Here is a 57,671-nt window from a genome sequence, read left to right as displayed (position 1 = left end):
TATCTTGTGCTTCGTCTTTATCGGTAGCGTAGCGCATGCAAACTGCAAGCATGCGGGGGGCTAATAGCCTGTATAATTGCTCCTGGCACTTTCTGTCGTTTTGCAGGCATCCATCCCAAATTGTGTGTAAGCGTTCGTCGGCGGTAGTCATGTTTTTAATTATTTAAATACATGATGTGCATGCCAATCTCAGTGCCATTTTGTAAGTTGTTGATTTTTAGATAGATAATTTTTAATAACTTTTAAAACTGTTCGATACCGTACGGTCATTGTGCAATGGCGGACGGTTTTTATGGATTTGGTGAACAGTAGTAGATAACACTGGAGGGCTTTCGTTAGAGAGATTCGATCACTGCCCCTTTGTATTTTCTATTAAGGCTCAATTATAAGCATTAGCTGTTTTTGTATGAGTTTCTTTTCATTAGTTTTATCTAATGTTTAATTGGTTCAAAAGAAAAAGGTATATCCACCAGGATTGGGATTTTGGAGATATTTCAGATTGGGATGTGGTTCAAAATCCCGACTCTCTCCAATATGTTAATAAGGATGGCACGCGGGTGATATACTTCTCGTTACTCAAAGTTAGTGGCGATGGCGTTTTGTCAACAGATTCAATCGGTGCAAAGCCAACAATATTGAAAACCGACGATGGTTGGCAGTTAAAAGGGGTTAAGAAATTGAAAAATCAAATACTTGTATGCGTTATTTCGGTAGGTAAACAAGATGATGATATAGAATGGGCAAAGACATTTTTCGATTCTATTAAGCCCCGTTAACGATCAAACCGCAACGCTATTCTGGCTTTTGGGAGCGGGATAGATTTTTTTACCTTTGTACCATCCGGGATAAAAACCCGGCCAACAATCATGACAAAAGAAACTGAGATAGTTTGCCAACCCGGCCAGCACGAAGACGAAGCCATTTTAAAACAACTGGCGGCTTCGGCCTTAAACATCGCCCTAAAAAATATAACCTCCCTTAAAATATTAAAACGCTCGATTGATGCCCGCGGCCGCAAAGTACTGTACCGCATGCAGGTGCGCGTGTTTTTGCAGGAGGCTTATCAACCCGAAGTATTTACCGTTAACTATCCCAACGTACAATTTGGCCGACCGGTAATTATTGTAGGCGCTGGTCCGGCGGGTTTATTTGCCGCTTTGCAATGCATTGAATTAGGTTTAAAGCCTGTAGTGATTGAGCGAGGCAAAGACGTGAAACAACGCCGCCGTGACCTGGCCAATATCAATAAGCAAGGCTTAGTTAACCCCGAATCAAATTATTGTTTTGGCGAGGGCGGGGCAGGCACTTATTCGGATGGTAAGCTTTACACCCGATCTACCAAACGTGGTGATGTGAACCAGGTGCTTAAAATGTTTGTAGCGCACGGTGCCGATGAAGACATATTGATTGATGCCCGGCCGCATATAGGTACCAACAAACTGCCGCAGATCATCACCGCCATGCGCGAAACTGTGCTGAACGCAGGTGGCGAGATCCTTTTTGATACCAAAGTAACCGAACTACTGGTTGAGTTTGGAAAGATAAAAGGCGTAAAAATAGCATCGGGCGAAAAGATGACAGCCGAAGCCGTGATCCTGGCCACAGGCCACTCGGCAAGGGATGTGTTCGAGATGCTGCACAGGCAAAATATCCTGATAGAGGCTAAACCATTCGCGCTTGGTGTAAGGATAGAGCATCCGCAGGAAATTATTGACCGGGTGCAATATCATTGTGATGTTCGCGACCCTTATCTGCCACCATCATATTATAGCCTTGTTGAACAGGTGGATGATCGTGGAGTATTCTCATTTTGCATGTGCCCAGGCGGTATCATTGCCCCCTGTGCCACCGAACCGGACGAGATCGTAGTAAACGGTTGGAGTCCATCAAAACGTAATAACCCTTTTGCTAATTCGGGTACCGTTGTGCAGATCAACATGGAAGATATCCCGGGTAGTGATACCGATCCGTTTAAAATGCTCAATTTTCAGCGGGAGATAGAGCGCGCCGCGTTCGTGGCCGGAGGTGGTAACCTTGTTGCACCCGGACAGCGAATGGTTGATTTTGTGCAGAATAGATTATCGAATGATCTGCCGGTTAACTCTTACCTGCCCGGTACTAAAAGTATCGAGCTAAAAAATGTATTGCCTCAACGGGTTAATGAACGCCTGCGTAAAGCGCTACCTGTATTCGGAAAAAAAATGAAAGGGTATTATACCAACGAGGCTATTTTGGTTGGTGTTGAATCGCGTACTTCATCGCCGGTAAAGGTTCCGCGCGACAGGGAAACTTTGCAGCATCCGCAAGTTACCGGCTTATTCCCTTGCGGAGAAGGAGCAGGTTATGCGGGCGGAATCATCTCGGCAGCGATAGATGGCATTAATTGTGCGGTAGCAGCTAAAAAAATATTATCATGACCATATCCGAAAAACTATATAACCAGCTACAGGAAATTTTAAGCGGCGAGCCATGGTATGGCCCCTCGGTTTACAGCATTATTGATGGGATAAGCTTTGAGGCAGCGTACGAAAAACCGGCAGGCTCAATTCATAATATAGCAGGCATCATCCTGCACATGACTGGCTGGGCCGAAGAGGTAATGGACCGCATGAATGGCATGAACGCCCAACTCCCCGTACGCGGCGACTGGCCCGAACCCGGCTTGCCCGACGAACAAAAATGGAAATGGGTTGTTGAAGATATTAAACTGGTTAACGTGAACCTGGCAGGTTTTATCCAAAATTTCCCCGAAGAAAAATGGGCTGAAACTGTTGAAGGCAAGGAGCCTGCCGAAACTTACGAATACCAGTTAAGCGGATTGATACAGCACCATATTTATCATTCTGCGCAGATCGCTTTATTAAACAGGATGATCAATGGCTAATAAGAAAACACTCATATTAGGGGCTACGCCAGATACCAGCAGGTACGCCAATTTTGCTGCCAACAAGCTTGTGGGATATGGCCACACCATTGTAAACGTTGGTATTAAAACCGGCGAGGTAGCGGGTGTACCTATTGAAAAGCCTGAAACCATCCATCATGATATTGATACCATAACCCTGTATGTTGGCCCGCAAAACCAGCCGCCGTTGTACGATTATATTTTGAATACGCATCCAAAGCGGATCATCTTTAATCCAGGTACGGAGAATACTGAATTGAGGCGCAAGGCTAACGAGCAAGGCATTGAAACGGAGTATGCCTGTACGTTGGTGATGCTTTCGGTAGGGGAGTATTGAAATAATTGCTTTCAATTACCATGTATTTGTGCTATTTTAAAGCAAACTTAAACTTGAAATGCACAAGCCATTAATCTTGCTATTGGTGCCATTATTACTGATAAGTTGCAGTAATAGCAGCAAGCCGCACACAGATCCATTTTATACTGATAAGAGTGATTTTGATATGTCGCGGGTTCCTCTTGTCAAGCCCTACCTGGTTATTAACATCCCCCCTTCAAATAACTGGATCATTCAAACTGAAGATACTGATACAAGCTTTTGCATGGGAACCATCCCTGGAACAAAATATATAAATCTTGTAGACTCGGCAATTTTTGCATATAGTAAAAACACCATAATTGATGGTCAGGCAGCAAAGGAAGGTTGGTTTGTAGTTGTTCCTCAGAAACATATATTAAGAGGGTTTAAAACCAGAAAAGAGTATTTAAATTATTTAGATACGATCAAGCTTAAAGATCCAAAAATGTACAGAATAGAGGAGGTGTTTCACTATTTTGTTGATAACGATGCGCTCGATTGGAAAAAGCTTAACCGCCTTTATTAAAGTTTGTGGTTAGTGCGAGTCCTAAAGTTGTATTTCTCGTTTTCTCCCTTAAAAATTAACAATTAGTCCCCCTTTTATAGCTTTATAAAATCTCATTTTTGGTTAACCAATTCTACCTGAAATGAGATGTTTAAAAACCATATTGCTTCTATTATTCCTGTTCCCGCTCTGTGCGTACTCGCAAAGAAAGATAGTCTTCCGGCAACATATACCAACCGATTCGATCGGGTTGAGTGATCCCTTCGTGCTGGCTGATGCTAAAACAAAACTTTACTACATGACAGGCACCGGAGGCCTGCTCTGGAAAAGCAAAGATCTAAAATATTGGGATGGCCCATATGAAGTAGCCCAGCCAGATCCAAATTCATGGATGGGGCCGCATCCAATGATCTGGGCAGCAGAAATTCATCCCTATAAAGACAAATATTATTATTTCGCTACGTTTACCAACCGCAAGCTTAAGATAGCATTGCCAGGTAGAGATTCGTTAGAGCGACGCGCCTGCCACGTTCTGGTAAGCGATAACCCGGATGGGCCTTTTGTGCCGATGGCTGATAGCACTTATTTGCCTGCTAATAAATCAACACTCGATGCTACTTTTTGGATAGAGGATGATAAACCATACATGATCTATTGCCACGAGTGGGTGCAAAACCAAAATGGAACAGTTGAAAAAATAGAAATGAAACCCGATTTGAGCGGTACCGTTGGACAGGGCAAAATTCTGTTTAGGGCAAGTGATGCGCCGTGGAGCCGGGAGAATACTAAAGATGGCAGCATACAACCCAACAAGGTAACAGATGGCCCATACGTTTTTCGTACAAACACGGGGCGCTTAGGAATGATCTGGACAAGCTGGATCTATGATGTATATACCCAAGGCGTAGCCTATTCAAAAAGCGGAACGTTAGATGGTCCCTGGGTGCAGGAAGCAAAACCTATAACATCGCCCAACTTTGGTCATGGCATGATCTTTAAAACTTTTGATGGTAAAACCATCATGAGCCTCCATAGTCATAAGGATATTAACGGCCGTTATCATAGGGTGCCGCATTTTTTCGAGATAGATTTGTCGGGAGATAAGCTGGTTGTAGGGAAGCAATTGGCGCAATGAAGAACGCCTAAAAAGCAAAAACGTCATTGCTGGGAACTAAGCAATGACGTTTTATTTTATAACAACGGTGTTTTTAATAACCAGGGTTTTCCAGAAATTTAGCTTAAAACTTACTCCGCGTCGCCATTATTAAAAGCCTGCATATCTATCAGTTTACGGTAAAGGCCGTTATTTTGCAGCAGTTCCATATGCGAGCCGCGTTCAACAACCCGGCCGTTTTCCAATACAATAATAATATCGGCATTTTGAATGGTGCTTAAGCGGTGGGCGATGATAAGCGATGTGCGATTTTTCATCAGATTGTTCAAAGCCTCCTGCACCAATTTTTCAGATTCTGTATCCAGCGCTGAGGTAGCTTCATCCAATAACATGATAGGTGGATTGTTCAATACGGCGCGGGCAATACAAATACGCTGGCGCTGACCTCCCGATAGTTTGGTACCACGGTCGCCTGTGTTGGTTTGGTATCCGCCAGGTGTTTCCATAATAAAGTTATGGGCATTAGCTATACGCGCCGCAGCCTCAACTTCGGCCTGGGTTACATCGGTTTTACCAAAGGCTATGTTGTTAAAAATGGTATCGTTAAACAGTATTGATTCCTGGTTTACAATGCCCATTAATGAGCGTAAAGAGTTTGATGTTACATCTTTAATGTCGTGCCCATCTATAGAGATCACACCTTGCTGCGGTTCAATAAACCTCGGTAGCAGGTCCATAAGGGTTGATTTACCACCACCAGATGGGCCAACCAGGGCCACGGTTTTGCCTTTAGGTATCTCAAGGTCAAGATCATGCAGTACGTATTTTTCAACCAGCGGTACATCTTTATTATCTTTACCATCTTTGGTATCCGGCTTTATAGTGTAGGCGAATGATACATTTTCAAATTTGATCTTATCATCAAAACCCTTAAGTTCGGTAGCGTTTGGCTTATCAACGATTAGCGGTTTCTCGTCAATTAAACTTAATACACGCTCGCCTGCTGCAATACCCGAGTGGATGTTGCTAAACGAATCGGAAATAGCTTTAGCCGGCCGCATAACCTGCGAGAACAAGGCAATGTAACCAACAAAGGCTGCCGCTGTTAATGAACTTTGATGACTTAAAATAAGTGAGCCGCCGTATAATACAATACAAGCCACCATCAACACACCCATAAATTCTGATACAGGCGATGCCAATTGCTGGCGACGTGCCATAGCTCTGGTAATGTTTGAATAGTTTACGTTTTCATCATCAAAACGTTTTTTGATAAAGCCTGTGGCGTTAAATGCCTTAACTATTTTAATGCCGGATAAAGCTTCATCCAAATAGCTGATCATGTTGCTATATGATTTTTGCGAGGCGATGGCTTGTTCCTTCAGCTTCTTTACGATCCTTGAAATAATAAAGGCCGAAACCGGGATAACCAACATCGAGAACAGGGTAAGTTTATACGAGATCCAGAACAGTGTTACCAGGTAGGCAACAAGCTGTAAAGGTTCTTTAAATACTACCTGGAGCGTTCCGGTAACCGAAAATTGTACCACCTGTACATCCGCAGATATTTTGGCTATGATATCGCCTTTGCGTTCATTGCTAAAATAACCGGTGTGCAGGTCCATTACATTATTAAATACTGTTTTGCGTAGGTTTAGCAAGGTATGGATGCGCAGGTTTTCCATTATTCTTTGCGCCAGGTACCTGAAAATATTACTTAGCAGTACCGAGGTCACAATAATTGCGCACACAAATTTCAGCGCGCCGTTTTGTCCGTAAGTTTGATTGGCTAATGCTGCGTAATAATCAAAATTAGCTTTCAAATCTAAAAAATGCTCTGGTTTTACCACTTGTGCAACTGCCGCTTTTTGATCGAACAGTGTTGAAAGTAAAGGCGCAAGCAGTGCAAGGTTAAGCGTGCTGAATATTACTGTAAATATGGTGCAAATGGCGTACGGAACTGCAAACTTGCCAAGCGGGCGTGCAAATGATAGTAGCCTGAAATAGATCTTCATTAATTAATTTTATAAACGTGCAAAGCTAATAGTAATTAGCTAATTATTTGGGCAAAATATAACCGCGCTACCGGCTACCTGATCATGCGCCTGTAATGAATAACAGTGCTCTGAAAAAAACTGTTTACTTTTGCTCTAACTTATAATGCGTACGCTTTCGCGTACTCGGCATATCAACGTAAAAAGGATGGATAATAATATATCGTTACTGGTTGGGTTAAAAAATAATATTGATTACAGCAAGCATTTTTATACCACCACCCGGTCGCTTTATCCTGATATCGAAATTGTTTTTGTAAGTTATGGTAGTACAGATGGTACACATCAATGGCTGGATGGTTTAAATGATAGCAACGTTAAATACCATTATTCGGCCGATACCAAAACTTTTTCTGATACTTATAATAAATGTATTGAGATAGCCACAAAGCCATACGTGGCCTTGTTGCACAATGATGTGGTGCTTGCCCCCGGCTTTGTTGAAAGCCTGCAGCAAAGCGTATCCCCACAAAATATAACCAAGTTTACTACTGTTGAGCCGCCGGTTTTTGCTGATGATGAAAGGCCTGGTAAAATAGTAAAGGATTTTGGTGCAGATATAGCTGATTTTAATATCGAGGGGTTTTATAGTTTCGCCTCGGCTATTCAAAATGAAAAGCGGCCGGATGCCGAAAATAACGCCACTACATTTTTTTTTAGCATACTAAGGCAAACGCTGGTTGATATTGGTGGGTTCGACCCTTTATTTAACCCGATGTTTTGTGAAGATGATGATATGATCATAAGGTTGGGGCTTTTAGGTTTAAAGGGCTATGTTACTGTCAACGCGCTTTGCTATCACTTTGTAAGTAAAACCTCAAGGTTCTCGGCCGAATACCAGGACCGTACACGCCAAATTGAACGTAACTCAAACCGTAACTTTTTCCGGAAATGGGGTTTTAGCAATTCATCGCCGGTAAGGCTTAAATATAATATTGGGTTGGTAGTTAAAAACGGTAACGACGCGCTGCTTGAAAAGGTTGAGCCACTTTGCAATACTGTTTACATCGACGGTGATTTTAACGGGTATATCGAAACAGAGCAGCAAAACACAGCCTTTAATTTAACCGACAGAATAAAAGGATACCAGGAAAAAAAGGAAAATGATATCCTTGTTTATTTAGATGGCGCTAAATTCAACGACCGCTCGTTAGGTAATTTAGAAAACCTGGCAGCTGTGATCACCGATAAGGTAAACAAGGGGCCGGGTATTATATATAAGTTATTAGGGCTGAAGCGTACCTGGTATAAAAAAAATATCTTCAGGATAAAGGTTTTAAATTTCGCTACGTATCAAAATCAGCTCATTAAAAGGAAATAATGTTTTATAGCTACTATAAAAATAAGGTAAGTATATCTTACGGCATAACGGTTTGTAATGAACATGAGGAGTTAAATGATTTGCTTACGCAATTGTTTAAGTATATCGATAAAAACGACGAGGTAATTATACTACAGGATATTACCAAAGATGACGCGAAAACCAATGCTGTAATTGAAAAGTATAAAGAGCGTGTAAAGCATGTAAAGGCAACGCTTAATAATGATTTTGCAACTTTTAAAAATAACCTGATACAAAATGCGACATGCGACTATCTGTTTCAGATAGATGCCGATGAGTTGCCACTTAGATCGCTCCTTAAACGGATTAAAAAACGCCTATATCAAAAAAGTGATTATGATTGTTTTTTGGTACCGAGGGTTAATATAGTTAATGGGCTTACCGAAGCGCATATAAAAAAGTGGAACTGGACTGTTGATAAATTTAATCGTGTAAATTTTCCGGATTATCAAACAAGGATACTTAAATTGAACGGGCGTATTAAATGGCAATTCAAAGTACATGAAACGCTTTGTGGGTTTGAAAAAAGCCGCAATTTGCCACAAAGAAACCAGAATTATTGCCTGATGCATATCAAAAATATTAAACGCCAGGAAGTTCAGAACGACTTCTACGATACTTTACAACCCTGACCAATAATGATCTTTTAGTGAAAAAAATAGCTTTTATCGTTCAGCGGTATGGGGTTGAGGTAAACGGCGGGGCCGAGTATCATTGCCGTATGTTAGCCGAGAAATTAAGTAGTAGTTTTGATGTTAGCGTACTTACTTCATGTGCTAAAGATTATGTAACATGGGCCAATGAGTTTACTCCGGGTACAAGCGTTGTGAACGGGATTGAAGTGGTACGCTTTCCGGTTGAGCATCCACTAAATTTAGACCGTCTTAAACTTGCTGATCGGAAATTGCGCATAAGAAAGCCCAAGCCTCATCAAAAGCTCCTTAAGTTTTTAGGGCAGCTGGAAAACTTTGAAAAGCTAACAGGGGTAAAATCGCGTGTTGAAAACGAAATGGCCTGGATCAAAGAGCAGGGCCCATACCTGCCTCAACTCATTAGTTTTTTAAAAGCCAATGAACATAATTATGACGCGTTTATATTTTTCACCTATTTGTATTATCCAACGGTGGTAGGTATATCGGTTGCACCTCAAAAGTCGATACTGATACCAACCGCTCATGACGAAACCCCGATATATTTTGAATTGTACAAGGAGTTTTTTCGTAAACCTAAAGCTATCCTTTACAATACGGAAAGTGAAAAGCGATTTGTTAACACTCTTTTTGCTAACAGTGATATTTATTCTGATGTTGTAGGTATAGGGATCGATATTCCGGTATTAACACCAAACAGCAATGCCGATGAGTTGCTAAAACAGGCAGGCGATTATATTATTTATATAGGCCGGATAGAAGTAGCCAAGGCATGCGATGAGCTTGTGCAAAATTTTATAAATTATAAAACGGTCACAAACAATAATATTAAGCTTGTTTTTGTCGGCAGGGCATTTATGCCGCTTACGCAACATCCATCAATAATTTATGCCGGTTTTGTTGATGAAGATGTTAAGTTTAATTTGCTTAAACATGCCCGGGCATTGGTGATCCCGTCTTTATTCGAAAGTCTTTCGTTGGTAACGCTCGAAAGCATGGCTTGTGGTATCACGGTAATAGCAAATCAAAAATGCGAGGTTATTAAAGAGCATATTGATAAAAGCGGAGCAGGCTTTTTATACACCGACACCGAATCTTTTAAGGGCACCATCGAAAAAGTGTTCAGCGCCGATACGGATATCGACGCCTTAAGCGCCAAAGCAAAAGCTTACGTAGCCGAAAACTACACCTGGAAAAAAGTACTAAATAAGTTTGATGCCGCTATTAACTATGTAACAGATCACTTTTCGTCAAGCACTTCCTGATATAGGCTTAAGTACTGCCTTGCGGTATCATCCCAATTGAATTTTTCGGCGTGAGCTTTGATCTTTTCAACGGGGTTGGTTTCACGATAATGCTGTATACCTTCATCAAATACCTTCTGCATTTCGGTCCCGTCAAAGTCCGAAAAGTAGTAGGCGCAATCACCTGCAATTTCGGGTAGTGATGTGCGGGTTGAAACAAAAACCGGTTTTCCATAATGCATCGCTTCTATTACGGGCAGTCCAAAACCTTCGGCTATTGAAGGAAATACGAAAGCCTCACAGTTTTTATAATACCAGGCTTTATCGTTATCACTAATGGTGCCTATTATTTTCACCCTGTTTTCAACACCATATTTTTTTGCTTCGGCCATCACCTCTTTTTCATACGGGGTTTTTATACCTGCTATAACAAGTTCAAAGTCATTATTTGCCAAAATAGCGGGCAAAACATGAAAGTTCTTTTTCGCAGAAACTATCCCGATGGTAAACAGGAAAGGCTTGCCCGGTTTGTAAGCCGGTTCATGGCCCTCGGGCAGGTGCAGTTTATCAGCACCATTGTAAATCACCGTTAATTTACAGGCCACCTGCGGAAAGTAGGTTAAAATATCATTGGCGGCAAATTGTGAAATAGTCACTATCCTGTGGCATTTGTTGATCCGCTCGGCCAGTTTTTGTAAATGGTGATTTAGTTTTTCTTCGCCAATGTTTTCATGTATCTGGTTTATATCATGAATGGTCATGATCTTTTTATACTTGTCGCTTACTTTTTTGGGTTTTAGCCGCGCAAATTGGTCGGTGAAATGAAATAGCTTAATGTTTTTTGTGTTGAGGAAAAAAAGCCTGTGATATTTTTTGCGATATGAGCGCTTTACATCATCATCATTAAAATCGGTTGTAACATCGGATAAAAAGAAGTTTAGATCGAAGGTTTTATTTTCTTTGATCAGTGCTTTCCCCAGGCTTCTACCAAAGTAAAATAAACCAGTATTAGGGTATTGCATCGAATCGAAGGTTATGAGTACATGTGGTTTCTTCAAAGCCATGTGTTAATTTTTTCTGCCACCATTAACGGTGTAATTGTATCTAAATTGTTTGTGCCGCTTTCTAAGTAAGCAGCTTTCGGGCCAATTGGCCCCCATCTGCCCGGGTGTATGGGCCGTAGTGAGGGAAACAGTCCAAGTGTGTTTATCCCGGTAAGGGCGGCTACATGTAGCGGACCGGTGCCCGATGCGATCAACCCATCTGCCTTGCTTATAAAAGCTATCAATTGGTTCAAGGTCATCTTCCCGGTCATGTCAATTACCGTTTCCGGAAGATCGCTTATCCAGTTTTCAAGTAACGCTTTTTCTTTGTCCGAACCGGTAATGATAACGTTGAATTTATCCGTAGGTAGTTTACTTATCAGTTCCTTAAAATTGTTCAACCCCCATTCCATACCGCTGCCGTGCGATTTGGGATGAATGATAAGGTTAAATTTATCTGTAGCAAGCGTCGCCGTTAAATGAGGCGTTAACTCCGTTATATTACCAAAATCATTTTTTGCAATGATATCCTGCAACGAAGGAACCTGCGTAAGGCCTAAAGGTTTTAATAATATAAGATTAAGCTGGGCCTCGTGCAGATCGGATTTTTTGCGGCTTAGTTTGACCAGTTTATTGCAGGTGTACCAATGAAATACGCGGTTAGTAGTACCTATGCGAAGCGCGATACCAGCCTGCCGTGCTATTTGGGCTATATGCTTATTAGGGAGCACATGTATAATAGCATCGATCTGTTGTTGTTTAAGATAATTTACCTGTTCAGGTTCAGATAGCTTTTTTAACTCATCATAATTAATAAACTCATCTACCGAAGCGATAGTGTTAATTACCGGTTGTGTATAAGTACGCCCTAAAAACGAGACCTTAGCATTGGGAAGCAATTGCTTAATATAAGCCGCCATTGGCAACGTAAGTACAACATCGCCAATAGCATCCACTCTGCTAATTACTATATGGGGCGTTTTTATCTGGTAGATATCGGGCATTTCTTTTAATAATTACGCAACGCCTTGATAAAACGCTACACACATTTTTGCAATGATAAGATTAAATCTGTTTAACACTTAACGTAACGTGGTATGTTTTATTGAATTTGATATTTAATTGTCAATGTATTGTTTTATTTGATTGATATTATTGAATTAACACTGCGTAAAATTGGCTTGCAGTTTAAGTGTTTTTGAAGTATTGTCAATATTTGTAACTATAACCCTTTTTTAATGTAAACACAGCTTGATAACGTAATAGAGCATTTATGATATAATTGATAAATTTGAACGATATATCATTTCGCTTTTGAACCCGCATCCAAATACTACCGGCCACTTAAATTTTCGCTCAATTGCCCGTGCATTAACATTGGTTGAAAATGAGCTTAAGGGCAGCGATGAGTTATTGAAAAACCTTCAGTTTGCAGTTCCCTGTTCTGTTATAGGTATAACCGGGCCACCGGGGGCTGGTAAAAGCACCCTTGTTAACTCGCTTATCGATGAGTTTTTGGCCGATGGTAAAAAAGTAGCTGTGCTGGCTGTTGATCCAACTTCGCCTTTTAATTTCGGCTCTTTGCTGGGCGATAGGATCAGGATGTCCCGGCATTTTAATCACCCGGATGTTTTTATCAGGTCGTTGGCAACGCGCGGTTCGTTGGGAGGGCTTTCGGCTAAAACTATCGAAATGACAGATGTGCTGCGCTCGGCAGGGTTTGATCATGTACTGATAGAAACCGTTGGGGTAGGTCAAAGCGAGGTTGAAATAGCGGGTATTGCAGATATTACGATGGTGGTATTGGTGCCCGAGGCCGGAGATGAGATCCAGCACATCAAATCGGGGCTGATGGAAATTGCCGACCTGTTTGTAGTTAATAAGGCTGATAGGGAAGGCGCTGATACTTTTTTCAATAATCTTAAAAAGATGGTTGAAGGTAAGAGTGACACGCCGCCGCCGGTTTTAAAAGCCATCGCATCGCAAAACGAAGGAATAAAAGAAATTGCCGACCTGCTGAAACACCCGGTAGTAACCAAAAATGACAGGCAAAATTTGCTGATGACCGAAAAAGCATACAGGCTTATTCAGCAAAAAATGATGAAAAGTATCGACAAAAAAAAGCTTCGGCAGGATATTACCGAAGCTTTGTATAGTGAAAATTTTAACCTGTATAGTTTTGTAGATACCTATGTATAGTTATTTGATTAGTTTTATGTAAACAGGGAGGGGAAACTAATCATTTTGTTTATGTATAATTAATATAGGTATTAGCTGTTCATGATCTCTTCAATATGATCGGCCTCAACCGGGATACTGCCCATCAAATCAATATTACCGTTTGCTGTGATCAGGATATTGTTTTCCAGACGGATACCCAAGCCTTCTTTCGGAATGTAAATTCCTGGTTCGCAGGTAAGTATGTTTCCCGTTTCAAATGGTTTATACCTGCTGGCGTAATCATGTACGTCGAGGCCCAGGTGGTGCGAAGTGCCATGCATGAAGTATTTTTTATACAATGGCGCGTTTTTATCCTGTTTTTCAACGTCGTGTTTATCCAGTAAGCCCAAGCCAATCAGTTCGCTGGTCATGATCTTGCCAACTTCATCATGATATTCATTCCAAACGGTGCCATTAACCAATAGTTTAGTGGCCTCGCGCATTACATTCAAAACAGCGTTGTAAACCTGGCGCTGGCGGGTGCTGAAACGGCCATTAATCGGGATAGAACGTGTCATATCCGCATTGTAATTGCCATATTCGGCACCAAAATCAAGCAGTATCACATCGCCATCTTTACACTCCTGGTTGTTATCGTTATAGTGTAAGCAGATAGCGTTTTTACCAGATGCTATAATAGGGTTATATGCATGGCCTGTAGCGCGTTGGCGTATAAATTCGTGAATAATTTCGGCTTCTATTTCGTATTCGGTTACACCGGGTTTGGTAAATTTCAGAACTCGTTTAAAGGCATCATTGGTAATATCGCAGGCCTTTTGAGTAAGCTCAATTTCAATCTCGGATTTTACCACACGCAAATCGCGCAGGATAGGCGCCGAGCGGGTATAATTATGCAGCGGGTATTTTAATTTAAGAGTCTCGTACATACGGTAATCCCTGTACGGAACGGTGTGCACATAGCGGTCGTTTTCGTTGGTGTTAATGTATATGTTTTCGGCGTAGTTAATAATGCTGTGCAGTACGGCATCGTACTCGGTAAGCCAAAAAATGTTTTCGATGCCCGATGCTTCGCGAGCTTCCTCTTTAGTGTACTTGTGTCCTTCCCAAATAGCGATGTGCTCGTTGGTTTGTCTTAAAAAAAGTACTTCTTTGTATGCTTTATTAGGACAATCGGGGTACAAAATCAGGATACTTTGCTCCTGATCGACGCCTGTTAAATAAAAAAAATCGGAGTTCTGTTTAAACATAAACGCCTGATCACCACTGCGTGGGAACTCATCTGCGGCATGAAAAATGGCGATAGAGTTGGGTTTTGTTCTTGAAACGAAATTTTTTCTATTATTTGTAAATAAGCTATTTTTTATTGGAAGATATTTCATATTTTATAGTCGATTATTTTATCAAACCATTTTTTTTTTGTTATTTGTGTAACTATTACAAGTTTTGGAACAATGTTTGGTCATGGTTTCAAACATAATTACTAATTTTGAAAAAAATCACAATTAAAATCGTTTAATCTTAAAAACTATGAATTATTCTACATTAAAGAAAACAGTCGCATTGTCTTTTGCTTCTTTGATGGTTGCCGGTTTAGCTCAGGCTCAAACCGATTCAACCAAAACGACGGCAACTACAACGTCATCTGAAACCACTACAGCCAAAGTATTTGGCGGTTTAGGTCAGTACAGGAAATTTAGCATTGGTGTTAACGGTGGTGTTACTTCACAATCATTAGCTACCGGTGGTTCAACCGATTTCCAAAACAAAAAACTTAGCCTTGGTTACGGTATTTCGTTTAAAGAGCAGTTAGCTCACTCATTCGCTTTACAGTTAGACCTGAACGGCGGTAAAATTAAAGGTGAAAACCCTGTATCTGCAGCTGGTACTTACCGTGATACTTATGTTAGCTACGATACCAAATTTTGGCAAGCAAGCTTAAGCGCGGTTGTTAACGTTGCTACTATAGATTTCATCCGTCGCAAAAACGCTGTTAACTTCTACTTCAAAGCAGGTGGTGGTTTAGCGATCTATGATCCAACAATCTCTCGTAATGATGGTGCTGGTAACACTTTTAACGGTCACTTCAAAAACGATGGTACAAGCGGTACTCACTACGTAAAAGAATTGGTTATCCCTGTTGGTGCTGGTGTTAAATTCCGTTTAAGCGACGTTGTTGCTTTAGACTTGGGTTACACTCAAAACTATGTTGACGGTGACAACCTTGACGGTTTCAAAAGAGCATACCCAACTAAAGATCACTACTCATACGGTTACGCTGGTTTAGACTTCACTTTAGGTTCAAAATCAAAACCAGTATTGGAGTGGGTAAACCCGGTTGCTATGATGTATGACGAACTGTATGATGCAGCTTTACGTCAAGAAGTTGAAGCTTTGAAAGGCCGTGTTGCTAACGTTGAAACTGCCGTTAACGACCTGAAAAAAGATTCTGACGGTGACGGTGTTGCTGATCAGTTTGACAAATGCCCAGGTACTGCTGCAGGTAGCGTAGTTGATGGTTCTGGTTGCGTTATCGTATTCCCTGAGCCTAAAGTTGACTCTACTAAAGTAGGTACTGCTTACTCAAACATCCAGTTTGAATTTGATAGCTCAGTATTACGTACTTCATCTTACCCAGTGTTAGATGCTACTTCTGCTGACTTACGTTCATCAGGTGCTGGTATCGAAGTTGACGGTTTCGCTTCATCTGAAGGTACTGCTGCTCACAACTTATCATTATCTAAAGACCGTGCTAACTCAGTAAAAACTTACTTAGTTAACTCTGGTGTTGATGCTAAAAAAGTGAAAGTAAAAGGTTACGGTGAAACTAACCCAATTGCTGACAACTCAACTGAAGAAGGTCGCGTACTTAACCGTCGTGTACAATTCAAAAAGAAATAATATCCGATTAAATATTATTGCGAAGGCTCCGGATAACCCGGAGCCTTCTTTGTTTTTATAGGTTTTCATTTTGAAACCCATACCTTATATATAGGTACAGTTTTAGGGCGCAGAAAAAATATGTAAGTTTGTGTAATGTATTTTTTCAGAAAAAAAGACCCCAACAGGCCCGATAGTTTTAATTTGAGGGTGATGCATTTTATTAATGCCCTGGCCATTATCATGTTTTTGGCTGGCATTATCTGGAAGCTGGTACAGACATTTATACTTAAAAAATGAAAACAATAATCAATACCAACAATGCACCTGCCCCAATAGGGCCATACAACCAGGCTACCCTTGCCGGCGGATTTTTATTTGTATCGGGCCAGATCCCGATGGACCCGCTAAGCGGCGAGATCATTAGCAGTGATATTAAGGCCGAAGCTACCCAGGTAATGGAAAACCTTAAAGCTATTTTAACCGAAGCTGGTTTAACATTTGATAACATTGTAAAAACCAGCATCTTTTTAACCGATATGCAAAATTTTGCGCAGGTTAACGAAGTGTACGGAACCTATTTTACTGCCGATTTCCCTGCCCGCGAAACTGTACAGGTTGCCGGTTTGCCAAGAGGGGTAAACGTGGAGATCTCGGTTATTGCGGTTAAGTAATATTTTTTGATTTCGGACTTCGGATGTTCGATTTTGGATATTGTCTGAACTCGAATTTGTTGAATTAGGGAATTTGTAGAATTTGCGCTGCATGAAGTAGTGCCTAAGTTTATAAATTCGAGTTCAGAAAATCTGCGAAATCAACGTAATCATCTCCGATCAACGGTTCAGACAACAATTCTGCTAATCCTCAAATTCTGTAAATTCTGATTCAGACGTAATGGATCCTTTTCAAACGCCGCTTGTTTATTTAAAAGGTGTAGGCCAGTCACGGGCCGAAGTTTTGAAGAAGGAGCTTGAACTGCATACCTTCGAGGATTTGCTGCGCCATTTCCCGTTCAGGTACATTGATCGTACCCGCTTTTATAAAGTGCGCGAAATACAGGAAGAACTGCCTTATGTGCAGGTATTGGCGCGAATTATAAGTAAAGAGATTATTGGCGAAAAGCAAAGCCGCCGCCTGGTGGCTAAAGCTAAGGATGATACCGGCATTATTGAGCTGGTATGGTTTAAGGGCATTAACTGGATCGAGAAAACCATCATTCCGGGTAAGGTTTATATACTATTTGGCAAGCCTGGCTATTTTAATATGATGCCCCAAATGGCGCACCCCGAGATGGAACTTTACGTTCCGGGCGCCCAGAAGCAGGGTAACCTTTCATTGCAGCCTGTTTATAACTCTACCGAGAAGCTTAAGCAGTATCAGCTGGATAGCAAGGGGATTCAAAAAGTTACCGCTACTTTGCTTGGTTTACACGCTAAAGATATCCGCGAAAACCTGCCCTTATATATTATTAACCAATTTAAACTGCTTAACCGGACCGATGCTTATCGCAACATCCACTTCCCGGCCGATGCCACGTTGCTTAATGAGGCTTTATACCGGTTAAAGTTTGAAGAGCTATTTTTGCTTCAGCTTAAATTGCTTAAAAACAAACTGCTGCATACCCAAAAGTTTAAGGGTAATGTATTTGATAAAGTGGGTAATTACTTTAATGAGTTTTACCATAATAAGCTACCTTTCACGTTAACCGATCCGCAAAAACGGGTGTTGAAGGAGATAAGGCAGGATACCCAGCGGGGTGTACAAATGAACCGTTTGTTGCAGGGAGACGTGGGCAGCGGTAAAACAGTTGTGGCGCTGATGAGTATGCTGATCGCTATTGATAACGGCTTTCAAGCCTGTATTATGGCACCTACCGAAATTTTGGCAGCCCAGCATTATCAAACCATCAATAGTTTGGTGGGAGATGATTTCATAGAGGTTGACCTGCTCACCGGATCAACCACTGCTAAAGCCCGTCGCGTACTTCATCAAAAGTTGGAGGATGGCGACCTTAAAATATTGGTAGGCACCCATGCACTTATTGAAGATAAAGTGCAGTTTAAAAACCTTGGCTTTGTAGTGATTGACGAGCAGCACCGTTTTGGTGTTGAACAGCGGGCCAAACTTTGGCGTAAAAATATTATTCCACCACATATATTGGTGATGACGGCTACGCCTATCCCGCGTACATTGGCTATGACCCTATATGGCGATCTTGACGTATCGGTAATTGATCAGCTACCTGCAGGGCGTAAACCTATCAAAACTGTTCATTTTTTTGAAAATCAGCGTCTACGGATGTTTGGTTTTATGAAGCAGGAGATAGCGCTGGGCAGGCAGGTTTACGTGGTATATCCGCTGATACAGGAAAGCGAAAAACTCGACCTTAAAAACTTACAGGACGGTATTGAAGCCATGTCACGTGAGTTTCCGCTGCCTGATTTCCGTTTGAGCATTGTGCATGGCAAAATGAAACCTGCCGAAAAGGAATTCGAGATGCAGCGCTTTATCAAGGGCGAAACTCAGATAATGGTTGCCACCACCGTTATTGAGGTAGGGGTGAATGTGCCTAATGCCTCGGTAATGATCATTGAAAATGCCGAGCGTTTTGGCCTGTCGCAATTGCACCAGTTACGGGGCAGGGTAGGGCGTGGGGCCGAGCAATCGTATTGTATTTTGATGAGCAGCCACAAGCTGAGCCACGATGGGAAGATCAGACTGGAAACCATGGTAAAAACCAACAACGGCTTTGAGATATCGGAGATCGACCTGCAATTACGCGGCCCGGGTAATATTGAAGGTACCCAGCAAAGTGGTGTGGTTGATTTGAAACTCGCTAACCTTGCTACCGACCAGGAATTGCTTTTCAAAGCCCGTAAATGTGTTGAAGCTATATTTGAAAAGGATTCGCAGCTGGCGCTCCCCGAAAACCAGATATTGCACCTTGCTTTTGAAACGAAGAGCGCGGGGTTGAGCTGGGATAAGATATCGTAGGCGATTCATTTACCAACACGTCATTGCGGGGCACGAAGCAATCGTAGATTAGCAGATCGACCATGCAAATCCGCCCTGTATAGTTTGGGATTGCTTCGTGCCTCGCAATGACGTTATTTATAATGTATTTTCCCTCTCAAATACTATATTTGGTAAACTGATCTTGTTATCCACATGAAAAAATTTACCCTCTTATTTTCTGCGGCGTTACTGTGCACGCAAGTTAAAGCACAGGATTCATTAGCGATCCGAAAAATATACGATGAAGCCCTGGTTAACGGCCAGTGTTATGAAAACCTGCGTTACCTGTGTAAAAATATTGGTCAGCGGATAAGCGGATCGGAAGGTGCGCAAAAATCTGTTGATTGGAGCAAAAAGCTAATGGAGGGCTATGGCTTTGATAAGGTTTACCTGCAGGAAGTAATGGTGCCACATTGGGTACGCGGTGCAAAGGAAGAGGCCGCCATTATTGATGGTAAAACCCGTATCCCGGTGCCAATTGTTGCCTTGGGTATGAGCATCGCCACACCCAAGGCCGGCATCACTGCCAATGTTATCGAAGTTAAAAGTATTAAAGAACTGGAAGGCCTTGGCGAAAGTGTTGTAAAAGGTAAAATAGTTTTTTTTAACCGAGCTTTCGATCCGCGTTTTATTGAAACCGGTATGGCTTATGGTACAGCCGGCGATCAACGTTTTATGGGGCCTGCCGTTGCTGCCAAATTAGGTGCAGCAGGAGTGATAGTACGTTCACTTACCGAAATTATTGATGATTATCCGCATACCGGCGCTACTCTGGCTGCTCCTGGCAGCAAAATGATCCCGGCGGCAGCTATCTCAACCAAAGCTGCCAATAAATTAAGCGCCATGTTAAAAATGCGCAAATTCCCGGCTGCTAAGTTTTACTTTAAGCAAAACTGCCAGTTACTGCCCGATGCAAAATCATATAATGTTATTGGCGAGTTGACTGGTACTGAAAACCCTAACAAGTTCATCACCGTTGGTGGGCACCTCGATTCGTGGGATTTGGCTGAAGGCGCGCATGATGATGGTACGGGCGTAATGCAATCGGCCGAGGTGTTGCGGATTTTTAAAGCGGTAGGTTATAAGCCTAAAAACTCGGTACGCGCAGTGTTTTTTATGAACGAGGAAAACGGCCATAAAGGCGGTTTAAAATATGCCGAACTGGCTGCTCAAAATAAAGAGCAACACATTGCCGCCATTGAAACAGACGAAGGTGGTTTTACTCCACGAGGTTTCAGCTTTGCCGATGTATCAAACGAGTTCATCAAAAGCATCAACGAAAAATATAAAGCCATTTTAGAGCCTTATGAAGTTGATAAGCTAACCAAAGGCGGTGCTGGCACTGATATTGAACCGATGAAGGAAACTTTACCTGGTGTTGTTTTAATAGGGTTCCGCCCCGATTCGCAACGTTATTTCGATTTGCACCATACCGCTAAAGATGTTTTTGAAAACGTAAACAAACGCGAGCTTGAATTAGGCGCGGCAGGTATGGCGGCGTTTATTTATCTGATCGATCAGCACGGGTTGTAATCCGTCTATCTACAAATCGTCATTGCGAGGTACGAAGCAATCCCCAATTAGCAGGTCCGCTCTGCATAGTTCGCGATTGCTTTCCCGAAACAAATTCGGGACAGGCTGTGTCTCGCAATGACGTTATAAGGAAATCAGTCTTCATCTCAAGGTCATCCTTTAATCCCACCAATCAAGGTTCAAAAAAATACCTACCTTTGCGGCACATCTCAAAAATTACCCACAGTGACCGAAGAAGGCGATAGTACCCCTCAAAAAGTAGACTCGTTTGCAGCATTGCGCTATAAAGATTTCAGATCGTACGTAGGCATGCGTTTTTGTTTCACCTTTGCATATTCCATGCAGGCCGTAGTGCTCGGCTTTTACATTTACAGCATTACCCACAGTAAAATAGCGCTCGGTTATATTGGTTTGTGCGAGGCTATTCCGGCTATCACTATTGCTTTGTATGGCGGTTATATTGCCGATAAATCTGAAAAGCGGAAGATGCTTTTGCTTATTTTTAGTGGCGTGTTACTTACATCATTAGTGATGTTTACTGTTACGCTTAAAAGTATGAGCGGCATTATACATGCCGGCTGGATAGTGCCTATTATGTACACCATGATATTTTGCAATGGTATAGCGCGTGCTTTTTACGGACCTGCCACTTTTACCATTTATGCCAATAGTATTCCTAAAGAATTGTATCCTAACGGGAGCACCTGGAGCAGCAGCAGCTGGCAGGTAGCCTCTATCTTAGGCCCGGCGGCGGGAGGTTTGCTTTACGGCTATGCCGATAAGGTTATCCCCGGTTTAACGGGTATAACAGCCGTGTTTGGCTGTATCCTGTTTTTGCTGGTAGTATCGTTGGTGTTAGTTTTCATGCTCCGTAAATATCCCGCGCAATATATTCCTAAAGAAAGTATCTGGAAAAGTCTTTCGGAAGGGATCAGCTTTGTGTTTGGTAACAAGATGATGATAGGGGCGATGAGCCTTGATCTGTTCTCGGTGTTTTTTGGCGGTGCGGTTGCTTTGCTTCCAGTTTTTGCCAACGAGATTTTAAAAGTAGGAGCCGAAGGTTTGGGTATTATGAGGGCCATGTCGTCATTAGGCGCTGTGTTAACCATGCTTGTCATGACACGTTTTTCACCAATGGGTAAGCCATGGCGTAATCTGCTTATCGCGGTAACAGGCTTTGGCTTGTCGATACTTTGCTTCGGTTTATCAACCAACTTCTACCTGTCGCTGGTGTTTATTTTTACCGAAGGCGCTTTTGATAGCATCAGTGTGATCATCCGTGGTACCCTGATGCAGTTGTTAACACCAGATCATATGCGAGGCCGTGTATCGGCAGTTAACCAGATGTTTATCGGTTCATCTAACGAGATCGGTGCTTTTGAATCGGGTACTGCCGCACAATTGCTGGGCACTGTGCCATCGGTTATTTTTGGTGGAAGTATGACGATGTTGATTGTTGGCATTACTTATCTTAAAACTAAAAAACTGATCCCGTTGTCTTTGCAGCAAATTCATGCGCCGGGTGAAGAGGGGATAAAAGAGGCGTAGATATGTTTTGTCATCCTGAGGAACGAAGGATCTTCTTCAATAAGCAATGCCGCTAAACAGGGCGAAGAAGATGCTTCGTGCCTCAGCATGACAAGTTGTAGAGTCCAGACTTACGAAGTTTTTAAAACTTCGTAAGTCTTAACCAGCCTGTTAATCATCATGAAGTTTTCATGTAGCCAACATTATTTTTAATCTATCCCCTTGTTTTGCTGCGTTATAAATTCACATCTTTACGTTGCCTAAAAACGGCACAATCAAACCAATAAAATACTTTAAACAAAACTCACCCTTACAAACAATGAAAAAGGTAATATTAGTAACAGGAGCATCTTCTGGTATCGGCTTAGCCTGCGCCAACGCCCTGAACGCCGCCGGACACACGGTTTATGGCTCATCGCGCGATCTGAGCCGCATGACATCAGTTGCATTTAAACCTGTTCAGCTTGATGTTACTGATGATGCATCGGTAAAAGCGGCCATCGATACCATTGTTAAAGCCGAAGGTAAAATTGATGTGCTGGTAAACAATGCCGGTAACGGTGTAACTGGTCCGGCTTATGCCATGCCTGTTGAGAGTGCCAAGCAACAGTTTGAAGTTAACTTTTTCGGTGTGATCCGTGTTAGCTCGGCAGTATTGCCCGGCATGATCGAAAAAGGTCAGGGCCTTATCGTAAACATTAGCTCGTTGGCTGGTTTATTCGGTTTGCCATACCAGGGCATGTACAGCGCCTCCAAATATGCTATTGAGGGCTACTCGCAAAGTTTAAGGATGGAACTACGCAACACCGGCGTAAAAGTAACCCTGCTTAACCCAGGCGACTTTAAATCAGACTTTAGCCAAAACCGCGCTAAAGTTAAATTCCCGATCAAAAACGATAAACTGGAAACCGAATACAACGCCGCCGTTGCCGCTATGGAAAAAGACGAAAGCATCGCCCCAAGCCCGGAATCGTTAGCTAAAAAGCTGGTTTCGATAGTAGGTTCGTCAAGCCCTAAACACCGTTATTTGGTTGGGCAGGTTGGGCAGACTATTGTGCCTACGCTGAAAGCTATTTTGCCGGGTGGCTTGTTTGAGAAGTTGATGAATGATCATTACGGGATAAAATAAGATTTTGCTTATGATAGAGAATAAATGCTAATATTTTTAGTTATTCATTGCTATTATCAAAATAAAAAATAGTATATTTACGTTAATCGGCTTTAAACACTTCATGATATGGCGTATCCTGCTATCGTAATAGCAAATGAGATAATAAAGTTGGCCCAAGCTGAAGAAATTCCAGTAACGCCAATGAAGCTTCAAAAAATTCTTTATTTAGCTAATGGTATTGCTTATAAACGCAATAATAATAAGCTTATTAACGAGAGATTTGAAGCGTGGGATTACGGCCCTGTTGTAAGAAATGTATATGCTATATATCGAGACTTTAAAGGAGAGTGTATTAATGAACCAATAGATGAATTAGTCCATACAACAGGATTCAATTTTGCTCTGGCATCTTCTTTCAAAGTTGAGGACAACGATTTAGAAGTCGTTAAAGAAGCTTGGGACAATTCAAAAAACTTGGACGCATTTACTTTGTCGGCTTGGTCTCATAATAAAAATTCTCCATGGGATAAAGCCTATAATGCTGATCCCCGGCAGGTATATATATCTGAAGAAGAAATAAAGGAATATTTCTTAAATTTCATTAAAGAATAAATGAGCATTCAAGATACTATTTCTAATGATGCTGATAAGTCTTCCCAGGATGTAAAGAATAGAGCTAAGGAGGAAGAATTGCATGAAAGAGTAAGAGCCGCAAAGATTAAAAACGACAGTGATGAACAAGATAGGATTGAGAGAAAGACTTATGCTTATACTATTACCACAATCGTTTCTGTTTGGTTGGTTTTTGTTGCTCTCGTTTTTATAGCCAGTGGAAACGGTAATCTTCATTATTCGGAAAAAGTAATTATTACTTTATTAAGTACCACTACGGCCAATGTAATTGGACTTTTTGCAATCGTTGCTAATTATTTATTTAAGAATAAATCGGATAAAAAAGTCGATAAATCGAAGTAAGTTGTCTGTTAAATTAGAAATATAACATCAACAAAAAATGCCACTTAATAAGTGGCATTTTTTGTTGATCTCAAAGAGACCTTAACGTTTTTTACGCCGTCAACTTTTTATACTTGATCCTCTTCGGCCCAATATCACCTAAACGTTTTTTCCTGTTCTCTTCGTAATCCGAATAGTTTCCTTCAAAAAAGTAAACCTGCGAATTGCCTTCAAAGGCCAGGATGTGGGTGCAGATGCGGTCGAGGAACCAGCGGTCGTGGCTGATCACTACGGCGCAGCCGCCAAAGTTTTCTAAGGCTTCTTCCAGGGCACGTAAAGTGTTTACGTCGATATCGTTGGTTGGCTCATCCAGGAGCAATACGTTCGATCCTTTTTTAAGGGTGATGGATAGGTGTACACGGTTACGCTCACCGCCCGATAGTACACCCACTTTTTTCTGCTGATCGGCACCGTTAAAGTTAAAACGCGATACGTAAGCACGCGAGTTAAGCGGACGGTTACCTACCATAATGGTTTCTAAACCGCCGGTCACGTTTTCCCAAACAGATTTGTTAGGATCGAGGTCATCGTGCATTTGATCTACATAACCCAAGGCTACAGTTTCACCAACGCGGAAAGTTCCGGCATCGGGTTGATCCTGACCGGTAATTAAACGGAATAGGGTGGTTTTACCCGCGCCGTTAGGGCCGATAATACCTACTATACCTGCCGGAGGTAATGAGAAACTCAGGTTATCAAACAGCAATTTATCACCGTATGATTTACTTACGTTGTTGGCTTCGATCACCACATTACCCAAACGCGGGCCCGGCGGGATAAACAATTCCAGCTTTTCTTCGCGTTCTTTGGTTTCTTCGGATGCCAATTTTTCATAGTTGCCTAAGCGGGCTTTTGATTTAGCGTGGCGGCCTTTCGGACCCATGCGTACCCATTCCAACTCACGCTCCAGGGTTTTCTGGCGTTTGCTTTCGCTCTTTTCTTCTTGGGCTAAGCGTTTGGCTTTCTGATCTAACCATGATGAATAGTTGCCTTTCCATGGGATGCCTTCTCCACGGTCAAGTTCCAGGATCCAGCCTGCAACATTGTCAAGGAAATACCTGTCGTGCGTTACTGCTATTACGGTACCTTTATATTGTTGTAAATGTTGCTCCAGCCAATCGATAGATTCAGCATCCAAGTGGTTGGTTGGCTCATCCAGTAACAATACATCCGGTTCTTTTAACAACAAACGGCACAAAGCTACCCTGCGGCGCTCACCACCCGATAGTACCGATATTTTTGTATCCGGTTCGGGGCAGCGCAGGGCATCCATGGCGCGTTCCAGTTTGCTATCCAGCTCCCATGCATTTACGGCGTCAATTTTATCCTGTAGTTCGCCCTGGCGGTTCATCAGTTTGTCCATGGCGTCGGCATCCTCGTAATATTCAGGAAGACCGAATTTCTCGTTGATCTCTTCGTACTCTTTTAATAAGGCGGTTGTTTCGGCAACGCCTTCTTCAACTATTTCGCGAACTGTTTTCTCTGGATCCAATTCCGGCTCCTGGCTCAGGTAACCTACGGTATAGCCCGGCGAAAAGACAACCTCGCCTATATTGGTTTTATCGATACCTGCAATGATCTTTAACAGCGATGATTTACCGGAACCGTTTAAGCCGATAACACCAATTTTAGCGCCGTAAAAAAACGAGAGGTAGATGTTTTTTAATACTGTTTTTTGCGGGGGATAAATCTTACTAACCCCGGCCATTGAAAAAATTATCTTTTCGTCTGCCATTATAATTGATCAATAAATAGAAATTCAAATATGGTTAAAATTGGTGGATAACCCGAAAAGCTCGCGCATATAATATTTAAACCGTCCACCTTATTAAATTCAAAAACAATTCAGTCCACTTAATTAACACTTCAAATGGCAGTTTTGCCACTTTACCCAGAAAAACCCAAATAGAGGCTATCCCGCCAAATAGTTTTGCGCCATTAAAGTTTATAAATAACATACAAAAATGAAAAACACAAGCGCGACAACATTGGTTGATTTAGGGTTTAAAGCAGTTGCTGATCACAAGGAAAGAGGTTTCAGAATAAACAGAAGAGGATTTAAAACGCTGCTGGCGGTTTTGTTTTGGTTAGTATCTACGCTTCACGTTTCGGCACAAAAAGCAACGGTATTAGAGGCGTTTTCCAGGCACGGTATTGATGTTAATATTCTCGATCCTAATTGCATTCAACAACCCGACGACTTTGCGTATAACCTACGCCAGGCAACGATAGCCGGAGGCAAAGAAACAGTTATCGACGCCAAATTTGATCCGTCGGGTGCTAAAGACGAGCAATGGACGGTTATTTCCGTAAATGGAAAATCTCCCTCTAAATCAGATATTAACTCGTTCCGAAAAAGCCAGGCTAAACCCGCCGAATCATCACAGGCCGATGACGCCAGCTACAGGATCGAAAAAGAATCGGCAGATTACCTGGTAGTAAGCTATAAACCAAACGCGGCCTCAATCCCGAAGGATGCCCCCTTTATGAAAGATTGCCGATCATACATGACCATCAACCTGAAAAATAAAAGCCTTGAGCAGGTTCAGGTACTTAACGAAAAGCCGGTAAAAATTAAAATGCTGAATGCCGATAAGTTTGAGGTTGTAACTAAGTATAACCGGAATGAACAGGCTAAGCGTTACTTCGCCTCCAACCAAAACCTTGTTATCCAGGCCAGGTTTCTGGGGCAGGCGGTTAATGTACAAACCACTACAGAATATTCGGGTTATTCCAAAAAATAGCAGATGGTTTTGGTTTATTGGCCGGTTTAAAATTGATATTTCCAGTATTTGGGGTTCCTGAATTTGTTCAGGAACCCTTTTTATTTAGCCCATATTAACTCTTTTAGTAATCTAACCAGTTCTTAAACAGTGGGGCTTTTGTTCTGCTTACTATAATATCTGTGTCGGTAGTGTTTTTTACGTTGAGTTTTAATTTGCCATTAAAAAAGTTGTGAACCTTCTCAATCGAATTGGCATGTAATATATACTGACGGTTTACCCTGAAAAAATTTCGGGGTTCCAGTTCCTGTTCCAATGTTTCCAACGTTTGTGGCACTATGATTTGTTCGCCGTTAAACAGGTTAGCATAGGTTATGTTTAAATGCGAATTGAAAAAGGCAATGTCTTCAACGTTTATTTTTCTGTATCCATCGCGATAGGGTAAAAAAAAACGCGTGCGATAAGTTTTTGGCTGTATTTGCCTTACCAGCTCTTCAATTAAATGGGCTTGTTGATATGATTTGTTTACGGAGTTTTCAAATTTGGAGAGAGCCGACTCCAATTCGTGTTTTTCAACGGGTTTAAGCAGGTAATCGATGCTGTTGTATTTAAAAGCCTGTACCGCGTATTCATCATAAGCCGTTGTGAAAATTACGGGGCACTGTATGTCGGCCTGGTTAAAAATTTCAAAGCTTAACCCGTCGGCCAGCCTGATATCCATCATTATCAAATCCGGTGATTCGTTGTTGGCAAGCCAGTCTATGGTTTTTTTAACGCCGGTTAACACATCAAGTATTTTTATTGTCGGCCTTATCTCCAGCATTAGCCTTTGTAGTTTTTCGGCGTTAAGCTGTTCATCTTCCAGTATTAATATCTTATTGATGCCATTCATTTGATCAAGGGGACTTTGATGGTAAAAGTTGTATCAGTTTTTTCGATAATTGGTTTCGCATCGCCCAATAAAGCATAACGCGCTATAATGTTTTCTAAACCTATGCCGGTTGAAACCGGTTGAACCACCAGAGGCAATAACGTATTTGACGCTACCAGGGTGTCATCGTCGTTTAAATAGATATCGATGATCAAAGGGTTCTCTTTTTCGGTGCGGTTGTATTTTATGGCGTTTTCAATAAGCAATTGCAATGTAACAGGAGGCAGGCGCAGGTGCTGCTTTGATTTATCAATGTTGATGCGGAAAATACCGCCGCCACCCATGCGATTGCTGATCAAAAAAAGGTAAGCATCCAAAAATTTCAACTCTTCGTGCAAGGGTATCAATTCCTTTTTCGAATTGATTAGCAGGTACCGGTACACCCGCGCCAAATTTTCGGTATAATTATATGCTAATTGCTGATCTTTTAATATTAACTCGGATAGCACGCTTAAGTTATTAAAAACAAAATGCGGGTCCAGCTGCAGCTTTAGGGCCTGTAGCTCTGTTTCGGCTGCCAGCTGTTTGCTTTGGGCTGCCTTTATTTCAAGTTGGGCTGCTTTGGTAGCCGAGGCTTTCCAATTTGTCAGTAAAAAGTCGCCGGTATTTAACGCGCTTACAATTAATGCCCATAAAATAATCGAGATAATAGAATATAAGCCTGTGCGTAAATCCACTTTTGGAGCTGGTGTAATATTAGCTTGGGTTACTGAATAGATAACTGCAAGGCAAATTACCATGCACAAAACAGCTAATACCTGTAATGTAGTTTGGGTAAGTAGCCGCTTTATAGGATGAGAAACCCACGATACTTTTTTGTTTAAGGCACGATCAATAAACAGGCTAACCTCCAAAATCATCCAACAAAAAATAAGATTAACTAAAAGATCAATAGCTATTCTGAAAGCTGGGGCATGTATATAGGCTTTCCAGTATGAAAGTGGGAGTATAATGAACGAAGTAATATAGGTGCCCACAAAAGTGAATGCAATAAGCAAGCTTCTTTTAGCCTTGGCTGTTCCCATAAACTTATACATGTTTCCCCGGTGCTTTACTTTTTAGATGGCGGCAAATAAAAACCAAATATGGATAAAATAGACGGTATAGCGGATGGTGCCTTGAAGCCTAACTTGCAGATGGGGTTTGAACAAGGAGAGAAGTTTTTTACACAAATTATGTTTTTTGCTCTACACAATAATTTGAATTATACTAATGGTTTATTTTTCAGTGTTTCAAAATTTTTGTAATCCGACCATTCGTAAAAATTAGTTCGGAAAATCATCATCTATGTAACAGAAAAACGCAACTATTATAATGTTTAAAGGTTAGTAATTTTTTATCCGGAATTGAGTTATAATGTTAATTTACTTTAAACGGCCAATAAACAAAACCACACAACTATCCGGCATATTTAAACGTATATAAGTTATATGACGATTATTACAGGTGCCGTGCCTAATTGTCATGTTTATGACGAAATGCCTTAAACGGTGGAAATGTTATAAAATATCTGAAAATTGTTTAAACTTTTTTAGCAATTTTATATCAAACAGGTAAGTTTCGTTCGTATATTGTAAAAAAATAGGTTGTTAGCGTGCTTTTCAGACAAAAACTATTGATTGATGCCAAACTTTGATACATTGCGTATCATAACAATGTCTGTTTCTGCAAAGCTCAAAATGTTGGCAATATTGTTGATGACAGTTACACAGACGTTGAGTTTTTAAATCTAAATAATAACAAAGGCGTTCAATAATAAGAAAGGTATATATGGAAGCTAAATTTTCGCCGAGGGTAAAAGATGTTATTCAATATAGCAGGGAAGAGGCATTACGTCTTGGGCATGACTATATAGGTACTGAACATCTTTTGCTTGGGCTTATCCGCGATGGGGATGGTGTAGCAATTAAATTGCTGAAGGGATTGAACGTTGATACCGCAAAACTTCGCCGCGCCGTTGAGGATGCAGTAAAGGGAACTATTGGAACAAACGTACATATCGGCAGCATCCCGCTAACAAAACAGGCCGAGAAGGTATTGAAGATAACTTATCTGGAAGCCAAAATATTTAAAAGCGATGTGATTGGTACAGAGCACCTGCTACTGTCAATCCTTCGCGATGAAGACAACATTGCCTCACAGATCCTGGTACAGTTTAATGTAAACTACGAGGTATTTAAAGGCGAAGTTGAATCGCACAAAAACGATGTTACTGACGAAATGCCGGGCTCACCTACAGGTGGCGATGACGATTTTAAAGAAGAAGAATCATTCAGCCAGCCTAAAAAAGTATCCGACATTAAATCAAAAACACCGGTGCTTGATAATTTTGGCCGCGATTTAACCCGCGCCGCCGAAGATGGCAAGCTTGACCCGATTGTTGGTCGTGAAAAAGAGATCGAAAGGGTATCACAAATTTTATCGCGCCGTAAAAAGAACAACCCTATTTTAATAGGTGAGCCGGGTGTAGGTAAATCGGCTATTGCCGAGGGTCTTGCATTACGCATTGTTCAGCGCAAAGTATCACGTGTATTGTTCAATAAGCGTGTAGTTACACTTGATTTAGCCTCATTAGTGGCAGGTACAAAATACCGTGGCCAGTTTGAAGAGCGTATGAAAGCGGTAATGAACGAATTGGAAAAATCACCTGATGTAATTTTATTTATCGACGAGATCCATACTATTGTAGGTGCTGGTGGTGCTTCAGGTTCGCTTGATGCTTCGAACATGTTTAAACCGGCTTTGGCGAGGGGAGAGATACAATGCATTGGCGCTACTACTTTAGATGAGTACCGTCAGTACATCGAGAAAGATGGCGCTTTAGATCGTCGTTTCCAAAAAGTAATGGTTGAGCCGGCTACCCCGTCTGAAACCGTTGAGATCTTGAACCGCATTAAGGAGAAATATGAAGAGCACCATGGTGTTACTTACACTCCCGAAGCGATCAACGCTTGCGTTAACTTAACCACCCGTTATATTACCGACAGGTTTTTACCGGACAAAGCTATCGACGCGTTAGACGAAGCAGGTTCACGTGTTCACTTAACCAATATCCACGTGCCTCAAAACATTTTGGATATTGAGCAGAAGATAGAGCAGATCAAGATCGAGAAAAACAAGGTTGTCCGCAGTCAGAAATACGAAGAAGCAGCACAGCTTCGCGATACCGAGAAAAACCTTTTGGTTGAGCTTGACCAGGCTAAAGCAGTTTGGGAAGCCGAAACAAAATCAAAACGTTACACTGTAACTGAAGATAACGTTGCCGAAGTAGTATCAATGATGACCGGCATCCCTGTACAACGTGTAGGCCAGGCCGACAGCCAAAAACTGTTGCACATGAGCGATACTGTTGCCAGCAAGATCATTGGTCAGGATGATGCGATCAAAAAGCTAACCCGTGCTATTCAACGTACCCGTGCCGGTTTGAAAGATCCTAAAAAACCAATTGGTTCATTTATCTTTTTAGGCCCTACAGGTGTTGGTAAAACCGAGCTTGCTAAAGAGCTTGCCCGCTTTATGTTCGACACTGAAGATGCCCTGATCCAGATTGATATGAGCGAGTACATGGAGAAATTCGCGGTATCTCGTTTAGTAGGAGCGCCTCCGGGCTACGTGGGTTACGAAGAAGGCGGTCAGTTGACTGAAAAAGTTCGTCGTAAACCATATGCGGTAGTGTTATTGGATGAGATCGAGAAAGCTCACCCTGATGTGTTCAATATCCTGTTGCAGGTGTTGGATGAAGGTCAGCTGACTGATTCATTAGGTCGTAAAGTTGACTTCAGGAATACCATCATTATCATGACATCTAATATCGGTGCCCGCCAGTTGAAAGACTTTGGTCAGGGTGTAGGTTTCAGCACCAGTGCTAAAACATTACAGGCCGAAACCCATTCACGTGGCGTTATCGAGAACGCTTTGAAGCGTGCTTTCGCTCCGGAATTCCTGAACCGTATTGATGATGTGATCGTGTTTAACTCTTTAGGTAAAGACGAGATCTTCAAGATCATTGATATTGAACTGGCAGCTTTGTTTAGCCGTGTAAACGGTTTAGGCTTCAAAATTGAGCTTACCGAACCAGCTAAAGAGTTCATTGCCGAAAAAGGTTACGATTCGCAATTTGGCGCACGTCCGTTAAAACGAGCCATCCAGAAATACCTGGAAGACCCAATTGCCGAAGAGATCCTGAAAGGTGAACTGGTAGATGGTGATGTGATGGTTGTTGACTTCGATAAAGAAGCACAAGAGATCAAGATCACCGACCGCAAAGGCGAAAACAAAAAGCCTGAGCAGGAAGAGCAGAAATAATCAATATTGATTTATAGTATAAACGCCCCATTTCAATTTTTGGAATGGGGCGTTTTTGTTTCCTAAAGGATATTCTTCATCACGTCATTGCGAGGTACGAAGCAATCCCCAAGAGGCAGAGAGGCTATGCAAATCCGCCATGTACAGTCGGGGATTGCTTCGTACCTATCCATGATAAGTTAAAAAAAAAGTTGTCATCCTGAGCGATAGCGAAGGATCTTCTTCAACAAGCATGGCCGCTATACAGAGCGAAGAAGATGCTTCGTACCTCAGCATGACAAATAGGAAAATGTCATACTTCCTTCAGATGCCGCGGCTTTTGCTTACTCGGAATGACGTGTGGAGACTATTTGGTTAACTTCTACCTTTCTATTTTACAGGCTCATAATCCACCGGCAGCAGATCAGCTACCCGGCTTTCTCCCCAATCACCCTCGTATATTATCGAATGTGGATTTGCTACAATGCCATTGCTATCAAAAAAAGCGTGCGGTTCATCAAACGCTATAATGGTGGTGGCGTTATCTGGCATATCTATGGGCTTGAAAATTACGTTTGATGGATTCTGGCCTCTTTTGGTGTACATCACATAGAGGCAATCTGTACAACCAATGGCGTACAACCCTTCCTTGTCGGTAAACATGAAAAACTCCGGTCGCTGTAACGGTGTGTTTATTAAACTTTGCAGGTATTTATTGTTTGGTCCGCCACGATAGGCTGGATTTGGTTTGCGGATTAGTCGCCTTACTATAAAATTTTCACTATCCAGGGTACCTTTAATGGCCGAGCGGTAAAAATGCATAGGCGAACCGAGGTAGGCATATTGGCGTAGCCTGTTCCATTTGCGTTTTTGCCTGTAGGAGCCATTCATCTCTTCGAAGGTGGAGATGCCTTCGTAATAAAGCAGTTGAATGCTGCTGGTATAGTTAAAGTTGGTTAGTTTATATTTTATACGGTAGCCGAGCGCTTTGTTTTCTATCTCCATAAAATCGTGCGAGGTTGCTTTTAAAACATGGGTGTTTTCGTCGTAATCAAAATCCAGCACATCCGAGTTTAGTATTTTGCAGTCGTTAGCATTGGCAGAAGTTCCTAAAAACTGCCTCCTGAAAATAGTATAGTAGCGCTCGCGGTTAGGGTCGGGCCTGATCTTAACTTCGTTTAGCTGGAATGTTTTGGGAATGATGGTGATAGTACCCAGATCAACATTGCTGGCGTTTACCTGCAAACTATAGGTATAGGTTTCGTATCCTACTACCGAGATAATAAAATCGTATTTACCTGGCTTTACATTACTTAGGGTAAATGTACCATCATCGGCAGTTTTATTGCCTACCTGGGCATTGTTTAAAAATACGCTGGCGTTGGGTACGGGTTTAGTATCCGTCATATTGATAACCTTGCCGGTTATTTTAAGTTGGGCAAAGCCAATACCGGGCAATAACAGCAGCAATAAAAGAAGATATTTACGCATAATGATAAATTTAAACTAAATAATTAGTTAATCAAAATGCAAGTAAAATATCTTCGGGAAATAAAATAAATTAAAATTCGTTTAAACCTTTGAACAAATCTTTGTTCATACAGTTATAATAACTAACGCAATACTTTATGAAAAAAATCTTGACTTTAATTTGCTGCACTATAGTACTTGCTGCAACATCATGTAAAAAGGAGACAAATAACATCGCTCCAAGTGCTACCACTATTTTTGATACTACACCGGCATTTACGCTTGCTAATGGTGAAGGAAGTATTCATGGCTATACCACAACCTTGAACGTTCCGGAAATAACAGAGTACTATAAGAAACACGGTGGGGTACTTGTATATCTCGATAATAGCGATGGCACGCTTGAGCAATTACCAAATGTTTATGGCGGAGTTACTTACCGATTTGCTTATGACACAGGTGTACTATATATTGACGCTCAAAATGCTGACGGAAGTTTACCTACCGGTGCTAACATCCCGCCCCCTTTGAATATCAAAATCGTACTGGTACCATAATCCAATCTAACCCAAACAAAAAAGGAGTTTTGCGTAGGCAAAACTCCTTTTTTGTTTAAAGATATATTAAGATGATTACTTAGCCATCTGATCAATAACCGCCTGTGTAACGCCGGTAAATGAGAAGCCACCATCATGAAACAGGTTTTGCATGGTAACCATTTTGGTCAGGTCGCTAAATAAGCTTACGCAGTAATCAGCACACTGATCAGCATCAGCATTACCCAGCGGACTCATTTTTTCAGCAAACTCAATAAAGCCATCAAAGCCTTTCACACCCGAACCTGCAGTAGTGCGGGTTGGTGATTGAGAGATAGTATTAACACGTACTTTTTTAGCCATGCCATATTCGTAACCAAAGTTACGGGCAATGCTTTCTAAAACGGCTTTGTTATCGGCCATATCATTGTAGCCAGGGAAGTAACGCTGAGCAGCGATATAGCTTAAAGCTACTACCGACCCCCATTCGTTAATGGCATCGTGTTTCATGGCCGCCTGTAAAATACGGTGAAGGCTTAATGCAGATATATCGAAACCTTTGTGGGTAAAATCGTAGTTGTTTTCGAAGTAAGGGATGTTTTTGCGTACGTTAACGCTCATGCCTATCGAGTGCAGGATGAAATCAACTTTACCGCCAAAATGCTCAAGCGTTTTGGTGAACAGGTTGTTAATGTCATCGCCATTGGTAACATCGGCACCAATAACCGGCGCGTTACATTCTTCGGCCAGTTTATTGAGTTCGCCCATGCGTAAAGCGATAGGGGCGTTTGATAATACAATTTCAGCACCTTCCTGTACGGCACGTTGTGCTACCTTCCAGGCTATTGATTGCTCATTTAGTGCACCGAAAATGATGCCTTTTTTACCTTTTAATAAATTATAAGCCATTTGTTAAGTTTTTATAATTGCAGCAAAGTTATAATTTTATTTATCAGTTAGTTTATATTCAACCGAAACAGTTTGGGTCGTTACCAGAGGTCTCCCATTTTCAATACCTGGCACCCATCCTCCTAAATTTTTTATAGTATTTATAACCTCTTCCTCGCAACCGTAACCTATGCCTTTCAAAACTTTAAATCCTGTAGGTTTACCATCTTTTTCTACTTTAAAGGCAATTTGTACAATACCTTCAATATTATTTTCAACGGCTTTAGCGGGATAGTGTACTTGTTGATTTACTAATTTGATAAAGCGTTCGTTACCGCCTTTGTAATAGGCAGCCGAGTGTATGCCGATAAATGGGTCATAGGCATCATCACTGATTTTACGAGTAAAGGAGGGGACGATTTTAGCGTGCGTGCGTTTTGCACTTATAATCATTTGTCCCTTTTCGTTAATATCTTTCGGCGCGGCAAACGGCAGATAAATAATTAAGAAACGGCTACCTTTATTATAAACGGGCCTGGGAGCATACAATATATTTTCTTCAACACTTAGTGTATCATTGAATTTCGCACCTTCAAGTATGAAATGTCCGGATGTGTCAGTTTGGGTTACGATATTAGTGCCTTCGAAATCTATATATTTTTGCGATGAATACAGCCTGATGTCTTTTACAGGCCGTCCTGTTTCATCATAAATATAACCACGTATATTAATGGTATCGCGCCTAACAATTGAATCTTTTTTAGTTTGTTGTGCAAACAGGTTCAAGGTTGATAGTACAAACATCAGGCAAAAAAATAACCTCATTTTTAGATTTAGGTTGTATGTTAATTAGCTAAATGCTTAGCAGTTCCCTCGCGTTCTGTAAAGCACTTTCGCCCGGCTTATCACCACTCAACATTTTAGCTATCTCCAACACACGTTCGTCTTTATTTAATTGTTTAATACGCGTAAAAGTAGCCGCCTCGCTGTCATCTTTATAAACAAAATAATGGCTTTGGCCTTTGCTGGCAATTTGCGGCAGGTGGGTGATGGTAATTACCTGCAGGTTTTTAGCCAAGCGCTCCATGATGATACCAACCTTGTTGGCCACCTCGCCAGATACGCCTGTATCGATCTCATCAAAAATAATAGTAGGCAAAGCTGTGTACTGCGCCACTATGGATTTAATGCTCAGCATCAACCGCGAAAGCTCACCACCCGAAGCCACCTTACTCATCTCGGCCAAAGCATGCCCCTTATTGGCCGAAAATAAAAATTTAATATTGTCAATACCAGTAGCCGTAAGCAAAGAAGTTTGCTCAGTAGCACCCCCTTTAAGGGGCGGGGGGGGCGTCGGGTTTTGTTCAATCTTTAAGGTCGAATTTCCCATTCCCATTTCCGCCAGCGTCTCCAACACTTGTTTCTCAATATCAGGAATTGCTTTTTTTCGATTGACAGATAATTGCGCAGCGAGTTTCTCCAACTCCGCCTTATCGGCGGCTATTTGTTTTTGCAGTTTTTCAATAGCCTCATCACTAAATAAAGCCTGCTGAATTTTTTCCGACAGATCTTCCTGGATCTGCAACAACTCGGCATTGGTATTTACCCTGTGTTTTTTTTGCAGGTTATAGATCATGCTGAGGCGGGTATTCACTTCTTCGGCACGGGCCTCGTCAATAAATGTATGCTCTTCAATACCTTCAATCTCGGCTGCAACATCTTTTAGTTCGATGATAACGCTGTTTATGCGCTGATGAAGCTCGGCCACTGCCGGGTTATATCTTTCTATTGAACCTAAAGCCTGGCCGGCTTCTTTTAGCTGGATCAACGCCGCCGCCTCGCCATCCTGTAAAAGATAATTAGCGTTTAACAGGTTGCGTTTAATTTCTTCGGCATTGTTCAGGGTATTCAGCTCCAGTTCTAAAGCTTCCTGTTCATCGGCTACTAAAACGCCTTTTTCCAATTCATCAAACTGAAACTGAAAATAATCAAGATCGGCTTTGGCTTTGTCGCTCTCGACAATGAGCTGGTTAAGCTTGCTTAATGATTTTTTGTAGGCTTTGAATTTAGTTTGATAATCAAACAAAAGATCAGCATGGCGTGCCACCGAATCAACTATCAATAATTGAAATTCCGGATCGTTGATCTCTAACGTAGCATGCTGCGAGTGGATGTCAATGAGCTTTTCGCCCAGCTGCTTCAAAGCGGTGAGGTTAACCGGGGTGTCGTTCACAAAAGCGCGCGATTTTCCATCGGCCGAAATTTCGCGGCGGAGTACCGTTTCAGTTTCGTAATCCAGGTCGTTCTCCTCAAAAAAATCGGCCAGGTGAAAGCCGCTGATCTTGAAAACGCCTTCGATAACGCATTTTTTTTGCTGGTTAAAAAAATACTTGCTTTCGGCCCGCTGCCCTAAAATGAGCGAGAGTGCACCCAGTATGATCGATTTACCCGCGCCGGTTTCGCCGGTTAATATGTTCAGGCCGCTATCAAAACCAATCTCCAGGTTATCAATAAGCGCGTAATTATTAATGGTGAGCTTTTGAAGCATAAAAAAATGTCCTCATTTTATTGAGGACACTAAATTACAAATTAAGGTTCTTTAAAAAATAATTTTTAATACTAATTGCTAAAATAATTAGCCGTTAGTTTTCGTCGAACTTTTGAGGGATGTAATCTTTCTGGTTATCCTTATCGTCCAGGTACACATCCATTTTGTCGCGATAGTCTTTCATTTTTTGTTTAAAGGCAGGGGTTTTCATATAGTCCTGCAGTTTTTTGCTGGCTTGTTTCAGGCGTTCCTGGGCTGCTTTAATATCCGGGTTGTTTTGATAAGCGCGCATCTGCTCGCCCAATTTCTGCATATCGCGTTGGATGTTTTTCATATCCGGGTTATTATAGGCAACACGCATGCTATCGCCCATAGCTTTCAACTTATCGCGTTTAGCAATAAAATCTGCCGATTGGTAACGGGCACTCATTTTTTCGCCCATCTTTTTCAGCTGCTCGGTTTGGTCTTTTACATCGGCCGGGATCTTGCTTTGCAGTTCGTCTTGGTATTTTTTGTAGTTGGGATCTTTATCGTCATTATAGCCATGATAGCCACGGTTATGCGGAATGCCGTACTTTTTCTCCAGCTCTTCGTTCATTTTTTTAAACTCTGGGCTGTTGTAATACTCGCCAATTTTGCTCCCCATTTCACCCATCTGGTTGCCCATTTTTTGTGCTTCGGAGTTATCGCCATATTCCTTTTGGAAATCTTCGCCGGCTTTTTCCATCTCGCGTTTCATTTTCTCCATCCCGTCGGTGTTGTAATAAGCTTGCAAGGCTTTACCTTTGGCTTCCATTAGCGCGGTTTGCTTTTTGAAATCTTCGCTGGCGTAGTATTTACCAATTAGTTCGCCTTGTTTGCTAACCTCGGCAGATAGCTTATCCAATTCGGCATCGTTAAGACCGCTATAATCAAAATCATTGTGGCGCTGTTTGTTTTTAACTACGTTGGCTTTGTTTTTAGCTACAACCTTTTTGTTTTTGGCAGCAACTTTACGTGTAGTATCCTCTACAAATAAGTTATGCAGGGCAACCGGAGCGGTAACTTTTTTAACGGTCAGCTTGCCATCTTTAATAGTAGGGTTAAGCCAGGCCACACTGCTAACGCCCGCAGCGGTTATAGCAAGCGCCACAAGCAGGTGGCGTACATTGCCTATAGGTTTCTTTGTTTTCATGATGCGTTCAATTCTGTTTAATAAATGATATTTTTTGCCGTTTGCAGCCAGGGCCAGCTGTAAATGCTGTTGCCTGGTTTGTTCCAGCTTAAGGAGGGCGTGCGCATAAATTAGCGGTTGTTGCGTAGTTTGCACAACCAGATCGTCGCAACTGTTTTCGCGCTCCTGGTTAATAACTCTGTTAATTAATTGGGCAAAGGGATTAAAGAATAGCAGTATGGAAATAAATTGCTGCAATAAATTGAGCAGGTAATCATTGCGTTTAATGTGCGATAGTTCGTGCAGTAAAATAGCCTCAACTTCGGTTGCCGATAAATAAGTAGTAAGGGTTATCGGCAATAAAATAACCGGACTTAAAAAGCCTATCATGCAAGGGGCATCAACCATACGGCTAAAGTTTACCCACACATTTTTTGTAATACCTAACTTTTGGCAAAGCTCGTCGGCATAGGTTTGCAGCCTGTCGGCAGGTACCATGGTACGTTTTATCAGGCTGATGCGCTGCCAGCTTAAGCTTACTTTAAGCAGGTTAAACACAAGCCCCGCAAGGTAAAGGGCTGTTATATAAGGCAGGTAACCTTTTATAACATATTCGTAATAATTGTTTTGCGGGCGGGCGGCTACTTCGCGTAGCGGCAGGTAGAAACGTGGTAATAAAGATGGCGCATTGGCAGATGTATAATTAACCCACTCATGCAGCCCGAACTGATGGATAAACGTGTATATAAACCAGGCGCTGATAACCAGCATGGCCGCCATGGCCCAGTTGTGCTTTTTAATTGCCGATAAACGCGGCGCGCAAATAAACACTAACCTTAAGGCAAACCATACCAGCAAACCCTGCCATAACGATTGCAGAACGGTGATACCCAACACCTGGCTTATATTATAGAATAAATTTTCCATCACGTTTATTTTTTTTCCTGATCAAATTGATTCAAAAAGTTTTTAATAGCATCTATCTCGTCTCGGGATGCCCGGTGCTGGCCAAGCGCCTGGATCACCAGATCGGAAGTGGAGCCTTTAAATACAGTAGACAAGATTTTATCCAAAGCGTTGCTTTGCGCCTGCTCCATTGTGAATAATGCCTTGTATAAATGTGTTTTTGAAGTGGTGTCGCGCTCAACCATTCCTTTATCGTGCATTATCTGCATCAATTTTAAAGTAGTGGTGTAGCCGGCATCCTTGTTTTTAGCAAGCTCCTCATGAACTTCACGTACGGTGCATTGGCCCTTTTTCCAAATCACCTGTAAAATTTCAAGTTCGCTTTCTGTTGGTTTAATTTCCATCTGTACCTCTATTACGAATTTCTTCGTACAAATATCTACGATGGATTTCGTATTTGCAATAGGTTGAGAAAATATTTAACATTTTTTAACGGGGGAGGGGAGTGAACTACTGTAAACTTCCAGGAGCGTCATTGCGAGGTACGAAGCAATCCCCGACTGTACAGAGCGAATTTGCTTAGTCCCTCTGCCTCTTGGGGATTGCTTCGTACCTCGCAATGACGACTTTTATATGTTTTGGGCAGCTTCTTAGCATTTTGTTAATTCCTTAATTCTATAAATTCGAGTTCAGACAACATCATAAAAGAAAAATCCCCCAAATCACTGTTCAGAAAAATCAGCGAAATCAACGTAATCACCCTCAATCAACGGTTCAGACTTTTGGTTACTTTTGCAACGAACATCCGAAATCCAAACCCATGCTTCAAATCCAACAAAACGTATCCCTCAAAAACTTTAACACTTTTGGTATCGACGTAAATGCCCGCTATTTTATTGAGATAGCCCGCGAAGAAGAACTGAAAGAACTGTTTGCCGATCCGCAATGGAAGGAGTTCCCTTTATTGGTTTTGGGTGGCGGCAGCAATATGCTAATGGTTAACGATTTTGATGGCCTCGTTGTACGGATGAATATTCGTGGGATTGAGCACCGCATTAGCCATGATGATGTATATGTAGAAGCAGGTGGAGGCGAGGTATGGAACGATCTGGTGAACTACTGCGTAGCCCGTAGTTATGCCGGGGTAGAGAACTTGAGTTTGATCCCTGGTTCGGTAGGGGCGTCGCCTATTCAAAATATAGGTGCTTATGGGGTTGAGCTGAAAGATGTTTTTCATAGCTGCCGCGCTTTCGAAATAGCAACCGGTACTTTTAGGGAGTTTAGTAAAGATGATTGCAAATTTGGCTACCGCGAAAGTATTTTTAAAGCCGAACTGAAAGGACAGTATATTATAGTATCGGTTAAGTTTCAATTATCGCTTAATGCAAATATCAATACCCGGTATGGGGCTATTGAGCAGGAGTTACAAAACAGGGGGATCTCAAACCCTACTATAAAAGATGTATCGCAAGTTGTGGCGCATATCCGGGTATCTAAACTGCCAGATCCTTCAACCATTGGCAATGCCGGCAGCTTTTTTAAAAACCCTGTGATCAGCGCTGATGAATTTGCTGTGGTACAGGCCAAATTTCCGGAGATTGTGAATTATCCCGCTGCCGATGGCGGTGTAAAACTTGCCGCCGGTTGGCTCATTGAGCAGTGTGGATGGAAGGGAAAAATCGTTGGCCATACCGGAACATGGAAGAACCAGGCACTGGTATTAGTGAACCATGGAGAGGCCACCGGACAGGAAGTGTATGATTTTTCGTCGCAAATCATAGACAGTGTGTACACTATATTTGGCGTTACCCTACAACGCGAGGTGAATATTATTAGTTAAAAACTTTTATTTAAAGTGGAAATTGGCTTTAAATGAAATTTATTCTAAATAACATTCATGTTACAAATAGGCAGTTTAAAAGTTTGTTTTTCTGCCTTTGTAATCTGTAACTTTCTGTTTTTCAGTATGGTTATTGTAATTGGATTGTAAAATATATTTGCCTGTTAAACTTTAATGCCTAAGCGCAGTGTGGAGTTTTTACCACACACTTTGGTTAAATGGCATTATGCTTGTCTAACTGTTAACACAAAACTTTAACAAAATGACAAAGATTGAGTTTAACACCCTTGTACTACGTCAGGCGACTTCATTAAGATCATACGCTTTACACTTTACGCACGACGCAGACGATGCTAACGACCTTGTCCAGGATACAATGTTGAAGGCCATAACTTACTATAACAAGTTTAAGGAAGGCACCAATTTAAAAGGATGGTTATATACCATCATGAAAAACACATTCATCAACAACTATCGCCGTTTTGTTAAAATGAGCACCTTCGTTACCAAAAGTGATGAGATCTCATCACCAAACCTGGTATTTAGTTCGACCAAAAACCAGGGTGAAGCCAAATTTGTAATGGATGATATTAAAAAAGCTTTGGACAGGTTGCCTGAAGATTATTATGTACCCTTCACCATGTATTTTGAAGGCCATAAATACCACGAAATTGCCGATCACCTGGATATCCCTATCGGTACTGTAAAAACCCGTATCCACGTAGCACGCAAACTGCTTAAGAAAAATTTGAAAGCTTACGATAACGGTGTCGCCAAACCTATTTACGCAGAGAACGAATAATTAAACTCCATCATATACCTTTATAAAAATGGAAAACCCGCTTTTTAGGCGGGTTTTTTTGTTGGCGTAATTTTCTGATTATCTTAAAAACCGCACAGCCGGCTGATAAAATATCCTCCTGGTATTGTACACTAATATGCTGTTGAAAATGATATACATGATATTTGCACCGTAAAACAGCGGAATGCTTAGCAATATCCATTCAGCCATACCTAAATTGAGAATGAAATGAGGGAGGTGGAGCATTTCACTATTCAGAAGCACCACCACAAAAACTACAAACGACAGGCACCACGAAATTTGAAAGTTAATGATCCGTTTGCAAGGTTTGTCTATTTCCTTTAAGGTTTTCCTGTTTGATAGCCATAAAGCTAATGGTATTACCACACCAGCAGCGGAAATATGATGAAACTTAAAGCAGATAAGTTAATGGTTGTAAGAAAGCGACGGCTATCATCAGGCATCGATTCGATTAATTCATCGGGCGTTTCTGTTAAAAATTCGGTATCAACGCTAAGCGCGGCCGCGAGTCGTTTAAGCGTATCGCCCCTCGCTTCGGTTTCGTCGTTTTCTATTCGTTGTACGGTTCGTAAACTTAGTTGAGCTTGGTCGGCTAATTCTTCCTGGCTTAAGCCTTTGCGGGTACGGAGTTCCTTGATTTTTTTTCCGGGGTTATAGGTTTTCATAGTTTTATAATTTTGCTCAACAAAAGTAAAGCTCCATAAAGATAAAACTTGCCGACTTGTTTACGTCATGTTTATGACATTGATTATTTTAGAGGCTTAAAGTCGTTTATTCAGCATTTTTATAGCCTCCCCGGCGGCCACTTGCCCCGAAATAATTGCAGGTGGTACACCCGGCCCCGGCACGGTAAGCTGACCGGTATACAGTAGATTATTTATGTGCTTAGCCCGCATAGCAGGTTTAAAAAAAGCGGTTTGAGAGAGGGTATTTGCTAAACCGTAGGCGTTGCCTTTAAACGAATGATAATCGGCCTTAAAATCATTAAGCGCGTAACTACGTTTTACTACTATTGAATCGCGAATGTCCTGTCCGGTAATTTTGGCAAACCTATCCATCATCAAATCAAAATATTTTTCGCGCGTACTTTCGTCATCGGTCAACCCGGGCGCTATCGGCATCAGGAAAAAGAGGTTTTCACCATCTTCCGGCGCTACCGAAGGATCCGTTTTCGAACTACAGCAAACATAAAATAACGGGTTGCTGGGCCATTGAGGTGAAGTGTAGATCTCACGTGCATGCAGTTCAAAATCCTCATCAAAAAATAAATTGTGGTGCTGTATGCCTTCTACCTTTTTATTGGTGCCGATATAAAACAGTAGGCTTGAGGGCGACATGGTGCGGTTGTTCCAGTACTTTGATGTGTAGTTTCTATGCGGTTCATTAAGCAGGTGCTGGTCAACATGTTCATAATCGGCTCCGGCAATAACCACATCGGCAGTAAATGCACCCTTGCTGGTTTGTATGCTACCTACCTGTTTGTTGTTTACCTCAATTTTAGTTACTTCAGTATTCAATTTAACTTCTACCCCTAATTCGGTAGCCAGGTTTACCATGGCTTTTACTATCTCGTTCATTCCACCCATGGGGTACCAGGTGCCAAGGGCCAGATCGGCATAGTTCATCATGCTGTACATGGCCGGGGTGTTTTGCGGGGTAGCGCCTAAAAATAGTACCGGGAATTCCAACAGCTTGATCAGTTTGGGATTTTTAAAATACTTACCTACATGTTTGCGCATATCGGTAAGTAGTTGAATGCTTAAGCTTTTTTTAATGAGATTAAGATCAATAAATTCGGTAATGGAATGGGAGGGACGGAACACATATTCGCCCATGCCAACCTTGTATTTATATTCGGCCTGGGTCAGAAAATCTTTTAGGGCTTTACTGCTGCCGGGTTCTATATGCTCAAATAGCGTTTCCAGTTCGGCCATATAAGCAGGTACATCAAGCACATCATCTTTACCATAATAAATGCTGTAACCCGGATCAAGCCGCTTCAGTTGATAATAATCGGAAGGTTTTTTGCCGAATAGTGCGAAGAAGTTTTCAAAAACATCGGGCATCCAGTACCAGCTTGGCCCCATATCAAACCTGAAACCATCCTGTTCCCAAACCCGGGCACGGCCGCCGGGCTGATCATTTTTTTCGAGTATAGTAACCTTATATCCTTCTTTAGCCAAAACGCAGGCTGCCGATAAGCCCGCGAAGCCCGAACCGATAACAATAATGTGCTTGTTGCTCATGTTTAATGTGAAGCCCAAGGTAAGCAAATTGTTTTAGGCACATTAAAAAACAATACCGCTTTGAATTTGTACTTTTGAGAAATGACCACGCGAGTGCCGATGACGAACCTGTACGATGAAGCCTGTTTTGAATGCAGTAAACTGATAACCAAAAAGTACAGCACCTCGTTCAGTCTCGGTATTAAAACCTTCGATAAAAGCTTTCGCTATCCTATTTATGCCATTTATGGCTTTGTGCGTTATGCTGATGAAATTGTGGATACTTTTCATAATTATGATCAGCAAAAACTAATAGCCGATTTTGGTGTCGAAACATTTCGGGCTATTGAAGCGGGTATCAGTACCAACCCGGTTATCCATTCGTTTCAACAGGTAGTTAACCAATATAACATCGATCATGAGTTGATCCGGGCATTTCTAACATCTATGGAGATGGACCTGGATATCAAGGATTATGATACGCAAGAATACAAAACGTATGTGTATGGTTCGGCAGAGGTGATAGGGTTGATGTGCCTGCGCATTTTTACCTGTGATGACGCTTTGTATCAATCACTGCTACCACAGGCGCGCAGCCTTGGTGCGGCTTTTCAAAAGATCAATTTTTTGCGTGATATCAAAGCCGATTATGCCGAACGTGGCCGCACCTACTTTCCGGGTGTAAACTTCAGCAATTTTACCGAACAGGATAAAAAAGCCATCGAAACAGAAATAAAAGCCGATTTTGATGATGCTTTTGAAGGTATAAAACGCCTGCCAAAAGGTACCCGGCTTGGCGTTTACATAGCCTATGTGTACTACCTGCAATTGTTTAAAAAAATAAGCTATACCCCGGCAAATGTTATCTTGCAGAAGCGCATCCGAGTATCCGACGCGCGCAAAATGAGTTTGTATATTAAAGCTGTACTACAGCAAAAGTTAAACGTTATTTAATGTTCAGAAAATTACTTTTGGCTGCCGGTATTGCGGCCTCCGTATTATTAAGTACACAGGTTAAGGCACAACAACCTGATTTGAAAGTGCTGCGCAAACAAATGGTGATAGCCGTTGAAAAAGGCAAAACCACCGATTCGCTTTATAATAACCTGAGCAATCTTAAGGAGAAAAATGGCATTACCAATGGTTTTATCGCGGCTTTATTGGCACTTAAAGCTAAATATGCCTGGAACCCGTATTCGAAAGTAAAATACCTTAACCGATCTGAGAAGTTATTTAAACAGGCGGTAGCTGCCGACCCGCATAATATGGAGATCAGGTTCATGCGTTTTTCTATTGAACACAATGTACCGTCGTTTCTTGGTTTTAATAAAGATTTGGCTACTGATGCCGAGGACATCATCGCACAGTTGGAAAAAAAAAATTATGGCACAGCCGATAAGGAGTTGACCATTGCCATTATCAAATTTCTGCTACACTCCAAGCGCTGTACCGCTGCGCAGAACCAGGTATTGAACAAACATTTAACCGAACTTTCGTGAAATATAGTTACCTGCTTATCAACTTATGTACCGTGTTTTTCCCGGTAGTACTCTCGTTTGATAAGCGGGTGCAGTTTTATAAAAGCTGGAAATTCATTTGGCCGGGCATGGCCATTACCGGTTTGTTTTTTTTGTTTTGGGATGTGCTTTTTACGCTGAAAGGGGTATGGTCATTTAATTCTGCTTATATAATTGGAGTTGATCTCTTTGGCCTTCCGCTCGAAGAGATGTTGTTCTTTTTAACCGTTCCCTTTGCCTGCATTTTTATTTATGCCTGTTTAAACTATTATGTAAAGTGGATGATGCCTTACCGGCTTACTGGCATTATTAGCAGCATGATGCTTTTGCTAAGCGTTTTAATGCTGATATTTTTTTACGATAGGCTATATACTTCTGTAACATTTGGCTTGTTGCTGTTGCTGGTTTTACTGCTGCAATATTGGTTTAAAGTTGAATGGCTGAACAGGTTTTATATAGCTTACGCGGTGGCTCTCATCCCGTTTTATATTGTAAACGGAATGCTTACCTCAATACCCATAGTATCATATAATAACGCCGAAAACATTGCACATAGAGTTGGCACCATCCCTTTTGAAGATCATTTTTATATGATGGCTTTGTTATTAATGAATATTGGCTTTTTTGAATATTTTAGGCGGAAGGAGATTACCAAATGAGCGAGTTACAGGTTTACACCAGATCGCAACTGGCCTTGCGCAACGGGCAGGACAAACCACAGATTTGGGTAGCCTACAAAGGCGATATTTACGATGTTACCGAAAGCCGCCTATGGCGAAACGGTAAACACTACGAACACTGGGCCGGGCAAGACCTAACAGCCGAATTAGCCGACGCCCCGCACACCGAAACCGTATTTGAAAAGTTTGAAAAAGTAGGAAAACTAATAAGCCCCGCATAATCAATTTACACGGGGCTTTATCTTTTAAAGTCCCCCTTCAGGGACGATTTAGGAGGATTTTACAACTCAAATGTAGCCAGGTTCACAAACTCCTGGATCCTACCGGTAATTTCTTCTTCGCTCAGGTTACGCAACCTTTCCGATCCAAATTTCTCCACACAGTATGAAGCCAATGCCGAACCGAATATGATAGCATTTTTCATATTGTTAAAGTTAACCGTACCAACTTTGGCCATGTAGCCAATAAAGCCGCCGGCGAAAGTATCGCCCGCACCGGTTGGGTCAAACACTTCGGCAAGTGGAAGGGCAGGGGCACTGAAAATTTTATCCTCGTGGAATAATAATGCACCGTGCTCACCTTTTTTAATGATGAGGTATTTAGGGCCCATGGTTAAGATCTTGCGGGCAGCCTTAACCAATGAGAACTCGCCTGATAATTGACGTGCTTCGGCATCATTAATGGTCAAAACATCTACCAGTTGGATGGTTTTTAAAAGCTCATCAAGGGCAATGTCCATCCAAAAGTTCATAGTGTCCATCACAATAAGCTTAGGGCGGTTTTTAAGCCTTGCAATAACAGTTTGCTGTACCTGAGGCGATAAGTTGCCCAGCATAAGGTATTCGCAATCTTGGTAGCTTTCCGGGATGATCGGGTCGAAGGCCTCCAGTACGTTAAGCTCTGTTACCAGCGTATCACGGCTATTCATATCATTATGGTAGCGACCGCTCCAGAAAAATGATTTTTCACCTTGTTTTATTTGCAGGCCTTCGGTGTTGACCTTGTGTTTTTGTAGGTCTTCAATTTCGTGCTGAGGGAAATCATCGCCAACAACAGCAACAATTTTTATTTTATCATAAAAGTAAGAAGCACCCAAACTTGCGAAGGTTGCCGAGCCGCCTACTATTTTATCGGTTTTACCAAAAGGGGTTTCGATGGCATCAAACGCCACAGTGCCAATAACTAACAAACTCATGTAAAGATATTTATATTTTTTCCGGCGCAAATATTGCGAAAATTAAGGGATAAATGGTCATAAGCTACCAATTGTACCTTCAATTTTTGATGCTAATAGCTTTTATTTGGGCAGATTTTTAAGAAAAGGGTGGGTTAGATGTTGGTCTGTAACTTCGATGCGCCGTATTGAAAGAAATATTTATAGGGTAAAAAAATGTAAATAGCACTGAATTAAGGGGTAAACGCACGATTTGAAAATATTTGATTTTTTTTCAAATAAAAATTGTGAAATATTCACGAAAATTATACTTTTGCACACTCCAAACCGGACAACACTCCTGAGTAGCTCAGCCGGTTAGAGCATCTGACTGTTAATCAGAGGGTCGCTGGTTCGAGCCCAGCCTCAGGAGCGGAAAGCCTCACAGCAATGTGAGGTTTTTTTTTATGTCATCGATTTTCGAATGCTTGGTCGATTAGAGCATCCCGACGATGTCGGGAGGGGCGCTGGTTCGAACCCAGCCTCAGGAGCAGAAAGCCTCACAGAAATGTGAGGCTTTTTTTATGTCATGGATTTTGGAAAAGTGAGCCGGTTGTTATGGAATCAAACGTTCCGCCCGCAACTGATCAAACAAATCGTAAAATGTTTGTTCTGTATCCTGAAAAACGGTAAAGCCAAGCTTGCGGCTTTTTGACATATCGGTCATTACCTCTATTGGGCGTCCCAGATCAAGATCGGTGTGCCAGGCTGAAGCCAATCGGCCAAGGTTACTTTCTTTTAAATTGTATTTTTGAGCAATTTCATGCCATGTATCATTATCGTTGCTAATCTCTTTCTCCAGCGATTGGATCGAACCGCTAAAACCTATGGGTTCTACACCAAAATATGCTGCTAATCGGTTCCATAATCTTTTCCAACGGAATACATCGCCGTTGACTACATTGAAAGCCTGGTTGCGGGCGGCATCGGTGGTAGATGCCCAAATAAGATGGGCTGCAAGTACCCTCGCGTCTGTCACATCAGATAGCCCATTCCATTGTGCCTCGGATCCGGGCCATACAAAGGGCCTGCCGCTCTCCTTGCAAATTGTGGCATAAGCAGCTAATGTACTGCCCATGTTCATGGCGTTGCCAATAGCCTTGCCAATAACGGTATGCGGCCTGTGAATGCTCCAGGTAAAGCCATCGCGGGCTGCTGCGACATAAATCTCATCTTCCTGGGCATAATAAAAATTCTCAATATTTAGCCGGGGGTGCTCTTCGCGCAAAGGAGTTTCGGGTAAAAAGCCATCCTTAGCGTAAGCCTCAAACGGGCCGAGGTAGTGTTTTAAGCCTGTAACCAGGGCAACATGTTGTGTAGATTTATTTAATGACAGCACATCCAGCAGGTTGCGTACCATTAAGCTATTTACCCTTATATTTTCAGCTTCCGTATCGTTACGCATCCAGGTGGTGATGTAAACATGTGTCGGCCTGATCTCTGCCAGGGCTTGTTTAAGGTTGTCCTTGTTTAATAGGTCGGCTGTTATTGGTTTCAAGCCGCTGATTTCGGTGTTGGGATTACGTGATAATCCATAAGTTTCCCAACCTTCGGCAATAAGCCTTTCGGCCAAATTACCGCCGGTAATACCGCTTGCTCCAACTACTAATGCTATTTTGTTCATACTATTTTATTATTGTTTAATCTTACATTTTGGTATGTTAGATTTTAATACAAAGATGTAGGAGGATACTTATTTAACCGATGACCTGAATCAATAAATTGGGTTGATTTGGATCAAGTGGTTGGTGTTTAATTTGTAGACAATCAGTGTTTTAGTGTGTATTTTTGTTCGCTTTTAAATATAATTTTATCGCATGATCAGTGTGCTTTTTAGCCATATCGAAGAAAAAGTTGCTCTCACTAAACAAGACAGGGAGAAGATTAGCACCTACTTTGTGGCGAAAAAATTGAGGAAAAAACAATATCTGCTGCAAGAGGGAGATATATGCAAAAATCTTGCGTTTGTTGCCAAAGGTTTACTTCGCACATATAATGTTGATGATAAGGGAGATGAGCACATGAGCGTTTTTGGTTGGGAAGGCTGGTGGATATCTGATTTTAACAGCTTTTTATCGGGCGAAAAAGCAGTGTTTAATATCGATGCTATTGAAAGCTCCGATTTGCTTTTGATATCCCGGCCCGATTACGAAGCATTAACACTTGATGTGCCAGTTATGGATCGTTATTTCCGCATTTTGTATCAAAATAGCCTTATTACAAAAGAACGACGGTTGATGGGGTCTATCACCTACACAGCCGAAGAAAAATATGTAAAGCTCGCAGAATCAAACCCACAACTTATTAAGCGCGTACCGCAAAACCTCATAGCCTCTTACCTGGGTATAGCACCCGAAACTTTAAGCCGTATCAAGAAAAATTTGCTGAGAAAAAGGTAGTGAGGTTTTGATATAACAGGTTTGATAGCGTAATTATGATTGAGTTTACATTAAACAATTAACCATCCCCCATGAGCTTACTTATAACCACCATAAAAAAGCTGATCACAATCAGCGCGGATGAAGAAGCGATCTTGACTAATTTATTTAAACCTCTTAACTTAAAAGCGGGCGAATATTTTCTTGAAGAAGGGCAGCTATGCCGGTATGTAGGGTTTATTGAGGAGGGGCTGGTGCGTTATTATATGAACGATGATGGCAACCAAAAAACCCTATACTTTAATAAAGAGGGCGAATTTGTATCTAACTACCAGAGTTTTCTTCCACGTGTGCCCTCTAATACCAGTATCCAAGCTATTGAGGATACCGTTTTGCAGGTAATAAACTATGCGGATATGCAGAGGATGTATTCGGATGTTAAAGAGGGCGAAAGGCTTGGCCGGTTGGGCATCGAACATGTATTTTTAAATAGCATACAACAGTTAAAATCTTTTTACAAAGATTCGCCGGCCGATAGGTATCAGGAGTTTTTACGCTGTTACCCAGATCTGGCGCAGAGGATTCCGCAGTATTACATAGCCTCATATGTAGGCATCAAGCCCCAGTCGTTATCAAGGATCAGGAAAAGATTGGTCGAACCGAAATAAGCAACCGCTTTCATTAATTAACCGAGGTGAACGAAAAAAGGCCCCCGGTTAGGGAGATTTGTACCATTAATTATATCAATAATGGAAACACAGATCAAACAACAAAACTGGGGAATACGTTCGGTTTCATACTGGATCACCCTCTTATTAGCGCTCGGAATAATTTTTATCGGTGCACGCTTCATTGTAAAGCCCGAAATTGGCGCAACCGGGTTCGGCATATCCTTTAACAACGTTCACGATGCCGTTTACGGCAGGATCAAGGGTATCCGTGATATTTTTTCGGGCATTGTTTTATTGCCGTTACTGGCAATGCGGATGCGAAAAGCAACCGCCTGGGTGTTTACAACTACCATAGTTGTTCCCTCGGTAGACTTTCTGATCATACTAACCACCAATGGGGCCGGCGATATTGAACATCTTTTAATTCATGGGGTAACAGCTGTTGTCATGATAGTGAATAGCTTCCTGTTATTTCATACATATGATCACTCAGTTAAAGGATAAAAGAAATGAGCATTTTGGTTAGTCAAATATTATTAGCAGTAGCCATTTTAACTACCGGTGTAGTTTATGGAACTGATGTTTTTCACGCAATAGTTGTAAAAAAAGCTGCTGCCTTAAGCAGTGACCAGTCCCTTGCGGATATGATGGGGCATACACACTTAGTTGCCGATAAAAGGATGCCTTTGGTAGGCGTTTCGGGTATTATAAGTACCCTGCTGCTATCGGTACTTAATTATAATACCTCGTTGGTTATGTATTCGGGTGCGGCATTTCTCGCGCTCATTCTGCACCTGTTTATCTATTTAAAAGTGGCCAAACCTATCAATCAGCAAATGTCGGCCGGGGTTGTTGCAAAACAAATGCCTTCGGGGATCAGGTTATTGCAGTTGCGATGGGATAGTGTGATCGCTTATCGCGCTATACTGTTGGCAGTAGCGATGGTTTCTCTTATCATCGGGGCTTTTATGGTTGGAGCCTGCGATTTAGTCAAATAATTGGAATTGTTTATTTCCTGTTGAATAAAAAATTGTGAAATATCAACAGAAATTATACTTTTGCGCCACTCCAAACCGGACAAACACTCCTGAGTAGCTCAGCCGGTTAGAGCATCTGACTGTTAATCAGAGGGTCGCTGGTTCGAGCCCAGCCTCAGGAGCAGAAAGCCTCACAGCGATGTGGGGCTTTTTTATGTGAAATTTTTTTGAGCTTAGCGGTTATTGATTTAGTTCAGCACCTATTACTTGCCCTGTTTCGTCAGGGGTTGCAGTTAATGGTTCATCTCTCTTCCGCCTGCGAGGCGGAATAACCTTTCCTTGTTTGTGGCTCAAAATTAAAAGCACAATGGTTGCCACAAAACAAAACAAGGTTGCCTGAATTGACCCTTCCGGTCCAAATAACCCACCGGTAAGCCATTCTGGTCCTGTAATTTTAGAGGTTATTAACGTTTTTGAAATGGAGTTTCCTGATACGTTGGCTCCAAAAATGGCAGACTGTGTAAAATTCCAGGCAAAGTGAATGGCAATTGGGAACCACAAATTTCTTGTATAAATATAAGCCGCAGCGAGTAATAGCCCCGCCTGTATAGCAAGCCCAATCCCCGCTATAACAGAACTATGAGGGTTAGCAAGGTGCATGGCTCCAAATAAAGCGGCCGAGATTGCCATAGCTGCATAAGTTCCCAGCTTTTCTTCTGTAATTCTGAAGATTATTCCCCGCAATAATATTTCTTCAATAATAGCCGAAGTAAATGCCATGATTAATGGCGGCATTACAAATTGGATTGGGTTGATCGATACTACTTTATACCCACCACTTAAAAATATCGTTAAAATGGTTAATGATTGTAAAATTGCACCCAAACCGGCACCAATGGCAATATTTTTAACAATACCTTTCTTGGATAACTCCGTAATTTCTCGTTTTTCGTAAAACTTATACAGATATTGGTAAGTAATTATTGCGAGTGCAGATACAAACAACCCGCTTATCAATGCCTTTAAATCTTTGCTTGCGTTTGTAAATAACAGGTTTTGTATAATAAACTGTCCGAGCCTAACGGTTGCAAGGCAGGTTATAAGGCCAAGTATGATCTTTGCTAAAGAAGTGTTTAATATTTTTTGCAGGAAGTTAGTTTTCATTTATGAGTTTTCGGGTTCAGCTTTTTTAATATTTTGCGTTTGATTATGAATTTCCCCCATTGTTACAAGCTGATTGTTAATTGTGCGGCTACCGGATTGCAGCGCATGCTAATCACTTAGGTTACCGCAGTTCATCGAAAACAAGTTAATTGATAAAATTGAAAGGTAGCTAACAATCTCAAATATCATCCACAGTAAACCTTCAAACAGATTTACTTTTATTTTTACATCAGTTTATAGGCAGCTAAACCCAATTGGCATTTAACAAATAATGAAAAATAAAGAGCAATTATTAGCCCATATCAGTGCCGCGTTCCCCTTAAATGAAAAGGAGATAGCCGATCTGTGTTTGCTGTTTAACGAACGTAAGATAAAAAGACGCGGTTTCATTCTTCAACATGGCGATATATGTAAACATTTTACATTTATAGTTTCGGGTTGCTTTAAAATGTATGGTGTGGATCAGAACGGCAAAGAGCACAACCTTGAGTTTGCTGTTGAAAACGAGTGGCTAACCGATCTGTCAAGCTTTTATTCGGAGCAGCCGGGAGTTGTTTATATTGAAGCCATTGAACCATCAACCATATTACAGATCAGCCGTCCCGACTTAATTTACCTTTATGCTAATTACCCTAAATTGAACAGCACGTTTCGTATTGTTATCGAGCGTAAATATATAGCACTGCAAAATCGTGTACTGCAAAATATCAGTGCCGGGGCCGAAGAGCGTTATGTGAATTTCATTACACAATTTCCGGCACTTGCCAACCGTTTACCCAATACCCAGATCGCTTCATACCTTGGCATTACCTCCGAATTTTTAAGCAAAATAAGGAAAGACCTCGCGCATAAGCGCCTCAACCCTTAATATATCTTAAGTGTATTTATTACAATAGTTTATTGGCTGGCTATTTGGCGCTTACTGACATTTGTATTGTTGATTATTTAAACAATATAAAATGAAAGAGTTAATGAAAGCGGTTGTATTAACCGATAATAATTTAAGCGTACAAAATGTAGAGAAACCGGAAACTGCCGAACCCGGTCACCTGATCATAAAAATGAACTCGGCAGCCATCAATTCGGGCGATAAGTTTTTTCTGCGTTTCGCGCCCCTTCCCTGGATGGTTAGGAGCCGACATGATATAAGGGGCGTATCCGGCGTAGGTGAGGTTACTCAAACGGGGGAAGGTGTACCCACCGAATATGTTGGGAAAAATGTGGCCTTTTATCGCCAGTTAAGCTACAGCGATAGCGCTGCGGGAACATGGAGCGAATTTGCTCATTTGCCTTATTTAGATTGTGTTATACTGCCTGGTGATGTTGACCCGGCAGATTATTCGGGCACTGTAGTGAATACAATTACACCCTTTGGTTTTTTAAAACAGGCTACAACCGAAGGGCATAAGGCAATTATCAGCACAGCGGGTAATTCGGCTACGGGGATAGCATTGTTGGGCCTTTGTTTAACATATAATGTTCCGCTAATCTCGATTGTAAGAAGCGAACGTGGCAAAACAGAGCTGGAGGCCTTAGGTGCAAAAAATATTGTTGTACAGGCCGATCCGGATTTTGATAAAGTATTATCAGAGCTTGCAAATACACTATCTGCAACAGCCATATTTGACGGTACCGGTGGCGAGACCCTCACAAGGGTATTCCCGCTGATCCCGGCAAACTCGGTTATTTATTCGTATGGTTATATAGGCGATGGCGTTCCGTTCGCGTTTCATACCAGTATCATGTCGGTCAGGAATATTAGCATCCGCTCGTTCTCCAACCTCACTACCGATACCGTTAAAAATCCTGAAAATTTGGAAAAAGCGTTAAAAGATATAGGCGAAATTATTCATATGCCTCATTTTAAAACCAAGATCGGGAAAACGTTTAAACCGGAAGAGATTAACGAAGCGTTAGCTTACAAATCTGATACAGGCGGCAAAGCGGTATTGGTGTTTTAGCATCTGTGTATAAATTGTTTAGGTTAGTCTGATCGCTCATCGCATTGCCGCCCCATATTGATCCCAAAAGCTTGATAAGCCTCATATGTTTGTGAGGCTTTTTATTTTTACAGGCCGCGCCGTTTTAAAATAAGTTGATACCGCTGGTCCGTCACTTTTTTTTAACGGTTCATCACATTTTACTTCCACAACAAAAATAGGCTTTGTACCATTGCAGCAGCAAACACAAATCTTATATCACAAAGCCATGTTTAAACAGATCAACTTAAAATTTAAAAATGATGCCGTCCGGATCGAATTTTGGATCGCTACGGCGTTTATAATTGCGGGGGTATTCATATCTATATTTGATCTGGCACACCAAAATCAATTGAGTACAGAAACCTTGATGCCCGTGTTATTCAGCTACCTTGTAGTGTTTACGGTGTATCTTTTGCTTTGCTTTTACCTTGCACCGGCTTTTGAGGGGGACGGTAAAGTTTCTTTGCAGGGTTCGTTGTTCCTACTGGTTTTCCTGGCGCTTTGCTACATGGTAGGTATTATCAATATTTATTTTACTGCCCTGCTCGCCTTTAAATTGCTATTCATTTATTTCAACCGTAACCAACAAAACAGCGACGGCGCTTTATACAGTGAAGCCACTTTGCTTACCGCATCATGGATCATGATAACCGTGGGGCTGCTTTATCTTTCTACACCGTTATTAACCCTGTTTTACCTGCTCATTGTCGTACCGGTCGCAATTGTTTTATACTTATATGCTGTGCATGTATTATTGCCCGCCATGTATTCGAGAAACAAGAACGGGTTTTATTATTCGCTGCGGATGTTCCTGTTTACCTTACTATCATGCCTCGTAGTATACCTAATTTGTTTACTATTTAAAAGCTCGGATACCGCATTACCGAGACCGAAGGCGGGTGCGGTAATGACTATTGATATCGGAACCGGGGACAACACTCAAAATTTAGTAGCGTTAAATTTCTTCACGCAACTATTGCTGATAACCCCAATTGCATTCAGCACTTATAAGCGGCGTAACAGAAAAAATCAGGAAGAAATTAAGATGTTGAAGACCGAGCTCGGCCAATCAGACGCGAACCTTACTTTTTTAAAATCGCAGATCAACCCTCACTTTTTATTTAACGCCTTAAATACGCTGTACGGCACCGCCTTGCAGGAACAGGCCGGGCGAACAGGTGAAGGCATCCAGAAACTGGGCGAAATGATGCGTTTTATGCTGGAGGAAAATATAAAAGATACCATAACGCTTGCGCGGGATATTGAATACCTGAAAAACTATATCCTGTTGCAAAAATTGCGTAGCGCCACCTCAGAATCCATCACTATTGAAACCGATATCGAGGAGTACCAGGGGCCGTTAAACATTACGCCAATGTTGTTGATCCCTTTTGTGGAGAACGCGTTTAAGCATGGCATCAGTTTGCAAAACCCATCGCGCATTGAGGTTGCATTGCAAATTGAGGGCGATACCCTTTATTTTGATGTACATAACAGCATTCACAGCAGGCAGGAGAATGATCCGGAAAAGGAGCGGGGCGGCATCGGGCTTGAAAACGTTAAACAACGGCTCAATTTGCTATATCCCAACCGGCACGAACTGGTGATCCGCGAAAATGCACGGGAGTTTTTTGTTCACCTCACTATGCAACTGGCCGTTAATCAGTAATTTTAAAGTATGATAGCCATCGCCATTGATGATGAACCCATAGCCCTTGATGTAGTGAGGGCACATGCTGCTATGGTGCCCTTTATCGAGCTAAGAGAGGTTTTTACCAATGCCTTTGAAGCCCTAAGCTATATCCAGAAAAATAAAGTCGACCTGATTTTCCTGGATATTAAAATGCCAGACATCAGCGGCCTCGATCTATTGAAAAGCATGAGCAACGCGCCTATGGTTGTTTTCACCACGGCCTATTCTGAACACGCGGTACAAAGTTTTGAACTGGACGCGGTAGATTATCTGCTGAAACCTTTCGCCCTGCCGCGTTTTCTGAAAGCCTGCAATAAAACGTATGACCTGTACACGCTCCGAAATAAACTTCAGGATAACGAGCCTGAGCAGTCTATCTTTATTAAAGATGGTTATGAGCAAATAAAAGTAAAGCTTAATGAGATCCTATTCATAGAGGCCGCGGGCAACTATGCCCGGATTTTTTTGGAGGGTAATACTTCGCTAAGCACCCGCATCACCATTACAGATATGCAGCTTATGCTGCCTGCCAAAAAGTTTATCCGCACCCACCGGGCATTTATTGTTGCGCGCGATAAGGTGAGCAAATTTGATAA

The 57,671-nt window shown here is 41.7% G+C and carries 56 protein-coding genes and 2 tRNA genes (2 of these 58 cut by a window edge); 39 read left to right on the top strand and 19 right to left on the bottom strand.

Annotation, left to right across the window (positions count from 1 at the left end):
• Positions 1–151: the 5' end (the start) of a sigma-70 family RNA polymerase sigma factor gene (locus AAFN85_RS09015; protein WP_347526825.1), read on the bottom strand. Its footprint begins 425 nt before the window's first position; only the first 151 of its 576 coding nucleotides appear in the window; the start codon lies at positions 149–151; its stop codon lies off the left edge, out of view.
• A gap of 283 nt (positions 152–434) precedes the next feature.
• On the opposite strand from AAFN85_RS09015, the gene AAFN85_RS09010 reads away from it, so the two are divergent.
• The 6 genes from AAFN85_RS09010 to AAFN85_RS08985 all read left to right on the top strand — a co-directional run bounded on the left by AAFN85_RS09010 (position 435) and on the right by AAFN85_RS08985 (position 4,903).
• Entirely contained in the window at positions 435–776 is a 342-nt protein-coding gene (locus tag AAFN85_RS09010; RefSeq protein WP_347526824.1) for a hypothetical protein, read from the top strand.
• A 90-nt stretch (positions 777–866) separates the two neighbouring features.
• Entirely contained in the window at positions 867–2,417 is a 1,551-nt protein-coding gene (locus tag AAFN85_RS09005) for an FAD-dependent oxidoreductase (RefSeq protein ID WP_347526822.1), read from the top strand.
• Positions 2,414–2,884, top strand: a complete 471-nt coding sequence (locus tag AAFN85_RS09000; RefSeq protein ID WP_347526821.1) for a DinB family protein — start codon at positions 2,414–2,416, stop codon at positions 2,882–2,884. Before AAFN85_RS09005 ends, AAFN85_RS09000 begins: the two co-directional genes overlap by 4 nt.
• Complete coding sequence (locus AAFN85_RS08995) at positions 2,877–3,242, top strand: CoA-binding protein (RefSeq protein WP_347526820.1); 366 nt, start codon at positions 2,877–2,879, stop codon at positions 3,240–3,242. The genes AAFN85_RS09000 and AAFN85_RS08995 overlap by 8 nt, the downstream gene beginning before the upstream one ends.
• Positions 3,243–3,327: 85 nt before the next feature.
• Complete coding sequence (locus AAFN85_RS08990; protein WP_347526819.1) at positions 3,328–3,789, top strand: hypothetical protein; 462 nt, start codon at positions 3,328–3,330, stop codon at positions 3,787–3,789.
• Between the two features lie 121 nt (positions 3,790–3,910).
• Positions 3,911–4,903, top strand: a complete 993-nt coding sequence (locus AAFN85_RS08985; protein WP_347526818.1) for a glycoside hydrolase family 43 protein — start codon at positions 3,911–3,913, stop codon at positions 4,901–4,903.
• A 110-nt stretch (positions 4,904–5,013) separates the two neighbouring features.
• Here AAFN85_RS08985 and AAFN85_RS08980 read toward each other — a convergent pair whose 3' ends face one another.
• Positions 5,014–6,897 (bottom strand): ABC transporter ATP-binding protein, encoded by a 1,884-nt coding sequence (locus AAFN85_RS08980; protein WP_347526817.1) that lies wholly within the window; start codon positions 6,895–6,897, stop codon positions 5,014–5,016.
• A 187-nt stretch (positions 6,898–7,084) separates the two neighbouring features.
• On the opposite strand from AAFN85_RS08980, the gene AAFN85_RS08975 reads away from it, so the two are divergent.
• From AAFN85_RS08975 to AAFN85_RS08965, 3 genes are read left to right on the top strand one after another with little or no spacing between them, the layout of a single operon-like run.
• On the top strand, positions 7,085–8,257 hold the full coding sequence (locus AAFN85_RS08975) for a glycosyltransferase (protein ID WP_347526816.1): 1,173 nt from the start codon (positions 7,085–7,087) through the stop codon (positions 8,255–8,257).
• Positions 8,257–8,910, top strand: coding sequence for a glycosyltransferase (locus tag AAFN85_RS08970; protein WP_347526815.1), 654 nt, complete (start codon positions 8,257–8,259; stop codon positions 8,908–8,910). Before AAFN85_RS08975 ends, AAFN85_RS08970 begins: the two co-directional genes overlap by 1 nt.
• A gap of 17 nt (positions 8,911–8,927) precedes the next feature.
• The gene (locus tag AAFN85_RS08965) at positions 8,928–10,193 is read left to right on the top strand and encodes a glycosyltransferase family 4 protein (RefSeq protein ID WP_347526814.1); all 1,266 of its coding nucleotides are present in this window, start codon (positions 8,928–8,930) and stop codon (positions 10,191–10,193) included.
• Here AAFN85_RS08965 and AAFN85_RS08960 read toward each other — a convergent pair.
• Both AAFN85_RS08960 and AAFN85_RS08955 read right to left on the bottom strand, forming a co-directional pair.
• The gene (locus AAFN85_RS08960; RefSeq protein WP_347526813.1) at positions 10,169–11,236 is read right to left on the bottom strand and encodes a glycosyltransferase family 1 protein; all 1,068 of its coding nucleotides are present in this window, start codon (positions 11,234–11,236) and stop codon (positions 10,169–10,171) included. The two genes, AAFN85_RS08965 and AAFN85_RS08960, sit on opposite strands and share 25 nt — an antisense overlap.
• Positions 11,227–12,219 carry a glycosyltransferase family 9 protein gene (locus AAFN85_RS08955; protein ID WP_347526812.1) on the bottom strand — a complete coding sequence of 331 codons (993 nt, stop codon included), beginning with the start codon at positions 12,217–12,219 and terminating at the stop codon, positions 11,227–11,229. The genes AAFN85_RS08960 and AAFN85_RS08955 overlap by 10 nt, the downstream gene beginning before the upstream one ends.
• A 310-nt stretch (positions 12,220–12,529) precedes the next feature.
• Here AAFN85_RS08955 and meaB point away from each other — a divergent pair, with 310 nt between their 5' ends.
• Positions 12,530–13,414: a methylmalonyl Co-A mutase-associated GTPase MeaB gene (gene meaB, locus AAFN85_RS08950; RefSeq protein ID WP_347526811.1), complete on the top strand. Its 885-nt coding sequence runs from the start codon at positions 12,530–12,532 to the stop codon at positions 13,412–13,414.
• Between the two features lie 71 nt (positions 13,415–13,485).
• Here meaB and AAFN85_RS08945 read toward each other — a convergent pair whose 3' ends face one another.
• Entirely contained in the window at positions 13,486–14,775 is a 1,290-nt protein-coding gene (locus AAFN85_RS08945; protein WP_347526810.1) for an aminopeptidase P N-terminal domain-containing protein, read from the bottom strand.
• 148 nt (positions 14,776–14,923) lie between these two features.
• Between AAFN85_RS08945 and AAFN85_RS08940 the strand changes: the two genes are divergently transcribed.
• The 9 genes from AAFN85_RS08940 to AAFN85_RS08900 all read left to right on the top strand — a co-directional run bounded on the left by AAFN85_RS08940 (position 14,924) and on the right by AAFN85_RS08900 (position 24,434).
• Positions 14,924–16,294, top strand: a complete 1,371-nt coding sequence (locus AAFN85_RS08940) for an OmpA family protein (protein ID WP_347526809.1) — start codon at positions 14,924–14,926, stop codon at positions 16,292–16,294.
• Between the two features lie 135 nt (positions 16,295–16,429).
• Positions 16,430–16,573, top strand: a complete 144-nt coding sequence (locus tag AAFN85_RS08935; RefSeq protein WP_347526808.1) for a DUF6728 family protein — start codon at positions 16,430–16,432, stop codon at positions 16,571–16,573.
• A complete protein-coding gene (locus AAFN85_RS08930; RefSeq protein ID WP_347526807.1) occupies positions 16,570–16,947 on the top strand; it encodes a RidA family protein in 378 nt (125 codons plus the stop codon). The genes AAFN85_RS08935 and AAFN85_RS08930 overlap by 4 nt, the downstream gene beginning before the upstream one ends.
• Positions 16,948–17,167: 220 nt before the next feature.
• Positions 17,168–19,267 carry an ATP-dependent DNA helicase RecG gene (gene recG, locus AAFN85_RS08925; RefSeq protein WP_347526806.1) on the top strand — a complete coding sequence of 700 codons (2,100 nt, stop codon included), beginning with the start codon at positions 17,168–17,170 and terminating at the stop codon, positions 19,265–19,267.
• A 174-nt stretch (positions 19,268–19,441) separates the two neighbouring features.
• Positions 19,442–20,821, top strand: coding sequence for a M20/M25/M40 family metallo-hydrolase (locus AAFN85_RS08920; RefSeq protein WP_347526805.1), 1,380 nt, complete (start codon positions 19,442–19,444; stop codon positions 20,819–20,821).
• A 225-nt stretch (positions 20,822–21,046) separates the two neighbouring features.
• On the top strand, positions 21,047–22,369 hold the full coding sequence (locus AAFN85_RS08915) for an MFS transporter (RefSeq protein ID WP_347526804.1): 1,323 nt from the start codon (positions 21,047–21,049) through the stop codon (positions 22,367–22,369).
• Between the two features lie 298 nt (positions 22,370–22,667).
• A complete protein-coding gene (locus tag AAFN85_RS08910; RefSeq protein ID WP_347526803.1) occupies positions 22,668–23,477 on the top strand; it encodes an SDR family oxidoreductase in 810 nt (269 codons plus the stop codon).
• 108 nt (positions 23,478–23,585) lie between these two features.
• Positions 23,586–24,071 carry a type II toxin-antitoxin system antitoxin SocA domain-containing protein gene (locus tag AAFN85_RS08905; protein ID WP_347526802.1) on the top strand — a complete coding sequence of 162 codons (486 nt, stop codon included), beginning with the start codon at positions 23,586–23,588 and terminating at the stop codon, positions 24,069–24,071.
• The gene (locus AAFN85_RS08900; protein WP_347526801.1) at positions 24,072–24,434 is read left to right on the top strand and encodes a hypothetical protein; all 363 of its coding nucleotides are present in this window, start codon (positions 24,072–24,074) and stop codon (positions 24,432–24,434) included.
• A gap of 91 nt (positions 24,435–24,525) precedes the next feature.
• Here AAFN85_RS08900 and ettA read toward each other — a convergent pair whose 3' ends face one another.
• The gene (gene ettA, locus AAFN85_RS08895; RefSeq protein WP_347526799.1) at positions 24,526–26,208 is read right to left on the bottom strand and encodes an energy-dependent translational throttle protein EttA; all 1,683 of its coding nucleotides are present in this window, start codon (positions 26,206–26,208) and stop codon (positions 24,526–24,528) included.
• Positions 26,209–26,437: 229 nt separating this feature from the next.
• Between ettA and AAFN85_RS08890 the strand changes: the two genes are divergently transcribed.
• Positions 26,438–27,217, top strand: a complete 780-nt coding sequence (locus tag AAFN85_RS08890; RefSeq protein ID WP_347526798.1) for a hypothetical protein — start codon at positions 26,438–26,440, stop codon at positions 27,215–27,217.
• A 103-nt stretch (positions 27,218–27,320) separates the two neighbouring features.
• Here the strand turns inward: AAFN85_RS08890 and AAFN85_RS08885 are convergent, their stop codons facing one another.
• Positions 27,321–28,088 (bottom strand): LytTR family DNA-binding domain-containing protein, encoded by a 768-nt coding sequence (locus tag AAFN85_RS08885; RefSeq protein ID WP_347526797.1) that lies wholly within the window; start codon positions 28,086–28,088, stop codon positions 27,321–27,323.
• Positions 28,085–29,164, bottom strand: coding sequence for a histidine kinase (locus AAFN85_RS08880; protein WP_347526796.1), 1,080 nt, complete (start codon positions 29,162–29,164; stop codon positions 28,085–28,087). Before AAFN85_RS08880 ends, AAFN85_RS08885 begins: the two co-directional genes overlap by 4 nt.
• Positions 29,165–29,212: 48 nt before the next feature.
• Between AAFN85_RS08880 and AAFN85_RS08875 the strand changes: the two genes are divergently transcribed.
• Positions 29,213–29,374 carry a hypothetical protein gene (locus AAFN85_RS08875; RefSeq protein ID WP_347526794.1) on the top strand — a complete coding sequence of 54 codons (162 nt, stop codon included), beginning with the start codon at positions 29,213–29,215 and terminating at the stop codon, positions 29,372–29,374.
• A 523-nt stretch (positions 29,375–29,897) separates the two neighbouring features.
• Positions 29,898–32,432, top strand: coding sequence for an ATP-dependent Clp protease ATP-binding subunit (locus AAFN85_RS08870; protein WP_347526793.1), 2,535 nt, complete (start codon positions 29,898–29,900; stop codon positions 32,430–32,432).
• Positions 32,433–32,801: 369 nt separating this feature from the next.
• On the opposite strand, the gene AAFN85_RS08865 is transcribed toward AAFN85_RS08870, so the two are convergent.
• A complete protein-coding gene (locus AAFN85_RS08865; RefSeq protein ID WP_347526792.1) occupies positions 32,802–33,902 on the bottom strand; it encodes a carboxypeptidase-like regulatory domain-containing protein in 1,101 nt (366 codons plus the stop codon).
• Between the two features lie 137 nt (positions 33,903–34,039).
• On the opposite strand from AAFN85_RS08865, the gene AAFN85_RS08860 reads away from it, so the two are divergent.
• Complete coding sequence (locus tag AAFN85_RS08860; protein WP_347526791.1) at positions 34,040–34,438, top strand: hypothetical protein; 399 nt, start codon at positions 34,040–34,042, stop codon at positions 34,436–34,438.
• A 75-nt stretch (positions 34,439–34,513) separates the two neighbouring features.
• Here the strand turns inward: AAFN85_RS08860 and AAFN85_RS08855 are convergent, their stop codons facing one another.
• From AAFN85_RS08855 to AAFN85_RS08835, 5 genes are all read right to left on the bottom strand, one after another.
• Positions 34,514–35,326 carry an SDR family oxidoreductase gene (locus AAFN85_RS08855; RefSeq protein WP_347526790.1) on the bottom strand — a complete coding sequence of 271 codons (813 nt, stop codon included), beginning with the start codon at positions 35,324–35,326 and terminating at the stop codon, positions 34,514–34,516.
• Between the two features lie 36 nt (positions 35,327–35,362).
• Positions 35,363–36,109, bottom strand: coding sequence for an energy transducer TonB (locus AAFN85_RS08850; RefSeq protein ID WP_347526789.1), 747 nt, complete (start codon positions 36,107–36,109; stop codon positions 35,363–35,365).
• Positions 36,110–36,158: 49 nt separating this feature from the next.
• Positions 36,159–37,853: a DNA repair protein RecN gene (gene recN, locus AAFN85_RS08845; protein WP_347526788.1), complete on the bottom strand. Its 1,695-nt coding sequence runs from the start codon at positions 37,851–37,853 to the stop codon at positions 36,159–36,161.
• A gap of 94 nt (positions 37,854–37,947) precedes the next feature.
• Positions 37,948–39,933, bottom strand: a complete 1,986-nt coding sequence (locus AAFN85_RS08840) for a M56 family metallopeptidase (RefSeq protein ID WP_347526787.1) — start codon at positions 39,931–39,933, stop codon at positions 37,948–37,950.
• 5 nt (positions 39,934–39,938) lie between these two features.
• On the bottom strand, positions 39,939–40,316 hold the full coding sequence (locus AAFN85_RS08835; RefSeq protein ID WP_347526786.1) for a BlaI/MecI/CopY family transcriptional regulator: 378 nt from the start codon (positions 40,314–40,316) through the stop codon (positions 39,939–39,941).
• Between the two features lie 416 nt (positions 40,317–40,732).
• Between AAFN85_RS08835 and murB the strand changes: the two genes are divergently transcribed.
• Together murB and AAFN85_RS08825 are read left to right on the top strand one after the other, a co-directional pair.
• Positions 40,733–41,752, top strand: coding sequence for a UDP-N-acetylmuramate dehydrogenase (gene murB, locus AAFN85_RS08830; RefSeq protein WP_347526785.1), 1,020 nt, complete (start codon positions 40,733–40,735; stop codon positions 41,750–41,752).
• A gap of 262 nt (positions 41,753–42,014) precedes the next feature.
• Positions 42,015–42,554, top strand: coding sequence for a sigma-70 family RNA polymerase sigma factor (locus tag AAFN85_RS08825; protein WP_347526784.1), 540 nt, complete (start codon positions 42,015–42,017; stop codon positions 42,552–42,554).
• Between the two features lie 380 nt (positions 42,555–42,934).
• Here AAFN85_RS08825 and AAFN85_RS08820 read toward each other — a convergent pair whose 3' ends face one another.
• Positions 42,935–43,240 carry a helix-turn-helix transcriptional regulator gene (locus AAFN85_RS08820; RefSeq protein WP_347526783.1) on the bottom strand — a complete coding sequence of 102 codons (306 nt, stop codon included), beginning with the start codon at positions 43,238–43,240 and terminating at the stop codon, positions 42,935–42,937.
• Between the two features lie 96 nt (positions 43,241–43,336).
• A complete protein-coding gene (gene crtI / locus AAFN85_RS08815) occupies positions 43,337–44,821 on the bottom strand; it encodes a phytoene desaturase family protein (protein ID WP_347526782.1) in 1,485 nt (494 codons plus the stop codon).
• Between the two features lie 81 nt (positions 44,822–44,902).
• Here crtI and AAFN85_RS08810 point away from each other — a divergent pair, with 81 nt between their 5' ends.
• Genes AAFN85_RS08810 through AAFN85_RS08795 form a run of 4 tightly spaced genes read left to right on the top strand, consistent with a single transcriptional unit; the run spans position 44,903 to position 47,218 of the window.
• The gene (locus tag AAFN85_RS08810) at positions 44,903–45,754 is read left to right on the top strand and encodes a phytoene/squalene synthase family protein (RefSeq protein ID WP_347526781.1); all 852 of its coding nucleotides are present in this window, start codon (positions 44,903–44,905) and stop codon (positions 45,752–45,754) included.
• Entirely contained in the window at positions 45,754–46,299 is a 546-nt protein-coding gene (locus AAFN85_RS08805) for a hypothetical protein (RefSeq protein WP_347526780.1), read from the top strand. Before AAFN85_RS08810 ends, AAFN85_RS08805 begins: the two co-directional genes overlap by 1 nt.
• Entirely contained in the window at positions 46,296–46,976 is a 681-nt protein-coding gene (locus AAFN85_RS08800; protein ID WP_347526779.1) for a lycopene cyclase domain-containing protein, read from the top strand. Before AAFN85_RS08805 ends, AAFN85_RS08800 begins: the two co-directional genes overlap by 4 nt.
• Positions 46,973–47,218 (top strand): cytochrome b5 domain-containing protein, encoded by a 246-nt coding sequence (locus AAFN85_RS08795; RefSeq protein WP_347526778.1) that lies wholly within the window; start codon positions 46,973–46,975, stop codon positions 47,216–47,218. The genes AAFN85_RS08800 and AAFN85_RS08795 overlap by 4 nt, the downstream gene beginning before the upstream one ends.
• A gap of 59 nt (positions 47,219–47,277) precedes the next feature.
• On the opposite strand, the gene AAFN85_RS08790 is transcribed toward AAFN85_RS08795, so the two are convergent.
• The gene (locus AAFN85_RS08790; protein ID WP_347526777.1) at positions 47,278–48,192 is read right to left on the bottom strand and encodes a PfkB family carbohydrate kinase; all 915 of its coding nucleotides are present in this window, start codon (positions 48,190–48,192) and stop codon (positions 47,278–47,280) included.
• Between the two features lie 317 nt (positions 48,193–48,509).
• On the opposite strand from AAFN85_RS08790, the gene AAFN85_RS08785 reads away from it, so the two are divergent.
• Positions 48,510–48,583 (top strand) — tRNA-Asn (locus AAFN85_RS08785).
• A 183-nt stretch (positions 48,584–48,766) separates the two neighbouring features.
• Here AAFN85_RS08785 and AAFN85_RS08780 read toward each other — a convergent pair.
• Positions 48,767–49,834, bottom strand: a complete 1,068-nt coding sequence (locus AAFN85_RS08780; RefSeq protein ID WP_347526776.1) for an SDR family oxidoreductase — start codon at positions 49,832–49,834, stop codon at positions 48,767–48,769.
• Positions 49,835–50,027: 193 nt separating this feature from the next.
• On the opposite strand from AAFN85_RS08780, the gene AAFN85_RS08775 reads away from it, so the two are divergent.
• From AAFN85_RS08775 to AAFN85_RS08755, 5 genes are all read left to right on the top strand, one after another.
• On the top strand, positions 50,028–50,609 hold the full coding sequence (locus AAFN85_RS08775) for a Crp/Fnr family transcriptional regulator (RefSeq protein WP_347526775.1): 582 nt from the start codon (positions 50,028–50,030) through the stop codon (positions 50,607–50,609).
• Between the two features lie 71 nt (positions 50,610–50,680).
• Positions 50,681–51,256: a Crp/Fnr family transcriptional regulator gene (locus tag AAFN85_RS08770; RefSeq protein WP_347526774.1), complete on the top strand. Its 576-nt coding sequence runs from the start codon at positions 50,681–50,683 to the stop codon at positions 51,254–51,256.
• An 81-nt stretch (positions 51,257–51,337) separates the two neighbouring features.
• Positions 51,338–51,763: a DUF4267 domain-containing protein gene (locus AAFN85_RS08765; RefSeq protein WP_347526773.1), complete on the top strand. Its 426-nt coding sequence runs from the start codon at positions 51,338–51,340 to the stop codon at positions 51,761–51,763.
• Between the two features lie 5 nt (positions 51,764–51,768).
• The gene (locus AAFN85_RS08760) at positions 51,769–52,257 is read left to right on the top strand and encodes a hypothetical protein (RefSeq protein WP_347526772.1); all 489 of its coding nucleotides are present in this window, start codon (positions 51,769–51,771) and stop codon (positions 52,255–52,257) included.
• An 87-nt stretch (positions 52,258–52,344) separates the two neighbouring features.
• Positions 52,345–52,418 (top strand) — tRNA-Asn (locus tag AAFN85_RS08755).
• A gap of 58 nt (positions 52,419–52,476) precedes the next feature.
• On the opposite strand, the gene AAFN85_RS08750 is transcribed toward AAFN85_RS08755, so the two are convergent.
• On the bottom strand, positions 52,477–53,400 hold the full coding sequence (locus tag AAFN85_RS08750; RefSeq protein WP_347526771.1) for a type II CAAX endopeptidase family protein: 924 nt from the start codon (positions 53,398–53,400) through the stop codon (positions 52,477–52,479).
• A gap of 271 nt (positions 53,401–53,671) precedes the next feature.
• On the opposite strand from AAFN85_RS08750, the gene AAFN85_RS08745 reads away from it, so the two are divergent.
• The 4 genes from AAFN85_RS08745 to AAFN85_RS08730 form a co-directional block, all read left to right on the top strand.
• Entirely contained in the window at positions 53,672–54,268 is a 597-nt protein-coding gene (locus AAFN85_RS08745) for a Crp/Fnr family transcriptional regulator (RefSeq protein WP_347526770.1), read from the top strand.
• Positions 54,269–54,359: 91 nt separating this feature from the next.
• On the top strand, positions 54,360–55,361 hold the full coding sequence (locus AAFN85_RS08740; RefSeq protein WP_347526768.1) for a hypothetical protein: 1,002 nt from the start codon (positions 54,360–54,362) through the stop codon (positions 55,359–55,361).
• Between the two features lie 247 nt (positions 55,362–55,608).
• Positions 55,609–57,051 carry a histidine kinase gene (locus AAFN85_RS08735; RefSeq protein ID WP_347526767.1) on the top strand — a complete coding sequence of 481 codons (1,443 nt, stop codon included), beginning with the start codon at positions 55,609–55,611 and terminating at the stop codon, positions 57,049–57,051.
• Positions 57,052–57,060: 9 nt separating this feature from the next.
• Positions 57,061–57,671: the 5' portion of a LytTR family DNA-binding domain-containing protein gene (locus tag AAFN85_RS08730; RefSeq protein WP_347526766.1), read on the top strand. Its footprint extends 73 nt past the window's final position; the window shows 611 of its 684 coding nt (coding positions 1–611); the start codon lies at positions 57,061–57,063; the stop codon falls past the right edge of the window.

This window comes from Mucilaginibacter sp. CAU 1740, assembly GCF_039839285.1.
Lineage (GTDB): Bacteria > Bacteroidota > Bacteroidia > Sphingobacteriales > Sphingobacteriaceae > Mucilaginibacter.
The sequence above is the reverse complement of the archived record's forward strand: the minus strand, read 5'-3'. Positions and strand labels throughout refer to the sequence as shown.

Excerpts from the sequence above, each read along its gene's own strand:
- AAFN85_RS08850 (WP_347526789.1), bottom strand. The coding sequence starts at position 36,109 with ATGTTTGTACTATCAACCTTGAACCTGTTTGCACAACAAACTAAAAAA.
- crtI (WP_347526782.1), bottom strand. The coding sequence starts at position 44,821 with ATGAGCAACAAGCACATTATTGTTATCGGTTCGGGCTTCGCGGGCTTA.
- murB (WP_347526785.1), top strand. The coding sequence starts at position 40,733 with ATGCTTCAAATCCAACAAAACGTATCCCTCAAAAACTTTAACACTTTT.
- AAFN85_RS08775 (WP_347526775.1), top strand. The coding sequence starts at position 50,028 with ATGATCAGTGTGCTTTTTAGCCATATCGAAGAAAAAGTTGCTCTCACT.
- AAFN85_RS08985 (WP_347526818.1), top strand. The coding sequence starts at position 3,911 with ATGAGATGTTTAAAAACCATATTGCTTCTATTATTCCTGTTCCCGCTC.
- AAFN85_RS09010 (WP_347526824.1), top strand. The coding sequence starts at position 435 with ATGTTTAATTGGTTCAAAAGAAAAAGGTATATCCACCAGGATTGGGAT.
- AAFN85_RS08840 (WP_347526787.1), bottom strand. The coding sequence starts at position 39,933 with ATGGAAAATTTATTCTATAATATAAGCCAGGTGTTGGGTATCACCGTT.
- AAFN85_RS08970 (WP_347526815.1), top strand. The coding sequence starts at position 8,257 with ATGTTTTATAGCTACTATAAAAATAAGGTAAGTATATCTTACGGCATA.
- AAFN85_RS08780 (WP_347526776.1), bottom strand. The coding sequence starts at position 49,834 with ATGAACAAAATAGCATTAGTAGTTGGAGCAAGCGGTATTACCGGCGGT.
- AAFN85_RS08960 (WP_347526813.1), bottom strand. The coding sequence starts at position 11,236 with ATGGCTTTGAAGAAACCACATGTACTCATAACCTTCGATTCGATGCAA.
- AAFN85_RS08910 (WP_347526803.1), top strand. The coding sequence starts at position 22,668 with ATGAAAAAGGTAATATTAGTAACAGGAGCATCTTCTGGTATCGGCTTA.
- AAFN85_RS08765 (WP_347526773.1), top strand. The coding sequence starts at position 51,338 with ATGGAAACACAGATCAAACAACAAAACTGGGGAATACGTTCGGTTTCA.
- AAFN85_RS08940 (WP_347526809.1), top strand. The coding sequence starts at position 14,924 with ATGAATTATTCTACATTAAAGAAAACAGTCGCATTGTCTTTTGCTTCT.
- AAFN85_RS09005 (WP_347526822.1), top strand. The coding sequence starts at position 867 with ATGACAAAAGAAACTGAGATAGTTTGCCAACCCGGCCAGCACGAAGAC.
- AAFN85_RS08735 (WP_347526767.1), top strand. The coding sequence starts at position 55,609 with ATGTTTAAACAGATCAACTTAAAATTTAAAAATGATGCCGTCCGGATC.
- AAFN85_RS08890 (WP_347526798.1), top strand. The coding sequence starts at position 26,438 with ATGAAAAACACAAGCGCGACAACATTGGTTGATTTAGGGTTTAAAGCA.
- AAFN85_RS08750 (WP_347526771.1), bottom strand. The coding sequence starts at position 53,400 with ATGAAAACTAACTTCCTGCAAAAAATATTAAACACTTCTTTAGCAAAG.
- AAFN85_RS08760 (WP_347526772.1), top strand. The coding sequence starts at position 51,769 with ATGAGCATTTTGGTTAGTCAAATATTATTAGCAGTAGCCATTTTAACT.
- AAFN85_RS08805 (WP_347526780.1), top strand. The coding sequence starts at position 45,754 with ATGTTCAGAAAATTACTTTTGGCTGCCGGTATTGCGGCCTCCGTATTA.
- AAFN85_RS08795 (WP_347526778.1), top strand. The coding sequence starts at position 46,973 with ATGAGCGAGTTACAGGTTTACACCAGATCGCAACTGGCCTTGCGCAAC.
- AAFN85_RS08820 (WP_347526783.1), bottom strand. The coding sequence starts at position 43,240 with ATGAAAACCTATAACCCCGGAAAAAAAATCAAGGAACTCCGTACCCGC.
- AAFN85_RS08900 (WP_347526801.1), top strand. The coding sequence starts at position 24,072 with ATGAGCATTCAAGATACTATTTCTAATGATGCTGATAAGTCTTCCCAG.
- AAFN85_RS08745 (WP_347526770.1), top strand. The coding sequence starts at position 53,672 with ATGAAAAATAAAGAGCAATTATTAGCCCATATCAGTGCCGCGTTCCCC.
- recG (WP_347526806.1), top strand. The coding sequence starts at position 17,168 with ATGGATCCTTTTCAAACGCCGCTTGTTTATTTAAAAGGTGTAGGCCAG.
- AAFN85_RS08995 (WP_347526820.1), top strand. The coding sequence starts at position 2,877 with ATGGCTAATAAGAAAACACTCATATTAGGGGCTACGCCAGATACCAGC.
- AAFN85_RS08790 (WP_347526777.1), bottom strand. The coding sequence starts at position 48,192 with ATGAGTTTGTTAGTTATTGGCACTGTGGCGTTTGATGCCATCGAAACC.
- AAFN85_RS08740 (WP_347526768.1), top strand. The coding sequence starts at position 54,360 with ATGAAAGAGTTAATGAAAGCGGTTGTATTAACCGATAATAATTTAAGC.
- AAFN85_RS08770 (WP_347526774.1), top strand. The coding sequence starts at position 50,681 with ATGAGCTTACTTATAACCACCATAAAAAAGCTGATCACAATCAGCGCG.
- AAFN85_RS08920 (WP_347526805.1), top strand. The coding sequence starts at position 19,442 with ATGAAAAAATTTACCCTCTTATTTTCTGCGGCGTTACTGTGCACGCAA.
- AAFN85_RS08825 (WP_347526784.1), top strand. The coding sequence starts at position 42,015 with ATGACAAAGATTGAGTTTAACACCCTTGTACTACGTCAGGCGACTTCA.
- AAFN85_RS08935 (WP_347526808.1), top strand. The coding sequence starts at position 16,430 with ATGTATTTTTTCAGAAAAAAAGACCCCAACAGGCCCGATAGTTTTAAT.
- AAFN85_RS08975 (WP_347526816.1), top strand. The coding sequence starts at position 7,085 with ATGGATAATAATATATCGTTACTGGTTGGGTTAAAAAATAATATTGAT.
- AAFN85_RS08905 (WP_347526802.1), top strand. The coding sequence starts at position 23,586 with ATGGCGTATCCTGCTATCGTAATAGCAAATGAGATAATAAAGTTGGCC.
- AAFN85_RS08880 (WP_347526796.1), bottom strand. The coding sequence starts at position 29,164 with ATGTATAAGTTTATGGGAACAGCCAAGGCTAAAAGAAGCTTGCTTATT.
- AAFN85_RS09000 (WP_347526821.1), top strand. The coding sequence starts at position 2,414 with ATGACCATATCCGAAAAACTATATAACCAGCTACAGGAAATTTTAAGC.
- AAFN85_RS08865 (WP_347526792.1), bottom strand. The coding sequence starts at position 33,902 with ATGCGTAAATATCTTCTTTTATTGCTGCTGTTATTGCCCGGTATTGGC.
- recN (WP_347526788.1), bottom strand. The coding sequence starts at position 37,853 with ATGCTTCAAAAGCTCACCATTAATAATTACGCGCTTATTGATAACCTG.
- AAFN85_RS08835 (WP_347526786.1), bottom strand. The coding sequence starts at position 40,316 with ATGGAAATTAAACCAACAGAAAGCGAACTTGAAATTTTACAGGTGATT.
- AAFN85_RS08875 (WP_347526794.1), top strand. The coding sequence starts at position 29,213 with ATGGATAAAATAGACGGTATAGCGGATGGTGCCTTGAAGCCTAACTTG.
- ettA (WP_347526799.1), bottom strand. The coding sequence starts at position 26,208 with ATGGCAGACGAAAAGATAATTTTTTCAATGGCCGGGGTTAGTAAGATT.
- AAFN85_RS08885 (WP_347526797.1), bottom strand. The coding sequence starts at position 28,088 with ATGAATGGCATCAATAAGATATTAATACTGGAAGATGAACAGCTTAAC.
- AAFN85_RS08980 (WP_347526817.1), bottom strand. The coding sequence starts at position 6,897 with ATGAAGATCTATTTCAGGCTACTATCATTTGCACGCCCGCTTGGCAAG.
- AAFN85_RS08955 (WP_347526812.1), bottom strand. The coding sequence starts at position 12,219 with ATGCCCGATATCTACCAGATAAAAACGCCCCATATAGTAATTAGCAGA.
- AAFN85_RS08855 (WP_347526790.1), bottom strand. The coding sequence starts at position 35,326 with ATGGCTTATAATTTATTAAAAGGTAAAAAAGGCATCATTTTCGGTGCA.
- AAFN85_RS08810 (WP_347526781.1), top strand. The coding sequence starts at position 44,903 with ATGACCACGCGAGTGCCGATGACGAACCTGTACGATGAAGCCTGTTTT.
- AAFN85_RS08945 (WP_347526810.1), bottom strand. The coding sequence starts at position 14,775 with ATGAAATATCTTCCAATAAAAAATAGCTTATTTACAAATAATAGAAAA.
- AAFN85_RS08930 (WP_347526807.1), top strand. The coding sequence starts at position 16,570 with ATGAAAACAATAATCAATACCAACAATGCACCTGCCCCAATAGGGCCA.
- AAFN85_RS08870 (WP_347526793.1), top strand. The coding sequence starts at position 29,898 with ATGGAAGCTAAATTTTCGCCGAGGGTAAAAGATGTTATTCAATATAGC.
- AAFN85_RS08860 (WP_347526791.1), top strand. The coding sequence starts at position 34,040 with ATGAAAAAAATCTTGACTTTAATTTGCTGCACTATAGTACTTGCTGCA.